Annotated in this window: 36 protein-coding genes and 26 pseudogenes (2 of these 62 only partly in view); 29 read left to right on the plus strand and 33 right to left on the minus strand. The window is 52.0% G+C overall.

The annotated features are described in order from the left end of the window. The 3 pseudogenes from ACWWJF_RS03775 to ACWWJF_RS03785 all read right to left on the minus strand — a co-directional run. Positions 1-340 (minus strand): annotated as a pseudogene (locus ACWWJF_RS03775) (helix-turn-helix domain-containing protein) (its annotated part extends 164 nt beyond the left edge of the window); the annotation flags it as partial. A gap of 121 nt (positions 341-461) precedes the next feature. Beyond that, positions 462-1,040, minus strand: a pseudogene (locus ACWWJF_RS03780) (oxygen-binding di-iron domain-containing protein); the annotation flags it as partial. A 243-nt stretch (positions 1,041-1,283) separates the two neighbouring features. After that, positions 1,284-1,988: pseudogene (locus tag ACWWJF_RS03785) on the minus strand (IS3 family transposase); the annotation flags it as partial. Between the two features lie 79 nt (positions 1,989-2,067). On the opposite strand from ACWWJF_RS03785, the pseudogene ACWWJF_RS03790 reads away from it, so the two are divergent. Continuing rightward, positions 2,068-3,173 (plus strand): annotated as a pseudogene (locus ACWWJF_RS03790) (IS5 family transposase). A gap of 68 nt (positions 3,174-3,241) precedes the next feature. Continuing rightward, positions 3,242-4,615: an oxygen-independent coproporphyrinogen III oxidase gene (gene hemN, locus ACWWJF_RS03795; RefSeq protein ID WP_455868721.1), complete on the plus strand. Its 1,374-nt coding sequence runs from the start codon at positions 3,242-3,244 to the stop codon at positions 4,613-4,615. A gap of 211 nt (positions 4,616-4,826) precedes the next feature. Here hemN and ACWWJF_RS03800 read toward each other — a convergent pair. Then, positions 4,827-5,995 (minus strand): IS3 family transposase gene (locus ACWWJF_RS03800; protein ID WP_455868400.1). Its coding sequence is split into 2 segments (ribosomal slippage): positions 4,827-5,740 and positions 5,740-5,995, totalling 1,170 coding nucleotides; the frame shifts between segments, so codons are not numbered across the junction. 241 nt (positions 5,996-6,236) lie between these two features. Here ACWWJF_RS03800 and ACWWJF_RS03805 point away from each other — a divergent pair. Continuing rightward, positions 6,237-7,444 (plus strand): IS3 family transposase gene (locus ACWWJF_RS03805; protein ID WP_455870915.1). Its coding sequence is split into 2 segments (ribosomal slippage): positions 6,237-6,558 and positions 6,558-7,444, totalling 1,209 coding nucleotides; the frame shifts between segments, so codons are not numbered across the junction. On the opposite strand, the gene srmB is transcribed toward ACWWJF_RS03805, so the two are convergent. Next, positions 7,441-8,784 carry an ATP-dependent RNA helicase SrmB gene (gene srmB, locus ACWWJF_RS03810; protein WP_455868722.1) on the minus strand — a complete coding sequence of 448 codons (1,344 nt, stop codon included), beginning with the start codon at positions 8,782-8,784 and terminating at the stop codon, positions 7,441-7,443. The two genes, ACWWJF_RS03805 and srmB, sit on opposite strands and share 4 nt — an antisense overlap. A gap of 151 nt (positions 8,785-8,935) precedes the next feature. Here srmB and trmN point away from each other — a divergent pair, with 151 nt between their 5' ends. The 7 genes and pseudogenes from trmN (at position 8,936) to ACWWJF_RS03845 (ending at position 15,182) form a co-directional block, all read left to right on the plus strand. Continuing rightward, positions 8,936-9,682, plus strand: coding sequence for a tRNA(1)(Val) (adenine(37)-N(6))-methyltransferase TrmN (gene trmN / locus ACWWJF_RS03815; RefSeq protein WP_455868723.1), 747 nt, complete (start codon positions 8,936-8,938; stop codon positions 9,680-9,682). A gap of 312 nt (positions 9,683-9,994) precedes the next feature. Beyond that, complete coding sequence (gene rpoE, locus ACWWJF_RS03820; RefSeq protein WP_455868724.1) at positions 9,995-10,570, plus strand: RNA polymerase sigma factor RpoE; 576 nt, start codon at positions 9,995-9,997, stop codon at positions 10,568-10,570. A gap of 50 nt (positions 10,571-10,620) precedes the next feature. Continuing rightward, complete coding sequence (rseA, locus tag ACWWJF_RS03825) at positions 10,621-11,277, plus strand: anti-sigma-E factor RseA (RefSeq protein WP_455870916.1); 657 nt, start codon at positions 10,621-10,623, stop codon at positions 11,275-11,277. Next, positions 11,277-12,254: a sigma-E factor regulatory protein RseB gene (rseB, locus tag ACWWJF_RS03830; RefSeq protein ID WP_455868725.1), complete on the plus strand. Its 978-nt coding sequence runs from the start codon at positions 11,277-11,279 to the stop codon at positions 12,252-12,254. Before rseA ends, rseB begins: the two co-directional genes overlap by 1 nt. 24 nt (positions 12,255-12,278) lie before the next feature. Continuing rightward, positions 12,279-12,737, plus strand: coding sequence for a SoxR-reducing system protein RseC (gene rseC / locus ACWWJF_RS03835; RefSeq protein ID WP_455868726.1), 459 nt, complete (start codon positions 12,279-12,281; stop codon positions 12,735-12,737). Positions 12,738-13,274: 537 nt separating this feature from the next. Then, a pseudogene (locus ACWWJF_RS03840) lies at positions 13,275-13,961 on the plus strand (tyrosine-type recombinase/integrase); the annotation flags it as partial. Positions 13,962-14,013: 52 nt separating this feature from the next. Further along, positions 14,014-15,182, plus strand: a protein-coding gene (locus ACWWJF_RS03845; protein ID WP_455868400.1) for an IS3 family transposase whose coding sequence is annotated in 2 segments (ribosomal slippage) — positions 14,014-14,269 and positions 14,269-15,182 — 1,170 coding nt in all. Because the reading frame shifts where the segments join, the coding sequence is not laid out codon by codon here. Between the two features lie 7 nt (positions 15,183-15,189). Here ACWWJF_RS03845 and ACWWJF_RS03850 read toward each other — a convergent pair. Further along, a pseudogene (locus tag ACWWJF_RS03850) lies at positions 15,190-16,311 on the minus strand (right-handed parallel beta-helix repeat-containing protein); the annotation flags it as partial. A 127-nt stretch (positions 16,312-16,438) separates the two neighbouring features. Here ACWWJF_RS03850 and ACWWJF_RS03855 point away from each other — a divergent pair. After that, a pseudogene (locus ACWWJF_RS03855) lies at positions 16,439-17,770 on the plus strand (IS4 family transposase). Between the two features lie 8 nt (positions 17,771-17,778). On the opposite strand, the pseudogene ACWWJF_RS03860 reads toward ACWWJF_RS03855, so the two are convergent. Continuing rightward, positions 17,779-18,713: pseudogene (locus ACWWJF_RS03860) on the minus strand (right-handed parallel beta-helix repeat-containing protein); the annotation flags it as partial. Positions 18,714-18,884: 171 nt separating this feature from the next. Beyond that, the gene (locus tag ACWWJF_RS03865; RefSeq protein ID WP_455868727.1) at positions 18,885-19,013 is read right to left on the minus strand and encodes a hypothetical protein; all 129 of its coding nucleotides are present in this window, start codon (positions 19,011-19,013) and stop codon (positions 18,885-18,887) included. Between the two features lie 41 nt (positions 19,014-19,054). On the opposite strand from ACWWJF_RS03865, the gene glmU reads away from it, so the two are divergent. Continuing rightward, entirely contained in the window at positions 19,055-20,428 is a 1,374-nt protein-coding gene (gene glmU, locus ACWWJF_RS03870; RefSeq protein ID WP_455868728.1) for a bifunctional UDP-N-acetylglucosamine diphosphorylase/glucosamine-1-phosphate N-acetyltransferase GlmU, read from the plus strand. A 179-nt stretch (positions 20,429-20,607) separates the two neighbouring features. Continuing rightward, the gene (gene glmS / locus ACWWJF_RS03875) at positions 20,608-22,440 is read left to right on the plus strand and encodes a glutamine--fructose-6-phosphate transaminase (isomerizing) (protein ID WP_455868729.1); all 1,833 of its coding nucleotides are present in this window, start codon (positions 20,608-20,610) and stop codon (positions 22,438-22,440) included. Between the two features lie 81 nt (positions 22,441-22,521). Here glmS and ACWWJF_RS03880 read toward each other — a convergent pair whose 3' ends face one another. Next, positions 22,522-22,857 carry a carbohydrate-binding protein gene (locus tag ACWWJF_RS03880; RefSeq protein ID WP_455868730.1) on the minus strand — a complete coding sequence of 112 codons (336 nt, stop codon included), beginning with the start codon at positions 22,855-22,857 and terminating at the stop codon, positions 22,522-22,524. 169 nt (positions 22,858-23,026) lie between these two features. Then, a pseudogene (locus ACWWJF_RS03885) lies at positions 23,027-23,870 on the minus strand (IS5 family transposase). A 165-nt stretch (positions 23,871-24,035) separates the two neighbouring features. On the opposite strand from ACWWJF_RS03885, the gene aroL reads away from it, so the two are divergent. The 4 genes and pseudogenes from aroL to ACWWJF_RS03905 all read left to right on the plus strand — a co-directional run. Then, a complete protein-coding gene (gene aroL, locus ACWWJF_RS03890) occupies positions 24,036-24,560 on the plus strand; it encodes a shikimate kinase AroL (protein WP_455868731.1) in 525 nt (174 codons plus the stop codon). A gap of 55 nt (positions 24,561-24,615) precedes the next feature. After that, the gene (ppnP, locus tag ACWWJF_RS03895; RefSeq protein WP_222158316.1) at positions 24,616-24,900 is read left to right on the plus strand and encodes a pyrimidine/purine nucleoside phosphorylase; all 285 of its coding nucleotides are present in this window, start codon (positions 24,616-24,618) and stop codon (positions 24,898-24,900) included. 435 nt (positions 24,901-25,335) lie between these two features. Continuing rightward, positions 25,336-26,001: pseudogene (locus ACWWJF_RS03900) on the plus strand (helix-turn-helix domain-containing protein); the annotation flags it as partial. A gap of 180 nt (positions 26,002-26,181) precedes the next feature. Continuing rightward, positions 26,182-26,556 (plus strand): annotated as a pseudogene (locus tag ACWWJF_RS03905) (integrase core domain-containing protein); the annotation flags it as partial. A gap of 366 nt (positions 26,557-26,922) precedes the next feature. Here ACWWJF_RS03905 and agp read toward each other — a convergent pair. Then, positions 26,923-28,176: a bifunctional glucose-1-phosphatase/inositol phosphatase gene (gene agp / locus ACWWJF_RS03910; protein ID WP_455870917.1), complete on the minus strand. Its 1,254-nt coding sequence runs from the start codon at positions 28,174-28,176 to the stop codon at positions 26,923-26,925. 223 nt (positions 28,177-28,399) lie between these two features. On the opposite strand from agp, the gene glpE reads away from it, so the two are divergent. Further along, positions 28,400-28,732, plus strand: coding sequence for a thiosulfate sulfurtransferase GlpE (glpE, locus tag ACWWJF_RS03915; protein WP_455868732.1), 333 nt, complete (start codon positions 28,400-28,402; stop codon positions 28,730-28,732). 43 nt (positions 28,733-28,775) lie between these two features. Here glpE and ACWWJF_RS03920 read toward each other — a convergent pair. Then, positions 28,776-30,075, minus strand: a pseudogene (locus tag ACWWJF_RS03920) (MFS transporter). A gap of 209 nt (positions 30,076-30,284) precedes the next feature. Continuing rightward, positions 30,285-30,683 (minus strand): annotated as a pseudogene (locus tag ACWWJF_RS03925) (dihydrodipicolinate synthase family protein); the annotation flags it as partial. 125 nt (positions 30,684-30,808) lie between these two features. On the opposite strand from ACWWJF_RS03925, the gene ACWWJF_RS03930 reads away from it, so the two are divergent. Further along, positions 30,809-32,140: an IS4 family transposase gene (locus tag ACWWJF_RS03930; protein WP_455868733.1), complete on the plus strand. Its 1,332-nt coding sequence runs from the start codon at positions 30,809-30,811 to the stop codon at positions 32,138-32,140. Positions 32,141-32,275: 135 nt separating this feature from the next. Beyond that, positions 32,276-33,444, plus strand: a protein-coding gene (locus tag ACWWJF_RS03935; RefSeq protein WP_455868400.1) for an IS3 family transposase whose coding sequence is annotated in 2 segments (ribosomal slippage) — positions 32,276-32,531 and positions 32,531-33,444 — 1,170 coding nt in all. Because the reading frame shifts where the segments join, the coding sequence is not laid out codon by codon here. A gap of 7 nt (positions 33,445-33,451) precedes the next feature. Here the strand turns inward: ACWWJF_RS03935 and ACWWJF_RS03940 are convergent. Both ACWWJF_RS03940 and rbsK read right to left on the minus strand, forming a co-directional pair. Next, positions 33,452-33,934: pseudogene (locus tag ACWWJF_RS03940) on the minus strand (dihydrodipicolinate synthase family protein); the annotation flags it as partial. 47 nt (positions 33,935-33,981) lie between these two features. Further along, complete coding sequence (gene rbsK / locus ACWWJF_RS03945; RefSeq protein ID WP_455868734.1) at positions 33,982-35,193, minus strand: ribokinase; 1,212 nt, start codon at positions 35,191-35,193, stop codon at positions 33,982-33,984. A gap of 192 nt (positions 35,194-35,385) precedes the next feature. Between rbsK and ACWWJF_RS03950 the strand changes: the two are divergent. Continuing rightward, positions 35,386-35,565: pseudogene (locus ACWWJF_RS03950) on the plus strand (transposase); the annotation flags it as partial. Here the strand turns inward: ACWWJF_RS03950 and ACWWJF_RS03955 are convergent. Next, positions 35,553-36,721 (minus strand): IS3 family transposase gene (locus tag ACWWJF_RS03955; RefSeq protein ID WP_455868400.1). Its coding sequence is split into 2 segments (ribosomal slippage): positions 35,553-36,466 and positions 36,466-36,721, totalling 1,170 coding nucleotides; the frame shifts between segments, so codons are not numbered across the junction. The pseudogene ACWWJF_RS03950 and the gene ACWWJF_RS03955 sit on opposite strands and share 13 nt — an antisense overlap. 70 nt (positions 36,722-36,791) lie before the next feature. Between ACWWJF_RS03955 and ACWWJF_RS03960 the strand changes: the two are divergent. Then, positions 36,792-37,403 (plus strand): annotated as a pseudogene (locus tag ACWWJF_RS03960) (EamA family transporter); the annotation flags it as partial. A gap of 17 nt (positions 37,404-37,420) precedes the next feature. Continuing rightward, on the plus strand, positions 37,421-37,939 hold the full coding sequence (locus ACWWJF_RS03965) for a phosphoribosyltransferase (protein WP_455868735.1): 519 nt from the start codon (positions 37,421-37,423) through the stop codon (positions 37,937-37,939). A 45-nt stretch (positions 37,940-37,984) separates the two neighbouring features. Here the strand turns inward: ACWWJF_RS03965 and ACWWJF_RS03970 are convergent, their stop codons facing one another. Then, a complete protein-coding gene (locus tag ACWWJF_RS03970) occupies positions 37,985-39,187 on the minus strand; it encodes an NAD(P)/FAD-dependent oxidoreductase (RefSeq protein WP_455868736.1) in 1,203 nt (400 codons plus the stop codon). A 272-nt stretch (positions 39,188-39,459) separates the two neighbouring features. On the opposite strand from ACWWJF_RS03970, the gene pitA reads away from it, so the two are divergent. Further along, on the plus strand, positions 39,460-40,962 hold the full coding sequence (pitA, locus tag ACWWJF_RS03975; protein ID WP_455870918.1) for an inorganic phosphate transporter PitA: 1,503 nt from the start codon (positions 39,460-39,462) through the stop codon (positions 40,960-40,962). 138 nt (positions 40,963-41,100) lie between these two features. Here the strand turns inward: pitA and uspB are convergent, their stop codons facing one another. Continuing rightward, on the minus strand, positions 41,101-41,391 hold the full coding sequence (uspB, locus tag ACWWJF_RS03980; protein WP_455868737.1) for a universal stress protein UspB: 291 nt from the start codon (positions 41,389-41,391) through the stop codon (positions 41,101-41,103). 654 nt (positions 41,392-42,045) lie between these two features. Between uspB and uspA the strand changes: the two genes are divergently transcribed. Both uspA and ACWWJF_RS03990 read left to right on the plus strand, forming a co-directional pair. Further along, positions 42,046-42,480, plus strand: a complete 435-nt coding sequence (gene uspA, locus ACWWJF_RS03985; RefSeq protein ID WP_252317672.1) for a universal stress protein UspA — start codon at positions 42,046-42,048, stop codon at positions 42,478-42,480. 434 nt (positions 42,481-42,914) lie between these two features. Next, a pseudogene (locus tag ACWWJF_RS03990) lies at positions 42,915-43,559 on the plus strand (Glu/Leu/Phe/Val dehydrogenase dimerization domain-containing protein); the annotation flags it as partial. Between the two features lie 20 nt (positions 43,560-43,579). Here ACWWJF_RS03990 and ACWWJF_RS03995 read toward each other — a convergent pair. After that, a pseudogene (locus ACWWJF_RS03995) lies at positions 43,580-44,612 on the minus strand (IS630 family transposase). An 82-nt stretch (positions 44,613-44,694) separates the two neighbouring features. Then, the gene (locus tag ACWWJF_RS04000; RefSeq protein WP_455868738.1) at positions 44,695-44,829 is read right to left on the minus strand and encodes an omptin family outer membrane protease; all 135 of its coding nucleotides are present in this window, start codon (positions 44,827-44,829) and stop codon (positions 44,695-44,697) included. 209 nt (positions 44,830-45,038) lie between these two features. On the opposite strand from ACWWJF_RS04000, the gene ACWWJF_RS04005 reads away from it, so the two are divergent. The 3 genes and pseudogenes from ACWWJF_RS04005 to ACWWJF_RS04015 form a co-directional block, all read left to right on the plus strand. Next, positions 45,039-46,370, plus strand: coding sequence for an IS4 family transposase (locus tag ACWWJF_RS04005; protein WP_455868739.1), 1,332 nt, complete (start codon positions 45,039-45,041; stop codon positions 46,368-46,370). Continuing rightward, positions 46,363-47,269, plus strand: a pseudogene (locus tag ACWWJF_RS04010) (IS5 family transposase). Before ACWWJF_RS04005 ends, ACWWJF_RS04010 begins: the two are co-directional and overlap by 8 nt. A 31-nt stretch (positions 47,270-47,300) precedes the next feature. Further along, a pseudogene (locus ACWWJF_RS04015) lies at positions 47,301-47,929 on the plus strand (pectinesterase family protein); the annotation flags it as partial. A 46-nt stretch (positions 47,930-47,975) separates the two neighbouring features. Here the strand turns inward: ACWWJF_RS04015 and glnB are convergent. The 13 genes and pseudogenes from glnB to prmA all read right to left on the minus strand — a co-directional run. Beyond that, entirely contained in the window at positions 47,976-48,314 is a 339-nt protein-coding gene (gene glnB, locus ACWWJF_RS04020; protein ID WP_195315181.1) for a nitrogen regulatory protein P-II, read from the minus strand. Positions 48,315-48,417: 103 nt separating this feature from the next. Beyond that, a pseudogene (gene qseF, locus ACWWJF_RS04025) lies at positions 48,418-48,990 on the minus strand (two-component system response regulator QseF/GlrR); the annotation flags it as partial. A gap of 177 nt (positions 48,991-49,167) precedes the next feature. Then, positions 49,168-49,263: pseudogene (locus ACWWJF_RS04030) on the minus strand (sigma 54-interacting transcriptional regulator); the annotation flags it as partial. 8 nt (positions 49,264-49,271) lie between these two features. Further along, a pseudogene (locus ACWWJF_RS04035) lies at positions 49,272-50,516 on the minus strand (IS4 family transposase); the annotation flags it as partial. A gap of 8 nt (positions 50,517-50,524) precedes the next feature. After that, positions 50,525-51,693 (minus strand): IS3 family transposase gene (locus ACWWJF_RS04040; protein WP_455868740.1). Its coding sequence is split into 2 segments (ribosomal slippage): positions 50,525-51,438 and positions 51,438-51,693, totalling 1,170 coding nucleotides; the frame shifts between segments, so codons are not numbered across the junction. Between the two features lie 73 nt (positions 51,694-51,766). Continuing rightward, positions 51,767-52,144, minus strand: a pseudogene (locus ACWWJF_RS04045) (helix-turn-helix domain-containing protein); the annotation flags it as partial. 105 nt (positions 52,145-52,249) lie between these two features. Next, positions 52,250-52,453, minus strand: a pseudogene (locus ACWWJF_RS04050) (transposase); the annotation flags it as partial. 240 nt (positions 52,454-52,693) lie between these two features. After that, positions 52,694-53,642 (minus strand): annotated as a pseudogene (locus ACWWJF_RS04055) (zinc-binding alcohol dehydrogenase family protein). Between the two features lie 69 nt (positions 53,643-53,711). Next, a protein-coding gene (locus ACWWJF_RS04060; RefSeq protein WP_455868741.1) for an IS1 family transposase occupies positions 53,712-54,406 on the minus strand; the annotation gives its coding sequence in 2 pieces (ribosomal slippage) (positions 53,712-54,166 and positions 54,166-54,406; 696 coding nt in all). 461 nt (positions 54,407-54,867) lie between these two features. Then, entirely contained in the window at positions 54,868-55,872 is a 1,005-nt protein-coding gene (locus ACWWJF_RS04065; RefSeq protein WP_455868742.1) for an IS110 family RNA-guided transposase, read from the minus strand. A gap of 127 nt (positions 55,873-55,999) precedes the next feature. Further along, positions 56,000-56,296, minus strand: a complete 297-nt coding sequence (gene fis / locus ACWWJF_RS04070; RefSeq protein ID WP_012883002.1) for a DNA-binding transcriptional regulator Fis — start codon at positions 56,294-56,296, stop codon at positions 56,000-56,002. A 23-nt stretch (positions 56,297-56,319) separates the two neighbouring features. Further along, positions 56,320-57,285 carry a tRNA dihydrouridine synthase DusB gene (gene dusB / locus ACWWJF_RS04075; RefSeq protein WP_455868743.1) on the minus strand — a complete coding sequence of 322 codons (966 nt, stop codon included), beginning with the start codon at positions 57,283-57,285 and terminating at the stop codon, positions 56,320-56,322. A gap of 356 nt (positions 57,286-57,641) precedes the next feature. Continuing rightward, positions 57,642-57,671, minus strand: the 3' end of a protein-coding gene (gene prmA / locus ACWWJF_RS04080; protein WP_455868744.1) for a 50S ribosomal protein L11 methyltransferase. Its footprint extends 852 nt past the window's final position; 30 of the gene's 882 nt are visible here — the last part of the coding sequence; its start codon lies off the right edge, out of view; it ends in the stop codon at positions 57,642-57,644.

Genomic DNA, 57,671 nt, shown 5'->3' on the forward strand with positions numbered 1-57,671 from the left:
GTCGTTGCCAGATGGAGCGCACACCGCTGCCAGAAATGAAGACGCCTTTTTTACGCAGCTCATTACTGGTCCGGTGCTGGCCATGAGCCGGGAACTCAATGGCGTAATCAACAACCGCACGTTCAGTGGCTTCATCAGCACGGTTTTTCAGGTTGGGAACCCGGCGGTTTTGGTTAACCAGTGCGTCAATGCCGCCTTCTGCCGCCAGTTCCTGATAGCGATAAAACGTGTCGCGTGACACCCCCATGATTTTACAGGCTTTTGATACGTTACCGAGTTCTTCGGCGAGATTGAGCAGGCCGGCTTTGTGTTTGATGATGGGATTGTTAGTATGAAGCATGAGAGTTACCTCGTGTTTTGTATAAGGATTCGACACCCATATCAAAACCGGTAACTCTCAACCTTTCAAGGTCCAGTGTCAGAGCAAGTCGCGACTAATACAGATTAAGGGACACAGCCTAGCGTTGGCACTGCTCAAACAGTTCAGTCTGCTCAACTTCGTCATTGAACAGACGCTCATCGCAGTAGTGCTGACCGAATGCGTCGTTACTGAACAGTACCGCATCCCCCGTCATGTAGGTCATCATGCTATCCGGCCAATGCAGCATCGGCGTTTCCACAAACACCAACTGTTTACCATTGCCAATATCCAGAGTGTCACCGGTTTTCACCACGTGAAAGCGCCATTCCGGGTGATGGTGGTGGCCGTTGATGGAGTCAATGGCATTAGCGGTGCAGTAGATAGGCGTATTCGGAATCTGCGACATCAGCTCGGTTAACGCGCCCGCATGGTCCTCTTCCGCATGGTTGATAATGGTGTAATCAATCTGCGCCAGATCGATTTCCGCGCGCAGGTTCTGGACAAAATCGCGGCTGAATTTGTGATACACCGTGTCGATGAGTACATTTTTCCCTTCACGAATCAAGTAACTGTTATAGCTGCTGCCGCGCAAGGTTTTGTATTCGGTGCCGTGAAAATCGCGAACTTCCCAGTCTCGTTGCCCAACCCAGTGGATGTTGTTTTTTACATGAATAGCCATATCAACCTCAAATTTATGCTGTAATGCGAATAAGATAGTTGGGCTATATCAATTGGCGCGCCATGTTTTTAAATAACTGTTTTAAAATGATTTACTGTTTTTATTTAAAAATAAATATGTCATAATGACTATACTTATTATGGTCATTATGACATTCTTAATTGTCAATTTGACTATAAGGGGTGGCCATGAGTTTTTCCGTTAACTGATCTTGACCCACCATCTCCGGACAGCTTTTGTCTCTTAAGTTAACGATGCCCGCTGGCGCCGATATTCTCTTGGGGAGTTGTATCCCAGCGCACTGTGCGGATGGTTTTCATTGTAATGATTGAACGCCGCTGCAAGGTTCTTCAGCGCTGTTCGCACATCGGGTTTTGGCATGAAGGCGATGTAATCTTCCTTCATCGTCTTCACGAACCGTTCTGCCATGCCGTTACTCTGTGGACGGCTCACTGCTGTTGTGCAGGGCTCCAGATTCAGTTCTCTGGCGAACTTCCGCGTTTCATGCGCTGTGCACGCTGAACCATTATCCGTCAGCCATTGCACTGGTTTATCCGGCAGCGCGCTACCGAAGCGTTTTTCCACCGACCTCAGCATCACATCCTGCACGGTTGAACTGTCATAACCCCTGGTGCTCGCTGCCCAGTCTATGGCCTCCCGGTCGCAGCAGTCCAGTGCGAACGTCACCCGCAGCTTCTCGCCGTTGTCACAACCGAACTCGAAGCCATCTGAGCACCAGCGCATATCGCTCTCTGCTACCGCGATTTTGCCTTTATGCTCCCGCTTCGGACGTTCAGTTTTATCATGCAACAACAGCAGGTTATGCTCGCTCATTATCCTGTAAAGCCGTTTGGCGTTCACCGGTGGAAGTCCCTCTGCACGACGTTGCTTACCCAGGATACCCCACACTCGGCGGTAACCGTAACTGGGCATGTCGCTGATGATACGGAGGGGCTTTGTTGAATAAATAGAAAGTTTGGGTAATCATCGGATCAGATCACCATAGTTGTTTCAACATCAGGTCTCCATGGCAAAACAAAATTTTAAAATCACTAACTGGCCCTCCTATAACAAGGCCCTCAATCAGCGCGGTTCTCTAACCGTATGGCTAGATGAATCAGCCATTGCTGCATGGACGGAAAATACGACTACTGAACGGCGTGGACGACCGCTCCACTACTCAGATATGGCCATCACCACAGTCCTGATGATGAAACGCGTGTTTGGCCTTTCATTGAGGGCTTTACAGGGTTTTGTTGACTCGATTTTTAAACTGATTAAATTGTCGCTGCATTGTCCAGACTATTCGCTGCTCAGCAAGCGAGCAAAGACAGTGAACATCAGCATAAAAACGCCAACCCGTGGTGAAATCTCACATCTGGTCATTGATGGAACCGGCCTGAAGGTCTTTGGCGAAGGCGAATGGAAAGTCCGGCAGCATGGTGCCGACAGACGCAGGGTGTGGCGTAAGCTGCATCTGGCAGTAGACAGTGCGACGCATGAGATTATCTGTGCGGATTTGTCGCTCAGTGGTACGACTGATGCCCAGGCTCTACCGGCACTGATAAACCAGACCCACCGGAAAATCAGAGAGGCATCGGCTGACGGCGCTTACGATACAGGTTACTGCCATGATGCTCTGCTGAGGAAGAAAATAAGGCCGCTTATCCCGCCGCGAAGGGGGGCGCAATATTGGCCGGACCACTACCACGAGCGTAACCACGCTGTTGCAAATCAGCGCCTGAGCGGCAGCAACGATACCTGGAAAAAGAGGCTTTGTTGAATAATAGGGAATCGTGCTGTTTTACTATGCCCATTTTGGTAGAAAATGCTTATCACCTCAGGCATCCCGTTTTCTCATGATGCTTAACTGCATGATTTTACGTTGCTGGAAACAATCGTTTTACTGGGCTGGTAGCATAAAATCTGTTTATTCAACAAAGCCGGAAAAAGAAAGTGGGCTATCACCGACGCTCAGTGGCTGAAACGGCCATGTTCCGGTTCAAAACGCTTCTGGGTGGTCATCTAAGTCTGCGTGACTACGATGCTCAGGTGGGTGAAGCCATGGCGATGGTCAAAGCGCTTAACCGGATCACGCTATTAGGAATGCCGAACAGTATTCGCATCACGTAACAATCGACCTGGGGCACAGTCGTTACAAGTTCTGATTTATTCAACAAAGCCGCGTAAGGAGTAATAGCATGCAAGATCAACACGTCGATTGGGATTTAGCCCTAATTCAAAAATATAACTATTCCGGGCCGCGTTACACCTCGTATCCCACGGCGCTCGAGTTTAACGAACAGTATGATGATGCGGCATTCCGCCAGGCGATAGCGCGTTACCCTGAGCGGCCGCTGTCGCTTTATGTGCATATCCCGTTTTGTCATCGCCTGTGCTATTTCTGCGGTTGCAACAAGCTGGTGACGCGCCAGCAGCACAAAGCAGAAGAATATCTTGATGTGCTGGCCGTGGAGATTCGTCAGCGCGCGCCGCTGTTTGCCGGGCGCATCGTCACGCAACTGCACTGGGGCGGCGGCACGCCAACCTATCTCAACGAAGATCAAATCAGCCGACTGATGGCGCTGCTGCGCGAGAATTTCCAGTTTGCAGATGAGGCGGAAATCTCGCTCGAGGTCGATCCACGTGAAATCGAGCTGAATATCCTCGATCACCTGCGTGCGGAAGGCTTTAATCGCCTGAGCATGGGCGTGCAGGATTTCAACAAGGAAGTGCAACGTCTGGTGAATCGTGAGCAGGATGAGGCATTTATCTTTGCGCTAATTGAACGTGCCAAAGCGCTTGGCTTTACCTCCACCAATATAGACCTTATTTACGGTTTGCCGAAACAGACGCCGGAAAGCTTTGCGTTTACCTTGCAACGCGTTGCTGAGTTAAGTCCGCACCGGCTCAGCGTATTCAATTACGCCCATTTGCCGACGCTGTTTGCTGCCCAGCGTAAAATCAAAGATGCGGATTTACCGAGCCCCGCGCAAAAGCTGGAGATTCTGCGCCAAACCATTACCACGTTCACCCACTCGGGCTATCAGTTTATCGGCATGGATCACTTTGCTCGCCCAGACGATGAGCTGGCGCTGGCACAACGTGCCGGTAAATTGCACCGTAATTTTCAGGGTTACACCACGCAAGGTGACACTGACCTGCTGGGCATGGGGGTGTCGGCGATCAGCATGATTGGCGACAGCTACGCGCAAAATGAAAAGGTGCTGAAAACCTACTACGAAAAGGTGGGGGAGCAGGGCAATGCGTTGTGGCGCGGCTTGCGCTTGACGCACGATGACTGCATCCGTCGTGATGTGATCAAAAGTCTTATCTGTAATTTCCGTCTGGATTACGCAGCGATTGAAGCGGACTATGGCATCGATTGTCGCCTCTACTTCGCGGAAGATTTGCGCCTGCTGGCACCGTTGGTGCAGGATGGCCTGGCTGAATTGCACCCTACGGGGATCGTGGTAACACCGAAAGGCCGCTTGTTGATTCGCAATATCTGCATGTGCTTTGACAGTTATCTACGTGCTAAAGCACGGACCCAGCAGTTCTCACGTGTAATTTGACGGTGTTCGTGACGGTAATTGCCTACATTAGCCACAATTACCGATTATGCCGTGTACAGCGTTGTAGAATGTCAAAAAAATTGTGAGTCTTTAAATTTTGCACTCATTTTACCACTCACCTATCTGAGGTTATTAGGTTTTCTACCTTTATTTCACGGACTAGGTGGTGGGAAAATCAGCGCGTTGCTCTCCCGTTGTAGAAGTGTAGTGGTCAACTAATATTGGCCACCGCATTAGACTGTATGTAGAACAGTCGCTCAGATTCGTTTGGAGTTAAGCCGCCGTTATACCAGTGAGGCCGGATAGCGCTGTAATACCCCGTGATGTAGCGGATAATCGCGTCCTGGGCTTCGCTGAAGCTGTTGTAACCCTTTGTCGGCACCCATTCTGTCTTCAGGCTGCGGAAGAACCGCTCCATTGGCGCATTATCCCAGCAGTTACCCCGCCGACTCATACTCTGCTTTATCCGGCAGCGCCACAGGGCTTGCCGGTATTGACGGCTGGTATAGTGGCTGCCCTGGTCGCTGTGGAACATGACTCCTGTTGGTTGTCCCCGGAGTTCCCAGGCCATCTGCAACGCTTTAACTGTCAGCGCCGAGTCCGGCGACGTCGACATGGCCCAGCCCACCGGTTTGCGGGCGAACAGGTCTAGCACCACCGCAAGATAAGCCCAGCATTTGCCCGTCCAGATGTAGGTCACATCGCCGCACCAGACCTGATCCGGCGCGGTAACCGCGAACTGGCGGTTGAGATAGTTCGGTATTTCAACGTGTTCATTGCCGCCGCGTTTGTATTTGTGAGCCGGTCGCTGGCAGCTGGCGATACCCAGCTCCTTCATCAGCTTGCCAGCCAGCCAGCGCCCCATTTTGACACCAGAGCTGCCGGTGACGATGGTCGCGATACTTCGAGCGCCGGCAGAGCCGCCGCTGGCGTTCCAGGCTTCCATGACGCGACTACACTTAACCACGCGCTCACCGTCGGGTTCATTAGCGGAAGCCTGCCAGTGCCTGTAGCTGCTGCGATGTACCTCAAAAGTTTGGCACAACGCCGTGACCGGGTATCGCGCCCTCAGCCTGTCGACTACCGTGAACCGTTGAGTGAGTCCGACATTAAGAGCGCCGTAGCCTTTTTTAGGATTTCGTTCTCCATTTCAAGGCATTGGACTTTTTTCTTCATCTCACGCAGCTCGAGCTGTTCAGGGGTAAGAGGAAGTCCCGTTGGCGTTTTTCCCTGTCGTTCAAGGCGAAGCTTATTGACCCAGCGACTAATGGCAGAATGGCTGACATTAACCGCCTCTGCGGCCTTAACGTATGTGTAGCCGTGGTCGACAACCAGCTTTGCGGCTTCGAGCTTAAATTCCGCCGTAAAATGTTTACCCATGAGGTCACCTGTCGTGTTGATGAGGTGAGCATATCACCTCCGATCAGGTGGCCAGTATCAGTGTGCCACTACAAAGGGGATGCTGGCGATGTATTTTGACTGGTAGAATAATAACAGTGGCATGCTTATGAGACTGAAGTCTGAACACCCTGATGTAGCCCCCTGTAACAGCAGACAGTAGCTGTATCTCCAGATAAGAGATAGGCTTAGATATATGTCTAACAATCATGCTAATTTTGAAATGACCGGGATCCTGTTAGGGCAAGAAGTCCGTAAGCGTAAAACTCCGCAAGAGAAAATCGCCATCATTCAGCAGAGAATGGAGCCGGGGATGAACGTCTCCCATGTAGCCCGCCTGCATGGCATCCAGCCCAGCCTTTTGTTTAAGTGGAAGAAGCAATACCAGGAAGGAAGCCTCACCGCCGTTGCGGCCGCAGAAGAAGTGGTTCCAGCTTCGGCGCTGGCGACTGCCCTCAAGCAGGTCCGGGAGCTACAGCGCCTTCTGGGTAAGAAGACGATGGAAGTTGAGATCCTCAAAGAAGCAGTGGAGTACCGCCAGTCGCGAAAATGGATAGCGCACGCGCCCTTGTTGCCAAAGGACGGGGAATAGCTCTGGTCAGCCGCGCCATGAGCGTGTCGCGTGCGCAGCTGTCACTGCGGGTTAACCGTTCTGCCGACTGGCTGGACAGGCGCAGCAACCGGCGTAATGACGAAGCTGATGCTGAGATATTATCGGACATCCTCCGTATCATCAGCGACATGCCCAGTTACGGTTACCGCCGAGTGTGGGGTATCCTGGGTAAGCAACGTCGTGCAGAAGGACTTCCACCGGTGAACGCCAAACGGCTTTACAGGATAATGAGCGAGCATAACCTGCTGTTGTTGCATGATAAAATTGAACGTCCGAAGCGGGAGCATAAAGGCAAAATCGCGGTAGCAGAGAGCGATATGCGCTGGTGCTCAGATGGCTTCGAGTTCGGTTGTGACAACGGCGAGAAGCTGCGGGTGACGTTCGCACTGGACTGCTGCGACCGGGAGGCCATAGACTGGGCAGCGAGCACCAGGGCTTATGACAGTTCAACCGTGCAGGATGTGATGCTGAGGTCGGTGGAAAAACGCTTCGGTAGCGCGCTGCCGGATAAATCAGTGCAATGGCTGACGGATAATGGTTCAGCGTACACAGCGCATGAAACGCGGAAGTTCGCCAGAGAACTGAATCTGGAGCCCTGCACAACAGCAGTGAGCCGTCCACAGAGTAACGGCATGGCAGAACGGTTCGTGAAGACGATGAAGGAAGATTACATCGCCTTCATGCCAAAACCCGATGTGCGAACAGCGCTGAAGAACCTTGCAGCGGCGTTCAATCATTACAATGAAAACCATCCGCACAGTGCGCTGGGATACAACTCCCCAAGAGAATATCGGCGCCAGCGGGCATCGTTAACTTAAGAGACAAAAGCTGTCCGGAGATGGTGGGTCAAGATCAGCGAAGGCCGGCGGCGCTTCCCTACATTCTTGCTGTCGCGGTGGCGCACTTTCACCTTGGTTTTTTCTTTCTCTTTCCTCTTTTTCTTCTCTTCAGCACGCTTAGCCAGTACTTTTTTCGACGGCTTACCGTTGGTTTTTTCGCTTGGCGCTTTGGTTTTTGGACGCAACTCATCAATGACGCGCGCTTTCAACGGCTCATTTAAGTAACGGCTGATCTTGCCAAGCAGTAAGTGATCGTGGGCTTCCACCAGTGAGATGGCACACCCTTTTTTGCCAGCGCGTCCGGTACGCCCGATACGGTGCAAGTAGATATCGGCCGTCAGTGGCAAGTCAAAGTTGAAGACATGACTAACATCATTGATGTCCAACCCGCGTGCGGCAACGTCTGTGGCAATCAATACATTGACCAGTCCCTCGCTCAGGCGCGTGATGGCCTGATTGCGTTTGGCTTGCACCATCTCGCCTTCCAGATAGCAACTGTTGATACCCGCTTCACGTAACCAGGCTGCAAGTTCATGCACGCGCTCTCGCTTACGCACAAACACGATGGCTCGGGTGGTTTCCGGCTGTTTCAGCAAATGTGCCAGCAGCGCGGTTTTATGCTCAGTATCATCAGCGCGGTAAAACCATTGCAGAATCTTTTTACGCTCACGCCGTGAAGGGTCGGCTTCAATCTCAACCGGTTCTTTCAACAGTCGCTCTGCGAAATCTTTGACGGCATTGCCTTCCAGCGTGGCGGAAAACAGCAAAGTTTGTGTGCGCCAGCGGGTTTCACCAGCAATATGTTCGATATCCTGAGCAAATCCCATGTCGAGCATACGATCTGCTTCGTCCAGAATCAGCGTTTCCACTGCGCGACAGTCAAAGTTTTCTTCTTTGATGTATTGCAGCAGGCGCCCCGTGGTCGCCACCACAATATCCTGATTCTCGCTGAAGACTTCAGCGTGGTTCATGTAGGCCACACCGCCAGTGATGGTTGCTACGTCCAGATGGGTGTGCGCCGCCAACGCTTTAGCCTGCTCGGCGACCTGCATCGCCAGTTCACGCGTGGGCGTTACGATCAGAATACGCGGCGGACCTGATTTTTTACGGGGAAAGTCAATCAGATGCTGCAACACCGGCAGCAGATAGGCTGCTGTTTTTCCTGTTCCTGTTGGCGCGGATCCAAGGACATCTCTCCCGTCCATGGCGGGCGGGATCGCCGCGAGTTGAATGGCGGTGGGGCGCTCGTAGCCCATATCGCGCAAGGCATCTAGCAGGCTTTCATCAAGATCAAGATCGGAAAATTGGGTTGCAGTCATGGTCTACCTCTATTTGGGGCGCTGATTATAGACGCATTACGCGTGCACTTCATCATCTGTTTACACCGCCTCGGTGTCCTGTCGGCGGGATGCTTTCCCTGTTGCAGGGATTCCCTTATGCTACGGCGGTTTTCCGGAGGAGCAGCACATCATGCATCAGCACGCAGCGCGATCACAAACATTGCGGCGCAACGGGTTCACTTTTAAACAATTTTTTGTCGCGCACGATCGTTGTGCGATGAAAGTGGGTACGGATGCCATCCTGCTTGGTGCCTGGGCTCCGGTGCCGCAAACCGGCTGTGTGCTGGATATTGGCTGTGGTTCCGGCATTATCACCCTGATGCTGGCACAGCGTAGCCCAGACGCGGTGACGATCGATGCGGTTGAGGTAGAGCGCGAAGCCAGCACACAGGCACAAGAGAATAGTCAGGCCTCACCGTGGGCATCACTTATTACCGTGGTTAACCGTGATATTGAGACGTTTACGACACAAACAGCATCACGCTATGCGTTGATTGTCAGTAATCCTCCTTATTTTGCACCGGGCAGTGCGTGTCGGACCGAGGCGCGCAGCACCGCCCGTTATACAGAGAGTTTGTCCCATGAAACCTTACTCCACTGTGCTGCCAAGCTGCTGGAGCCGGAAGGGCGCTTTTGTGTGGTGCTACCGAGTCAGGTTGCCAGTGATTTTTGCAGCACGGCATGCCAACAAGGGTGGTCGATACGTCAGCGACTGGCCGTACGTGAGAGGGCAGAGGACCAACCGCATCGGGAACTGTTGACTCTGACGAAGCAAGCGGGCCCCTGCGAGAGGCGAACGTTGATTGTCCGCGCAGAAGATGGCAGCTACTCTTATGATTTTCGCGCATTGACCAAGGATTTCTATTTATTTATGTAGGATATTCCTTGTCGTTAACGATGGCTCGGGCACTCTCAGAAGCTAACGGTGCTATTGAACGTTTTTTCGCGTATGATCCCCTGACTGTCCCAGCTAAAGAACAGAAAGCTGCGCGACGTGTACGGATGTAAACGCCGACGCGCGAAGATACATGGGGCAGGCTGAGCACATAAAGAAGAAGGAACAAACTTTATCGGGAACTTTTGTTAACCGGTGGTGTCCGACTTACAGCTTGCTCAGATTATTTAATAACGATATGGCTGGCAGTACTATTTTACGTGTGGAGAACGGTTTGAGGAGACATTACCTCGGATGAGCGAGCAGCTAGCAGATCGCATTCTGGTTGAACGTGTCCAGAAAGGCGACCAGAAATCTTTTAATTTACTGGTGGTGCGCTACCAGCACAAAGTAGCGAATCTGGTGTCACGGTACGTTCCTCCTGGGGATGTGCCTGATGTGGTGCAGGAGTCGTTTATCAAAGCCTATGGTGCGTTGGAGTCTTTTCGCGGCGATAGTGCGTTCTACACTTGGCTGTATCGCATTGCGGTTAATACGGCCAAAAATTATCTGGTTGCTCAGGGGCGGCGACCACCGTCTAGCGACGTTGATGCCAATGACGCTGAAAATTATGAAACTGCCAGCGCATTAAAAGAAATATCGAACCCTGAGAACTTAATGTTGTCAGAGGAATTGAGAAGTATCGTTTTTCGAACCATTGAAGCGTTGCCAGAAGATTTACGGATGGCGATTACGCTACGCGAACTTGATGGCCTGAGTTATGAAGAGATAGCCGCCATTATGGATTGCCCGGTCGGCACTGTTCGTTCTCGCATATTCCGTGCGCGAGAAGCGATAGATAACAAAGTACAACCGCTAATTCAACGTTAACCCGGTTTTCGCGTTAACCATGATGGATTTGAAAAGGTAAGGATATGGGTATGCAGAAAGAGAAACTTTCCGCTTTAATTGACGGCGAGGCAGCGGATACCGAACTGCTTAACACATTGGGGCGGGATGCTGAACTGCAAAAAAGTTGGCAAAGCTACCATTTGATTCGCGATACGCTGCGTGGTGACGTGGCGCAGAGTGTCATTGAAATCGACATTGCCGCACGCGTTGCGCAGGCGATTGCCGAAGATCCGGTGCGCATTGCGCCTCAGGCTATTCCCGAAGCACAGCCTCATCCCGATACCTGGTCACGTTTGTCGTTCTGGGACAAAGTGCGTCCTTGGGCAAGCCAACTGACTCAGGTTGGTGTGGCCGCCTGTGTCTCATTGGCAGTGATCGTCGGCGTGCAAATGCAACGTTCCCCGGATCAAGCTCCGGAAGCGCAAAACGACATGCCAGCGTTTAGTACGCTTCCCGCCATGGGCACCGCCTCTCCGGTAAGCCTGAGCGTACCGTCTGAAAACGTGGTGTCGCACGGTGGTCAACGTCAGGTTGAAGCACAACGCAACCGCATCAATGTCATGTTGCAGGACTATGAGTTGCAGCGTCGCCTCCATTCGGAGCCGTTGCAAGGTCAGCAAGATGAAGAACAGCAGGCCGCTATTCAGGTGCCTGGCACTCAATCTTTAGGAACGCAGTCTCGTTAATGAAGCGTGTTGGGTTTGCTTTTTGCATTCTGCTCGGTTGCTCACCCTATTCAACAACCGTCCTGGCGCGACCTGCGTCAGGTACGTTGTTGCAGCCTCAGCCCTCGTCCTCGCTGCAACAGATGGGCAATGCTATTCGGGCATTGAATTATGAAATACATTTCATCAATATTTCCCCTCAGGGCATCGAATCTCTGCGCTATCGGCATGCCCGTATAGATAACCGTCCATTGGCGCAGTTGCTGTTTATGGATGGGCCTCGCCGAGAAATCGTGCAGCGAGACCGGGATATCAGTTACTTTGATACCGATCTAGAACCTTTCTCGCTGTCCGGCGATCACATCATCGATTCGTTCCCCAGCCTGGTTTATGCCGATCATCAATCGCTGTCCGCGTTCTATGATTTCATTCCGGCGGCAGGAAGAGTACGGATCGCCGATCGCCTGTGTGAAGGCATGCGTATTATTTCCCGGGATGGGACACGTTATAGCTACAGCGTATGGTTTGATGTCGCGACCAAACTGCCGTTGCGTATTGACTTGCAGGATCGCAATGGGGAACGGATGGAGCAATTTCTGGTGACATCGCTGGTGGTCAGTGATGATATCCGTGAGACGTTACGCCCATTATTAAGCGAAGGGTTACCGCCATTGCTGACGACACCATCGGTTGAAACGGTCGACCTGACCTGGATTCCTGAATGGCTGCCACAGGGCATGAAAGAGATCTCACGTACCCGCAGAACGTTGCCTGGGATCAGCATCCCGGTGGAATCGCGCCTGTTCAGTGATGGTTTATTCAGCTTTTCTGTTAATATCACGCCATCGTCAGAATCCCGTGCCGAGCAATATGTCACGACGGGACGGCGAAGCGTACACACAGAAATCCGCAATGGGTATGAAATAACCGTAGTGGGCGAATTGCCCCCAACCACGGCTAAACGCATTGCTGATAATGTCATTTTTCAATCGCAGTAAATTTGCAAGATGTAGGGCACAGGTATGATCAAAGAGTGGGCGACTGTGGTTTCCTGGCACAATGGCATGGCCGTGCTGCACTGTGAGCAGCGTTCTGGGTGCATCGGTTGTCAGTCGCGTAAAACCTGTGGCACCGGGCTTTTGAGTGAATTGGGACGGTCCGCTGAACAGGCGCTGCACGTTCCGTGCGAGCAACCCTTGCAGCCTGGTCAACGCGTTGAATTGGGTATTTCCGAAAGTAGTCTGCTGCGTTCCGCCATGCTGGTCTATCTGGTGCCGCTGTTGGGATTGTTTATAGGGGCGGGATTGTTGCAGTCGCTGTTCGCCAACGATCTGGCTGCGGTGCTGGGCGCGTTGCTGGGTGCCGCGTTGGCGTTTATCCTGGTACGCGGCTGGTCGCTTAAATTAGGCGAGAAACGTCACTATCGCCCGGTTATTTTGCAGATAGCCCTGCCGGGACAGCCGCTAAAAATCGAATCCTGAACCTCATTTAACTGGGTGAGCCGCTGCGCCACCCGGTCGTTTCTCACCGAGATATTCTCCGTCCAACGCGCGCGTGCTTGTCCTTAAACGTCATCTTTTTCCCGGTTGTCTGCCATGATGGAATAAAAGCGCCATAATCAAAGGGAATAAGGGTTGATGACTAGGTTTTCCGGCGTCTGACATGTAGAATGCATCGGTTCTGGTGAAAGGGGAAGGCATTGCCGCCATTTTCATCTCATGCGTATGCCAGACGGCAAGAATTTCAGAAATACCAAGGTAGAAAAACTTTCATAATGAAGCATATACGAAATTTCTCCATTATTGCCCATATCGAAAATTGACTGCAAGTCAAGAAGCGACAAGTTCCGCCAAATTACCAAAAAAACTCCGCCAATGCTGCGTTTCTCAAAAAACCAGTTCGACAAGCTACGACAACTTTAGACGCGTTAAGTCATCATTTTTGTGTCCATCTGTGTGTCCATATTTTATCATTGCCTCTATATCCGTGTCCGTGGTGGACACGGTGAGCAGTAAATCATGTCTATTTCAGATAGTTACCTGAAAGCTTGTTTGAACAAAGAACGGGCAAAGGTAGAAGAAAAGGCGGATCGAGATGGCTTTTGGGTGAAGATATCAAAAAAAGGGGCTGTGACTTTCTTTTACCGCTATCGATTCCTTGGGAAGCAAGACAAAATGACGCTTGGAGGCTACCCGGCTCTGACGCTCAAAGCCGCACGCGAAGAAGTGGAGCTATGGGCGTCAGTGCTGGTTGGCGGCGAAAACCCAAAGATAAGGCGAGATCTAGAGCGCAACAAGATATCGGCACGCTACACGTTCGAAGAGTTATTCCGAGAGTGGCACGGGGTCGTCTGTATTCAAAAAGGGAATGCAGCACAAGTGCTACGCTCGTTTGAAATACACGTTTTCCCCCGCATCGGGAAGTATCCAGCGGCAGAACTGACGATCCACAACTGGTTAACTCTACTTGATAAGATGGCAAAAGCCTACTCTGAGGTCACGCGCCGGATTATCAGTAACGGCAAACAGTGTTATTCATGGGCTGTAAAGCGTCAGCTGCTCAGTGTTAACCCGCTGCGTGAATTGACAGACCGTGATTTTGGGTTAAAAAAGGGGATGGGTAAGCGGACTCTCTCGCGTGATGAGATCGCCTTGTTTTGGCTTGCGACTGATGAATGCCGGATGTGTAGTGGCACACTGATACTGGCCACCTGAGCGGAGGTGATATGCTCACCTCATCAACACGACAGGTGACCTCATGGGTAAACATTTTACGGCGGAATTTAAGCTCGAAGCCGCAAAGCTGGTTGTCGACCACGGCTACACATACGTTAAGGCCGCAGAGGCGGTTAATGTCAGCCATTCTGCCATTAGTCGCTGGGTCAATAAGCTTCGCCTTGAACGACAGGGAAAAACGCCAACGGGACTTCCTCTTACCCCTGAACAGCTCGAGCTGCGTGAGATGAAGAAAAAAGTCCAATGCCTTGAAATGGAGAACGAAATCCTAAAAAAGGCTACGGCGCTCTTAATGTCGGACTCACTCAACGGTTCACGGTAGTCGACAGGCTGAGGGCGCGATACCCGGTCACGGCGTTGTGCCAAACTTTTGAGGTACATCGCAGCAGCTACAGGCACTGGCAGGCTTCCGCTAATGAACCCGACGGTGAGCGCGTGGTTAAGTGTAGTCGCGTCATGGAAGCCTGGAACGCCAGCGGCGGCTCTGCCGGCGCTCGAAGTATCGCGACCATCGTCACCGGCAGCTCTGGTGTCAAAATGGGGCGCTGGCTGGCTGGCAAGCTGATGAAGGAGCTGGGTATCGCCAGCTGCCAGCGACCGGCTCACAAATACAAACGCGGCGGCAATGAACACGTTGAAATACCGAACTATCTCAACCGCCAGTTCGCGGTTACCGCGCCGGATCAGGTCTGGTGCGGCGATGTGACCTACATCTGGACGGGCAAATGCTGGGCTTACCTTGCGGTGGTGCTAGACCTGTTCGCCCGCAAACCGGTGGGCTGGGCCATGTCGACGTCGCCGGACTCGGCGCTGACAGTTAAAGCGTTGCAGATGGCCTGGGAACTCCGGGGACAACCAACAGGAGTCATGTTCCACAGCGACCAGGGCAGCCACTATACCAGCCGTCAATACCGGCAAGCCCTGTGGCGCTGCCGGATAAAGCAGAGTATGAGTCGGCGGGGTAACTGCTGGGATAATGCGCCAATGGAGCGGTTCTTCCGCAGCCTGAAGACAGAATGGGTGCCGACAAAGGGTTACAACAGCTTCAGCGAAGCCCAGGACGCGATTATCCGCTACATCACGGGGTATTACAGCGCTATCCGGCCTCACTGGTATAACGGCGGCTTAACTCCAAACGAATCTGAGCGACTGTTCTACATACAGTCTAATGCGGTGGCCAATATTAGTTGACCACTACACTGTTGTCCACGTTACCCACCACGGCGTCGTCGTACTTGCCTTCTTGGGTTTTCAGGGATATGTTGTTTTTAAACACACCTTGTTTTTCCAGGCCAGAGTAAGGACTTGGACGGAAAATAAAGTCGAAGCGTTGGTTATCCAGCGCCGTGTTGTTTTCTACCACCAGCGCGCCGGGGTTGAAGTTATCCGTAAAACCATCCAGTTGGTTGCCAACAGCGATGCTGTTTTTCACTTTGTGCGCAACCGACTGACCTTCGCCACCCATTTTGAAGCCGTTGCTGGTGTTGTTCATGGCAATTGAATTCTCGATCACCACAACGCCGTTAGCGCCGTCTTCAATCTTGTTGAACAGGTCAAAACCATCGTCGATATTGTTGTGAGAGAATGCACCGCGAATCACGTTGCCTTCACCCACGCGCATTTTCACCGCAAAACCGTCGGCGTTGATTTTGCCAGGATCCTGGTTGCTGTGTGATTCTGAGTTCAGAATCAGGTTGTGACTTGCCCACAGCGGACGGCCTACGTCACCGGAAGAAGAAACCTGAATCCCGGTTTCGTCACAATGGTGCGCCAGTACTTGTTCGATGGTGTTGTAGCTGCCTTCGATACGGAACGGCTTCTCAGTGATTTCGACGCCTTTCACATGCCAGTGGCTGGCATTCAGTTGCAGGCCGTGAATCACTGCTTTTTTGCCCTGAGAGAACAGTTTTTTCGATGCTTTCTGGCTGCCGCTGGCGCTGACGGGAATGGAAGAAGCACTGTAATCGCCGTCTGCTAGCCATAAGGTTGCTCCTGCTGGCAATACGTTAATAGCGGTTGCGAAATCTAACGGGGCAGTTTTGCTGCCATCGTTGCTTGCCTGACCCTGCGCAGAAACATAGACATTTTTGGCATCGGCCATTTTGACTTTCTCTACGCTGAACGTTGCTTCTTTCGCTGCTTTATCATCGCCTTCTGTTGGCAGATAAACGATTTTGAAGTCACTGCCTGCGCTCAGCTTGGCAGGAACGCTTAGCGTCTCACCGGCTTTAACGGTATGTGCTGCGCCCAGCGCTTTATCGCCCTGAGTGATGGTAACGGTACCGGCATAGTTGGCACGCAGTTGCACGTCATAGTTATCGCCACCTCGTTATACACAAGTCCGCAACGCCTTATATGCCAAGGGTTAGCGGGCTGAAATAGGCAGCCGGTGGGGTTGTAAATGAAGTGAAACCGACGTGTACTATCGCCATTTACGGCGCTGAAAAATGACACGGGATTCAGATGGCTGGGCACACCAAGAACTGGAAGGGGTAAATCTTGGTGACACGAGGCTCAATAAGCGCGCCAAAGGGCTTTTGATACGGCTGGCTGAGAATCCGCAAGCCAGCATTCCGCATGCGTGCCTCGGATGGTCTGAGACGCTGGGTGCTTAACGCTTCATGGAGAACCAAGCATTCGAATGGCGAGACATTCTGCAACCTCACTGGCAGCGTACGCAGGAAAGGATCCGAGAACACGAGGTTGTGCTGTGTATCCAAGACACTACCGAGCTTGACTTCAACGGGCAGCAAATCCAAGGCTTGGGTCCCTTGAACTACGAAGCCAGGCGTGGTCTGTACCTGCATCCGACCTACGCGGTCAGTCCGGATCGCGTGGGGTTGGGCGTACTGGATGCGTGGATGTGGGCAAGAGAGCCGAAGGATGCAGACGGAAAACGCGATGGGCTCAAGGAGAGTACGCGCTGGCTCGAGGGATACGAGCGAGTTGCTGAACTCGCCTCGGAGTTGCCAAACACACGTCTGGTGTACTTAGCCGATCGCGAAGCGGATATCAAGGCGTTGATGCAGCTCGCTGATGACCTTGGCACTCCGGCTGACTGGTTGATCCGCTCGACTCATAATCGCAGTCTGGACTGTAATGAGAAGCTTTGGCAGAAGGTTGGAAAGACCGTGCCGGTGGGAGAAATCCAATTCGTTATGGCGGCTCGCGCGGGGCAGAAGGCGCGTACGGTGAAACAGGCGCTGCGCGTGAAGCGAGTGTCGCTGCGTTGCGGGTTGGCAGTGACTTGTGTGATAGCCAAGGAAATTGAGCCGCCAGCAGGCGTGAAGCCGGTCGAGTGGCGGTTGCTGAGCAATCGCGTACCTGAAGGACGAGAAGATATCGTGGAGCTGATCGACTGGTATCGGGCTAGATGGGAAATCGAGATGTTCTTCAATGTGCTGAAGAACGGCTGCTGTGTCGAAGCGTTACAGTTATCGACCGTGGATCGCATTGAGCGGGCATTGGCGCTGTTCATGATCGTGGCATGGCGCATCGCCTATTTAATGCGTATGGGACGAACCTGTCCAGAGCTGGACGCAATGTTGTTCTTTGATTCCGACGAGACTCATGGCGCTTACCTACTGATGAACAAGCGTATGCCCAAGGGCCGCCCTAAGCTAAACGAAGTATTGCGCTTAATTGCGCAACTGGGAGGCTTTCTTGCTCGAAAAGGCGACGGTGAACCAGGCGCAAAAACTATCTGGAAAGGCTTGCAGAAAGTCATGACGGCCGCCGAAACGCTACGCGCGCTCAGGCACGAACAGAGATGTGTATAACGAGGTGAGTTATCGCTCGCGCTCTTGGTCGAGGACATCACCTGCAATACTGGGGCAAATGCGGCAAATTTGAATTCCGGCGACGCTTTGGTTTGTGCCGGAGACGTCGTCAACTGCGCATCACTGACAGTTATTTTGGCGTTAAGTGATGCGAAGATGCCCACATAGTAATGATCTTTATCTAGCTTGGTGACGAGGTCCGCCCCTTTCACGTCTTTGCTTACCCAGTTGTCGCTGTCTTTGGGCGCATAGGATGTCACAAAACCGTCGTTGGTACGTTCCACCTTCATACGGAAAGGAGGGGTCTGTTCCAGGTTAATTTTTTCCTGAATATTGGTCTTGGTGATCTTGGCACCCGGTTACCCCACGGTTGCAGCACACCGTTGCGCACAATAGCTTGCAACCGGACTTCCGTATGGGATTTCTTATCCTGTGTCATGATGGCATTCATCACCATGTTGGAAGCAGCAGGGAACTCCTCATAGCCTTCCTTCAACGGATTTTGACGCGGTGCCCCAATAATGTCGCGCACCAGGATCCCAGCCCCTTCCTGTGCGGCCGGTTTAGTGCCATTTTCGGGGCCAAACTGATCGACGGTCACGGTTGCTTGCAAGGTAAAATTCACATTGGCAGGCAGCGTAGTGTAGAAGAAGGTTAGCCCATCGTGCGTGTTGGCGATTTTACCGCCGTGGCTCTCGATGTTGATCGGCGCTGATAGGTCGGCCTTATCGTCAACCGTCAGTTTTTTGCCGTTGATGGTGACATCATTAACGCCAATTTTTTCCGGCAGAACGTTGGAGGAGAAGTTAACGTCGGTCGATTGGCCGAAGGCGATGCTGTGCCATACCGGAGCGGGTTGTTCAGTTGCGTGTGCAGTCATGCTAAGGAACAGAAAGGACGGTGCCAGGGCTACCGTGGCAAGCCGTAAAGCACTGAGTTTCATTGTATCCCCTTGGGTATTGTTTATTGAGTTGTGGGGCTATGATGATAAAAATGAAACGCTATTTCTTTTTTTTGTCACAAATGGAAACATATAAAACAAAAGTCTGTTTTTCCTGAAACCGGAATTCACTATCCGCCGTCGCGTTTTAGCCATTTTTTCGGAAAAGATGAATTAAAAAAACCACCAGTAAGGTTTAGACTTGGGTACACTTTCTTTTTCCTTGCCTCGCGCGGCATTGTGGTATTTTTCGTTGAAAAATATGTAGTAATCTGCTGCGATAACGGGTTTACTTTCATCCAATTGAATCCGTGGGTTATCAATTCGTTTCATCAGGGTGGTGCATGTCTAACAGTGTCATGAGCGTGGTTATCCTTGCCGCTGGCAAAGGAACACGTATGTATTCCGATCTACCAAAAGTGCTTCATACGCTCGCTGGCAAGCCGATGGTTCAGCATGTGATTGATGCGGCTATGGAAACGGGTGCCAAACAGGTGCATTTGGTCTACGGACACGGTGGCGATTTACTGAAAGACAGGTTAACCAACCCGGATTTGAATTGGGTTCTGCAAGCGGAACAACTCGGCACCGGGAACGCCATGCAGCAGGCGGCGCCGTTTTTTGCTGATGATGAAGATATTCTGATGCTGTACGGTGATGTTCCTTTGATATCAACCGCCACGCTGGCGCGCTTGCTAGCGGATAAGCCACAGGGCGGCATTGCGCTTCTGACGGTGAAACTGGACGACCCCACCGGTTATGGCCGCATTGTGCGCGATGATAACGGGTCTGTGGTCGGGATTGTCGAGCACAAGGACGCGACGGAACAGCAGCGTCAGATTAACGAAATCAACACCGGCATTCTGGCAGCAAACGGTCAGGATCTGAAACGCTGGCTGAGCCAGTTAAACAATAACAACGCGCAAGGCGAGTATTACATCACTGACATTATCGCTATGGCTGCTTCAGAAGGCCGCCGTGTTGAAGCTGTACATCCTGATAATCTGAGCGAAGTGGAAGGGGTTAATAACCGTCTGCAACTGGCGACGCTGGAACGTGTCTATCAGCGGGAACAGGCCAATAAGTTGCTGCTGGCGGGCGTCATGTTATTCGATCCCTCTCGTTTTGATCTGCGTGGGACATTAACCCACGGACGTGATGTGAGTATTGATGCTAATGTGATCATTGAAGGCCAGGTCTCATTAGGGAATCGGGTTGAGATTGGTGCGGGCTGTATCATCAAAGACAGCGTGATCGGTGATGACTGTGTCCTCAGCCCGTACACCGTGTTAGAAAATGCGGTTTTGGACGCTGAGTGTACGGTAGGGCCCTTTGCGCGCCTGCGACCGGGGGCCGAGCTGGCACAGGGTGCACACGTTGGCAATTTTGTTGAGTTGAAAAAGGCGCGTTTGGGCAAAGGTTCCAAAGCAGGCCATTTGACCTATCTTGGCGATGCGGAAATTGGTGATTATGTGAATATTGGTGCAGGCACCATCACCTGTAATTATGACGGTGCCAACAAGCACAAAACCGTGATTGGCGATCGGGTGTTTGTCGGCTCTGACAGTCAACTGGTGGCCCCTGTGATCGTAGCCAGTGGCGTGACCATCGGTGCTGGCACCACGGTAACGCTCGATGTGGAAGAGAATGCACTGGTGATAAGCCGGGTGAAACAGCGTCATATTTCAGGTTGGGCGCGGCCCGTTAAGAAAAAATAAGTGATGTCGCCTCCCATTTCGTGGAGGCGGTTTTGCACAGTGTTTTAGGCTAAAGCACTCCGCAAAACATAATAATCCCCAACTCTCTACAAGGCTCGGGGACGCCGGAAAAACCGGCACGATCAGGTCTAAGACGTCGAAAGTGACACAATATGTCACGCGTATAGGAATACACATCCATGTGTGGAATTGTAGGCGCAGTTGCGCAACGCGATATTTCTGAAATTCTGTTAGAAGGGCTTCGCCGCCTTGAGTACCGTGGTTATGACTCTGCGGGGTTGGCGGTGGTTGACGCAGAGGAACACGTTGCCCGCGTACGTCGCTTGGGTAAGGTGCAGATGCTGGCGCAAGCGGTGGAAGAGCATCCGCTGGCGGGCGGTACGGGCATTGCTCATACCCGTTGGGCAACGCACGGTGAGCCATCAGAAGAGAATGCGCACCCGCACGTCTCCGGCCCTATTATCATCGTTCACAACGGCATTATCGAAAACCATGAACCGCTGCGTGAAACGCTGATCGGGCGTGGCTATCGCTTTGTTTCCGAAACCGATACCGAAGTGGTTGCGCACCTGGTGCACTGGGAACAGCAACAAACCGGCGGCGCGCTGGTTGACGTGGTAAAACGCGTTATCCCTCAACTGCGTGGCGCTTACGGCATGGTAGTGATGGACAGTCGCGATCCGAGCGTGCTGGTGGCTGCTCGTTCTGGGAGCCCGCTGGTAATTGGCCGTGGTATCGGTGAAAACTTCCTTGCGTCTGACCAACTGGCTCTGTTGCCAGTGACCCGCCGCTTTATGTTCCTGGAAGAAGGCGACGTGGCCGAAGTGACGCGCCGCACTGTGCGCATTTTCAACCGTTCGGGCGAACTGGTTGAACGCGAAGAGATTGAATCCAAAGTCAATTATGACGCGGGTGACAAAGGCGCTTACCGCCACTACATGCACAAAGAGATTTACGAACAGCCGTTGGCGATCAAAAACACCCTGGAAGGGCGTTTTAGCCACGGTGAAGTGAATCTGTCTGAACTGGGTCCAAAAGCGGATGAACTGCTGGCTAAAGTGCAGCATATTCAGATTATTGCCTGCGGTACGTCCTACAACTCAGGCATGGTATCGCGTTATTGGTTTGAAGCACTGGCGGGTATGCCCTGTGATGTGGAAATCGCCTCTGAATTCCGCTATCGCAAACCGGCGGTGCGCGCCAATAGCCTTATGATCACCCTCTCTCAGTCCGGTGAAACGGCGGATACGCTGGCAGCACTGCGCTTGTCCAAAGAGCTGGGGTATCTGGGATCGCTGGCTATTTGTAACGTGGCAGGATCATCGCTGGTTCGTGAATCCGATTTGGTGCTGATGACCAAAGCCGGTACGGAAATTGGCGTGGCGTCCACCAAGGCGTTTACCACCCAGTTAACGGTGTTGCTGATGCTGGTGGCGCGTATTGGCCGTCTGCGCGGTATGGATGCCCAGATTGAGCACGATATTGTCCACGGTCTGCAAGCGCTGCCTGCGCGTATTGAGCAGATGCTGTCACAGGACAAGCTGATTGAGTCTCTGGCAGAAGGTTTCTCTGATAAGCACCATGCGTTGTTTCTGGGACGCGGCGATCAGTACCCTATCGCAATGGAAGGAGCGCTGAAGCTTAAAGAGATCTCCTACATCCATGCAGAAGCGTATGCGGCGGGTGAGTTGAAGCACGGCCCGCTGGCGTTGATTGATGCGGATATGCCTGTTGTGGTGGTTGCGCCCAACAATGAGATGTTGGAAAAATTGAAATCCAACATCGAAGAAGTGCGCGCACGCGGCGGTGAGCTCTATGTGTTTGCCGACGAAGAAGCGGGCTTTACCAGCAGCGAAAACATGCGCATCATTCCGCTGCCGCATGTGGAAGACGTGATTGCCCCAATCTTCTACACCGTGCCGTTGCAGTTGCTCTCCTACCACGTGGCCCTGATCAAAGGCACTGACGTTGACCAACCGCGTAACCTGGCGAAATCGGTGACGGTAGAGTAACTGCTAATCTGATTGATTTGTAGATAAAAATACCGGGCAGAAAGTGCCCGGTATTGGCTTGTACTAATCAGAAACACGCTGCTAAATTCTTCTCCAAAGTGTTGGAGCCTGCGGTGGTCTCCAGGTTATTGCGTGTGCTATATGCTGTTGAATGCATATGTAATTAAGCCCGTCATAGGACACCCGATCCCCTACTAAATACTGTACACCCACTTGCCATGGACGGAACGGCGGAAGTGGTGCCGCGCCGCTTAATAAATTATCAACCTCTGTGAGCGCTGCAGCCACATTGGGTCTAACGCCGATCCCCTGCCCTTCTGCTTGTCGTGAACCACTGCGTTCTATTACTTGTAGCATATCTCGAGCATTAAATATTACGCGATAAGTCGCTCTGGCGTAGGACTGTATTACTGCCATTGCTCCAGTCAATAGTGCTGTTGCGGCACCGGTTCCAGAAAGTCCTGCCGTGTAGGTGCGTAAGGGAACGGGGGAGATTTTGTAAACTACCGAAACCCGTTGTCGTTACGCTATCTCCCCAAGAGTTAGCACTGAGATACAAATTGAAGTTGGTGTTAGGCTGTATCCCTTAATTACATAACCTCTGGTAAAACAGGCGGATGTAGCCCAGTTTCAACATTGCCAGATAATTCCTCGCCGTTTTGTCGTAACGTGTCGCAATGCGACGGTATTCTTTCAGACGGCCAAAGCACCGTTCAACAACGTTCCGATTGCGGTAGGCGTCACGATCGAGCTTTGAACGACCATCCACCGCCATTTTTTCAGTGGATTTCCGGGGGATAACAGTTTTTATACCTCTGTTTTTCAGCTCGTTACGTAATACATGCCCGGAGTACGCCTTGTCAGCGAGTACCGCATGACCACGGCGTTTCATACTGCCGTTATGGCGTTGAACACCAATACCGTCCAAAAGACGTAGTGCAAACTGACTTTCATGAGCCTGACCGGGGCTCAACACGATGTTTAACGGAAGACCACTTCCGTCTGTAGCCATATGGATTTTGGTGCCAAAACCACCTCGAGAGCGACCCAGACCATTATCTCCGGTGATATCGGGATGTTTTTTTGAGCACCGGCAGCACATTTCAGCGCCCTGATATTGCTACCATCCAGCGCAGTCGCTGACCAGTCCACGAGGCCATGGGCATCAAGTGATGAAAGTAACTTATTGAAAATAAGGTTAATGACTCCCGATTTTGACCATCGGTTAAAGCGGTTATAAACGGTTTTCCATGGGCCGTATCGCTCAGGTAAATCACGCCATGGGGCACCAGAGCACAGCCCCAGAACATGCCATTGATAATCATGCGATGCTCAGCCCATGGGCGTCCGGCCTGTGGTGTTGCTGGTTCAGCAGGGAGTAAGGGCTGGATGATAGCCCATGCTTCATCGGGAAGGTCGTAGCGAGCCATAGTTCAAAATGATGTAGAAAAAAGTTATTATAACTCATGGGGTTAAGGGACACAGCCTAGTCTTCAGAGGCTTTCTTGTTGTCATGCTTTATCGGTATGATGCCAACTGATATCGATTAATGCGTCCCGGAAACCGCCGGGAAAGTGAGAAGGGTAGGTCATTACATGTCACAGCCCATTTTTATGGTTGGGGCCAGAGGATGCGGTAAAACCACGGTCGGCAATGCGTTGGCGCGTGCGTTAGGTTACCAGTTTGCCGATACCGATCTGTTTATGCAGCAAACCAGCAAAATGAGCGTGGCAGAGGTGGTTGCCAATGAAGGGTGGCACGGTTTTCGCCAGCGAGAAAGCGTCGCTCTGCAACAAGTGACACAGTCGCGCTGTGTCATTGCCACTGGCGGAGGTATGGTGCTTTCACCGCAAAACCGTCAGTTTATGCGCTCGCAGGGGATCGTCATCTATCTGTTTGCCTCTGCGACGCTATTGGGCGATCGTCTGGAAGCCTGCCCTGAAGCGCATCAACGCCCCACCTTAACGGGACGCCCAATTGTTGACGAGATGGCTGACGTGCTGGCGGCGCGTGAGACGCTGTACCGTGATGTGGCACACCATGTGGTCGCTGCCTCTGCAACACCAGATGTTATCGTGACTGATATCCTGCAAATGTTACGTGTTTCTGCCGCCTCATAAGCGGTTTTCGTCTGTTATTTCTTTCTTCTCGTTTCTGACCACAGGAGCTGTACTTATGTTGAATGTTAATGAATATTTTTCTGGAAAAGTGAAATCTATCGGTTTTGACAGTGACTCCATCGGCCGTGCCAGCGTGGGCGTAATGGAAGCGGGAGAGTACACCTTTGGTACTGGGCAGCCGGAAGAGATGACCGTGGTGAGCGGTGCGTTGACGGTAAAACTGCCGGGCAGCGATGAATGGCAAGTGTTCGGACCCGGTGCCGTATTTTCTGTGCCGGGCAACAGTGAGTTCTACCTGCAAGTGGCTGAACCGACCTCTTATCTGTGCAAATACCTCTGATTTATTGCCCCTGCATGCAGGGGCAACCTCACCTCGCCAACGGCATCAAAGCACCTTCATCTTGAAAAAACGTCCATAGTCAGGTTTTTATTCGGTCGCAGTGTCGTGCACCCTCGGCGTCGAAGAAACGCTTGTGGTGACCTATTGAAATTATCACCCTGTGCGCCAGGCCACTCATTGGCTGGGTAAACAGCGAATAACTCGCTCAATATTCATATCTTTTTCTTATATCTATTAATAAGCACACTATCCCGGTGATATCATTTTATTTGATGAAATAAAATGATTTTTTATGCCAATCTGGTAATGAACCATGAAGTGCATGTCTTAATGTGTATTAGTCGCGACTTGCTCTGACACTGGACCTTGAAAGGTTGAGAGTTACCGGTTTTGATATGGGTGTCGAATCCTTATACAAAACACGAGGTAACTCTCATGCTTCATACTAACAATCCCATCATCAAACACAAAGCCGGCCTGCTCAATCTCGCCGAAGAACTCGGTAACGTATCAAAAGCCTGTAAAATCATGGGGGTGTCACGCGACACGTTTTATCGCTATCAGGAACTGGCGGCAGAAGGCGGTATTGACGCTCTGGTTAACCAAAACCGCCGGGTTCCCAACCTGAAAAACCGTGCTGATGAAGCCACTGAACGTGCGGTTGTTGATTACGCCATTGAGTTCCCGGCTCATGGCCAGCACCGGACCAGTAATGAGCTGCGTAAAAAAGGCGTCTTCATTTCTGGCAGCGGTGTGCGCTCCATCTGGCAACGACACGATCTGGAAAACTTTCGTAAGCGCCTGAAGGCACTTGAGGAAAAAGTTGCCAGAGAAGGCATCGTACTTACTGATGCTCAAATCGCTGCACTGGAGAAGAAGGCGCACGACGACGAAGCCTGTGGTGAAATAGAGACTGCTCACCCGGGTTATCTGGGGTCGCAGGACACCTTCTACGTGGGTAATCTGAAAGGTGTTGGCCGTATCTACCAGCAGACGTTCGTGGATACGTACTCGAAAGTGGCGCACTGCAAGCTTTACACGAGTAAAGCACCGATCTCTGCCGCCGACCTGCTCAATGATCGCGTGCTGCCGTTCTACGAAGCTCAGGGGCATATCGTTATACACATCTTTTGGCCATTTTTTGAACAGGATGCTCAGAACCCCGTGAATTAAGGCATTCAAGCCATCCCATTGGCTTTTTGAGGTTCAAAATGCTACTCTGAGATAAACCCGTAACTCATTGATTAAACAGTGCGTTAGAAAGATGTGTATAACGATATGGCTCAGGGGCTGCCAATGCTAAGAATACTGACGGACAGGGGGACGGAGTACTGCGGTAAAGTGGAACAACATGACTATCAGCTGTACTTGGCTATCAACGATATAGACCATACGAAAACGAAAGCGATGTCTCCGCAGACAAACGGTATCTGCGAGCGCTTCCATAAAACTATTTTGCAGGATTTTTATCAGGTTGCGTTCCGTAAGACGTTATACGAGGACCTAGAAAGTCTACAAAAGGATCTGGACAACTGGTTGTGGCATTACAATAATGAGCGAACTCATCAGGGTAAAATGTGCTGCGGGCGTACGCCAATGGCCACGTTACTTGATGGTAAACGAGTCTGGGCAGAAAAAAATCTGAACCAGATTTAATCTGACAGACACCTGTATAAATAACCGGTAACTGTCAGATCAGGTCTGAGCTAATACATGCGCGCTAACCTGCGCCAGTTTCTGCAACCGTTGTTGCGCGCCCGACACGAGGCGCTCAATTGCCGCTGCCTCGTGGCTTCAGGCTTTTCGCGAGAAATCACGCCGCTACGCGGTGCCTTCGGCGTTCGTGTCCGCCGCTCGGGCTGTTCCCGACGCGTTCCAGACGCGGCGGGAACTTTCGCCGCATCCCTGCGACTCACCCGGCGATCACGCCCGCCTCAGCGTGATTCTTTACGCGAGCAAAAGACCAAACCACATCTTCTGCATCGGCTTTTGGCGTTACCTTTAAACACACTACCAGGATCGTTACTGGGTTAGCGCCTTGGTAATTTTCTCAAAATCCTCAAACGAACAGAAACCTTTATCGTTGCTCGGGCACTCGCTAAGCGTTAGCGTCACACGCTGCGGGGGATTGGCGCGGTTAAGCGGTGCCAGCGTAGCAAGCTGTTCAGTCGATTGATACACGTATTCCACTTTCAACAGTGCCTTGTTACTGGTGTTATCACGCCAGCGTTGGAACACGACTTTGCCGCCGATCGGCGTGGTTTCCAATTGGTGCGGCAGATGGTACGGTTTCACGCCCAGTGCGGAGAACAGCGATGCAACGTTTGAATCGTGACCGACCAGGAAGGTGAATTTGGGCTGTTGCTCGCCAAACGAACCGGCCAACGCTTTGACCAGATTGGCCGAGACGGCTTTGGCAACCACCGGGGCGCTAAACACTACGCTGTTGTAGTACTCTTTGATCGACACCAAATCAGCCAGTTGCTTCTCATCTTTGATGCGTCCCCAGCCGATCTTGTTAATCGGAGTGCCTTCGTAGTATTGCAGGATAAAGGCATCAGCAATTGAGGTGCCGGTTCTCAGCGGGCCAACCACACCTGGCTCTTTGCCAGCCTCAATCTTCACGTCAGTTTCCTGTGCCATCAGGTCGCACTGTTTATCCTGCTTGCAGTTGGCGGAATCCTTGTAGCGAATGATCTCCGCCATCTGTTGGTATACCGGTTTCAGCCGCTCATTAAGCCCTTTCACCCCACCTTCACCGGCTTTTTGATTAATGGAATCGATGGCCTGTTGTTTAAACGTGGTGCTGTCGTTGTGGATGATCGGGTTAAAGGTGGCATCCATCGTGCCCAATTTTTCTTTGTGCACTACCGGCACCAGACAACCGGGGAACGCACCCACTGCGAAATATTGTGCGGTGGAGATGGTGCGTTGCAGACTGTTGGCATAGAACGAGACGTCTTTATCCGTCGGGCAGGTATCGGCGGCCAGTAGGCGGTTATCCACCAACCATTCGCTAAAATAGTGGCCGAAATAGGCTTCCAATACGCCACCGCGCGTGGTCAGGTAGCTGCTGGGGGTATCCCACTGTGGCCAGGCATCCGGCGTGACCTTGCCCAGTGCGCTACTTGGGCTGGCTAATGGGGCGCGTAGGCCGTGACGACTAAATACCACGACCTGTTCGAGCGTGTAGCCATCCTGCGCGGCGGCGGGGAAAGTGAGCGCTGCGAGCAGTAACAGCGGGAGACAAAACAGGGCTTTTCGTTGTAAAGACATGGTGATGCTCCTGGTGAGTGAATGACACATTCGCACATGACACGCATAACGGATGCGTGAAAATGCGATCTTTCTCATCATGGCTCTTTTTTCGCATAACGAAAAAATATTTTATTACAGAAAGGTGACGATTGACTTACCTTACTGAAACAGTAGCATCTCTCTCACATTGGCGTGCGCTGTGCCGTAATGCCTGTTTTCTTTGTCTCGAGGTGGTATTCGTATGGAACAGTTTGAGAGTCTCTGCATTGAGCAAGCCTATGAGCGCTGGCAGAAACACGGCGTGATGGTGGATATCCGCGATGCGCAAAGTTACGCCACCGGACATGTGCCGCAGGCGGTGCACCTGACGAATGAAACGCTGTCTGATTTTGTGCGTGAAGCAGAACTCGATCAGCCGGTGATGGTGATGTGCTATCACGGCATTAGCAGCCGTAATGCGGCACAGTACCTGTTGAGCCTGGGGTTTGAGACGGTATACAGCGTGGATGGCGGTTATGAAGCCTGGCAGCGTGATTTTCCACAGGATGTGGCGGCAGCGTCGGACAACGCGTGAAGTTGAACATCCCGACGCAATGACGCGTCGGGATAGGGCAAGGTTATTCCGCGGCCTGAAGCGGTTTTTTCACAAAGAAGCCGTAGCTGATGGCCCCCAGCATTAATAGGAAGGCACCAAACAGGAAGACGTTGGTGAAGTTGCCCGTTGCATCAAGAATAATGCCGGTGACGATCGGCGCACTGGCAGCGCCGAGGAATCCGCCGAAGTTCTGGATGGCACCCAGAGAAGCCACCTGCGATTTCGGTGCGATATCTGTTGCCAATGTCCAGATAACCCCAGACGGCATCTGAGAACAGAAGTAGCCCAGTGACAGCAGCGCGATACACAGCGTGGTGTCGTGCACGAAGGGGATCGGTGCCACGAAGCAGGCGGCCAGTGCTGCACCGCACACGATCGGGATTTTACGTGCGGTAATGGTGTTAGTGCCGCGACGAATCAATCGGTCGGAAATCACGCCACCCACCAACACGCCCATGATCCCGGCAAAGAACGGGATGGAGGCCACCCAGCCGGTTTTCATCAGGCTGAAGCCGAGCGATCTCTCCAGATAACTTGGCAACCAGGTCAGGTACACCCAAATGGTGAACATGATGGAGAAGTTCCCCAGAATCATGAACCAGGTGGTTTTGTGTTTAAACAGAGAGCCCCAGCTTGCTTTGGGTTGATTCGCTTGTTGCGCCTCAGCGGCTTCCGCTTCGCCGTGGATCTGCACTTCTTCTGCTGGCGTCGGGTTACGGTACAGCTTCAGCCACACTAGCAGAATCGGGATACCAGCCAAACCAATGGCGATAAACATGCCGCGCCAGCCCAGCGTTAACAACAGGATGGTCAGGATTGGCGGTGCAACGGCTTTGGCGATCTGTGAGCCAGTATTGATGATGGCGGTGGGAAGCCCGCGTTCATTGCTGGGGAAACAACGATGGGTGATCTTGATGCCGGAGGTAAAAAACGGTGATTCAGAGATGCCCAGCATCATGCGCAGGCCATAGAACATCGAATAGCCGTTAACGAAACCCGCGAGAATGGTGAACCCTGACCACAGGCCGAGCGCCCAGGAAAACATTTTTTTTTGGCCCGAATTTATCGACCAGCCAGCCTGCAGGCAGGTTGGCGAGCGCATAGGGCCACAAAAAGGCCGAAAGCAGCAGGCCCATCTGGGTGGCGCTAAAGCCGAACTCTTTGGAAATCGTGGTGTTGGCGATGCTGAGGTTGGCGCGGTCGAGGTAGTTCACCACGGCGGCGATCAGCAACACCAGAATAATACTCCAACGCAAACGGGATATTTTTTGCATTGGTGGTGTAACAGCAGCAGGTTGAGATAACGATATTGTCTCTTTCATTTTATTTATTTTCCGTGAGCAGGCTGAGAGGAATCTGCGAATAAACGATTCGCCGTGAGTCTGGCTGTAAGGACGTTGTTGTAGGATGCAGGGCGTGCTGTTCTTGCGCCCAATCACGTTGGTCACATACGATCATGCTGAAAATCCCCTGGTTTTTTTATTTTTCGTAGCGGGAATCACGAGGTGTTCCCGCTCGTTGTTGTTATTTTTTATTGCGCAATTTTTTTCTGATAATGCGCGGTGCCGTGGCGAATCTGATCGAGGATCACGGTCAATCCCCAGAATTTCTCCAGCACGTCATCCTTGTTTACCCGGCAGTGAATGCTGTCAAAGGTGCCGCGGCGTTGATGGTAAATTTTGGCGTTTTTCGGATAGCCCAGCGTTTCAGTAACGGCAGACAGTGACAGGAAATCGGCCAGTTCATCTGCCAGCGCTGGGTTTTCCTGATGGTGGTGATACAGCCACACGTACAGTTCTGGGTGGAAGTTGGTGAACACGCCGCTAAAACCGCGCGAACCCGCTTTCATTGCCGGGAAGGCAATGGCGGCATTGGCGTTGATGATATTAAGCGGGGTGTCCTGCACCAGTTTGACGCGGTGGGTTACGGTCACCTCGTTATACACAAGTCCGCAACGCCTTATATGCCAAGGGTTAGCGGGCTGAAATAGGCAGCCAGTGGGGTTGTAAATGAAGTGAAACCGACGTGTACTATCGCCATTTACGGCGCTGAAAAATGACACGGGATTCAGATGGCTGGGCACACCAAGAACTGGAAGGGGTAAATCTTGGTGACACGAGGCTCAATAAGCGTGCCAAAGGGCTTTTGATACGGCTGGCTGAGAATCCGCAAGCCAGCATTCCGCATGCGTGCCTCGGATGGTCTGAGACGCTGGGTGCTTACCGCTTCATGGAGAACCAAGCATTCGAATGGCGAGACATTCTGCAACCTCACTGGCAGCGTACGCAGGAAAGGATCCGAGAACACGAGGTTGTGCTGTGTATCCAAGACACTACCGAGCTTGACTTCAACGGGCAGCAAATCAAAGGCTTGGGTCCCTTGAACTACGAAGCCAGGCGTGGTCTGTACCTGCATCCGACCTACGCGGTCAGTCCGGATCGCGTGGGGTTGGGCGTACTGGATGCGTGGATGTGGGCAAGAGAGCCGAAGGATGCAGACGGAAAACGCGATGGGATCAAGGAGAGTACGCGCTGGCTCGAGGGATACGAGCGAGTTGCTGAACTCGCCTCGGAGTTGCCAAACACACGTCTGGTGTACTTAGCCGATCGCGAAGCGGATATCAAGGCGTTGATGCAGCTCGCTGATGACCTTGGCACTCCGGCTGACTGGTTGATCCGCTCGACTCATAATCGCAGTCTGGACTGTAATGAGAAGCTTTGGCAGAAGGTTGGAAAGACCGTGCCGGTGGGAGAAATCCAATTCGTTATGGCGGCTCGCGCGGGGCAGAAGGCGCGTACGGTGAAACAGGCGCTGCGCGTGAAGCGAGTGTCGCTGCGTTGCGGGTTGGCAGTGACTTGTGTGATAGCCAAGGAAATTGAGCCGCCAGCAGGCGTGAAGCCGGTCGAGTGGCGGTTGCTGAGCAATCGCGTACCTGAAGGACGAGAAGATATCGTGGAGCTGATCGACTGGTATCGGGCTAGATGGGAAATCGAGATGTTCTTCAATGTGCTGAAGAACGGCTGCTGTGTCGAAGCGTTACAGTTATCGACCGTGGATCGCATTGAGCGGGCATTGGCGCTGTTCATGATCGTGGCATGGCGCATCGCCTATTTAATGCGTATGGGACGAACCTGTCCAGAGCTAGACGCAATGTTGTTCTTTGATTCCGACGAGACTCATGGCGCTTACCTACTGATGAACAAGCGTATGCCCAAGGGCCGCCCTAAGCTAAACGAAGTATTGCGCTTAGTTGCGCAACTCGGAGGCTTTCTTGCTCGAAAAGGCGACGGTGAACCAGGCGCAAAAACTATCTGGAAAGGCTTGCAGAAAGTCATGACGGCCGCCGAAACGCTACGCGCGCTCAGGCACGAACAGAGATGTGTATAACGAGGTGGGTTACGGTGTCAAAATCGCAGCTTACGTCTTTCAGTACCACGAAACGGCCGGTGTGTAGTGGCACACTGATACTGGCCACCTGATCGGAGGTGATATGCTCACCTCATCAACACGACAGGTGACCTCATGGGTAAACATTTTACGGCGGAATTTAAGCTCGAAGCCGCAAAGCTGGTTGTCGACCACGGCTACACATACGTTAAGGCCGCAGAGGCGGTTAATGTCAGCCATTCTGCCATTAGTCGCTGGGTCAATAAGCTTCGCCTTGAACGACAGGGAAAAACGCCAACGGGACTTCCTCTTACCCCTGAACAGCTCGAGCTGCGTGAGATGAAGAAAAAAGTCCAATGCCTTGAAATGGAGAACGAAATCCTAAAAAAGGCTACGGCGCTCTTAATGTCGGACTCACTCAACGGTTCACGGTAGTCGACAGGCTGAGGGCGCGATACCCGGTCACGGCGTTGTGCCAAACTTTTGAGGTACATCGCAGCAGCTACAGGCACTGGCAGGCTTCCGCTAATGAACCCGACGGTGAGCGCGTGGTTAAGTGTAGTCGCGTCATGGAAGCCTGGAACGCCAGCGGCGGCTCTGCCGGCGCTCGAAGTATCGCGACCATCGTCACCGGCAGCTCTGGTGTCAAAATGGGGCGCTGGCTGGCTGGCAAGCTGATGAAGGAGCTGGGTATCGCCAGCTGCCAGCGACCGGCTCACAAATACAAACGCGGCGGCAATGAACACGTTGAAATACCGAACTATCTCAACCGCCAGTTCGCGGTTACCGCGCCGGATCAGGTCTGGTGCGGCGATGTGACCTACATCTGGACGGGCAAATGCTGGGCTTACCTTGCGGTGGTGCTAGATCTGTTCGCCCGCAAACCGGTGGGCTGGGCCATGTCGACGTCGCCGGACTCGGCGCTGACAGTTAAAGCGTTGCAGATGGCCTGGGAACTCCGGGGACAACCAACAGGAGTCATGTTCCACAGCGACCAGGGCAGCCACTATACCAGCCGTCAATACCGGCAAGCCCTGTGGCGCTGCCGGATAAAGCAGAGTATGAGTCGGCGGGGTAACTGCTGGGATAATGCGCCAATGGAGCGGTTCTTCCGCAGCCTGAAGACAGAATGGGTGCCGACAAAGGGTTACAACAGCTTCAGCGAAGCCCAGGACGCGATTATCCGCTACATCACGGGGTATTACAGCGCTATCCGGCCTCACTGGTATAACGGCGGCTTAACTCCAAACGAATCTGAGCGACTGTTCTACATACAGTCTAATGCGGTGGCCAATATTAGTTGACCACTACAGTGTTAGCACAGTAAGTTAGCTCTTCGTCACTCAGCAGGCGACGATATGGCGCCGGGCACTCATACAGACCCAACGGCAGCGATTCCGGCAGTGCATCCAGAAGACTGTTCAGCGTACTGAAGAAGGTGTCACTGCCGGTTTTCTGCGGATCGAGGTGGTTAGTCACCAGCACCAGAGCATCAATGCCGGTTTGCGCCATGGCAGACAGCTCTTCGATTTGTGCACCGAGGTCGTCACTGATGTGACCTGAGGCGATCACTGGCACGCGGCCTTTCGCATGATCGACAACGAAACGGGCCACCGCCACGCGTTCTTCCTGCGTCAGGAATTGCATTTCACTGGACTGGCATACGGCAAACAGCGCATCGACCTTGTTTTCCAGATACCAGTCAATCAGGTTGGCCAGGCCGGGATAGTCTACGTCGTTCTGTTCGGTGAACGGTGTAAGCATGACAGGGACGATACCATCGATTTTTTTCATTTTTTATTTCTCCGAATACAGACTGTGCGGGCGCAGACCCGCAGGCATTAACGTTGTGATAAACGTGCGATAACCTGTTGATGTTCTGGCATGTTTGAGGCACCTTCCCGCTCGACCGCTAGGGAAGCAAAGGCGGAGGCATAGGTAGCGGCCTGCACCATGCTTTGTCCGTTGGCCAGTGCGGCGGCAAAGGCACCGTTAAAGGCATCCCCTGCGCCGGTGGTATCCACACCGAGCGCCGGAAAGGCCGGAATGTGTTGGAACTGGTGGCCGTCATACAGCAGCGCACCGCGCGATCCCATGGTAATGATGACGCGCTTGGCACCCATACATGCGATTTTCAGCGCGGCTTCTTTGGTGCTGTCAAAATCCTGAATGTCGATACCCGATAGCAGTGACGCTTCTGTTTCGTTAGGCGTGATCACGTCCAGATAATCCAGATAGGGCAGTATCTCGCTGGAGTAGGGAGCCGGATTGAGGATCACTTTTTTGCCCAGCGCATGCGCCAGCTTGATGACGTTCAGGGTGGCGGAAAAGTTATTCTCCAACTGCACCAACAGCACGTCTGACGTGGTTAATTCAGGTGCGATGGCAGCCACTTCATCATCGGTGATGGTCTGGTTGGCACCGGGATAAATGGCGATCATGTTCTCGCCGTTTTGCTGTGAGACATAAATGATGGCGTTGCCAGTGGGCTCCGTATCGGATTGATACAGTTTGAACGCGTGAATATCCGATGACGACAGATGGTCGTAGGCAAACTGGCTGAACTGATCGGTGCCTACCTTGGTGACAAAATAGACCTGTGAACCTGCCCGACTGGCGGCCATCGCCTGATTGGCTCCTTTACCGCCGGGGCCGAGGGCGCTGCCCTGCGCCATGATCGATTCGCCGCCTTTGGGAAAACGTGCCACCTTGGCGACGATATCGACGTTGAACGATCCTAAAATACACACCTTGCCGTTCATCTTGTTTCCTTTCTGTTTGCTGGTTTGATGCCGGGTCTGCTTTTCCAGTCGCTTGAGCAGCACTTCAAAATTTTCACTGCGGGGAGCAATCAACTCAGACTGCAAACTGCGCCGCATAATAATTGCACCGCCGTAGCAGCGCTGAACCAGATTCAAGCGCGCCAACTCGTTCAGGTCGCTGCGGATCGTCTCTTTGCTCACGGCAAATGCGGTGGCCAGATAATCAACACTGGCACGTTCGTGTTTGGTTAAATAAGCCATAATTTGATTACGTCTTTCTTCCAGGAACATGGTCACCTCGCTGCTGGATATGAGCCTAAAGGAGCGGCTATGGTTAAAAAGTGACTATTGTCATAGGATAATGGGCAAAACGGAAGCAAACGGAAGTGTGTATGTGGGTGATGTATAGGCTTTGTTGAATAAATAGAAAGTTTGGTTAATCATCGGATCAGATCACCATAGTTGTTTCAACATCAGGTCTCCATGGCAAAACAAAATTTTAAAATCACTAACTGTCCCTCCTATAACAAGGCCCTCAAGCAGCGCGGTTCTCTAACCGTATGGCTAGATGAATCAGCCATTGCTGCATGGACGGAAAAAACGACTACTGAACGGCGTGGACGACCGCTCCACTACTCAGATTGTAGTGGTCAACTAATATTGGCCACCGCATTAGACTGTATGTAGAACAGTCGCTCAGATTCGTTTGGAGTTAAGCCGCCGTTATACCAGTGAGGCCGGATAGCGCTGTAATACCCCGTGATGTAGCGGATAATCGCGTCCTGGGCTTCGCTGAAGCTGTTGTAACCCTTTGTCGGCACCCATTCTGTCTTCAGGCTGCGGAAGAACCGCTCCATTGGCGCATTATCCCAGCAGTTACCCCGCCGACTCATACTCTGCTTTATCCGGCAGCGCCACAGGGCTTGCCGGTATTGACGGCTGGTATAGTGGCTGCCCTGGTCGCTGTGGAACATGACTCCTGTTGGTTGTCCCCGGAGTTCCCAGGCCATCTGCAACGCTTTAACTGTCAGCGCCGAGTCCGGCGACGTCGACATGGCCCAGCCCACCGGTTTGCGGGCGAACAGATCTAGCACCACCGCAAGGTAAGCCCAGCATTTGCCCGTCCAGATGTAGGTCACATCGCCGCACCAGACCTGATCCGGCGCGGTAACCGCGAACTGGCGGTTGAGATAGTTCGGTATTTCAACGTGTTCATTGCCGCCGCGTTTGTATTTGTGAGCCGGTCGCTGGCAGCTGGCGATACCCAGCTCCTTCATCAGCTTGCCAGCCAGCCAGCGCCCCATTTTGACACCGGAGCTGCCGGTGACGATGGTCGCGATACTTCGAGCGCCGGCAGAGCCGCCGCTGGCGTTCCAGGCTTCCATGACGCGACTACACTTAACCACGCGCTCACCGTCGGGTTCATTAGCGGAAGCCTGCCAGTGCCTGTAGCTGCTGCGATGTACCTCAAAAGTTTGGCACAACGCCGTGACCGGGTATCGCGCCCTCAGCCTGTCGACTACCGTGAACCGTTGAGTGAGTCCGACATTAAGAGCGCCGTAGCCTTTTTTAGGATTTCGTTCTCCATTTCAAGGCATTGGACTTTTTTCTTCATCTCACGCAGCTCGAGCTGTTCAGGGGTAAGAGGAAGTCCCGTTGGCGTTTTTCCCTGTCGTTCAAGGCGAAGCTTATTGACCCAGCGACTAATGGCAGAATGGCTGACATTAACCGCCTCTGCGGCCTTAACGTATGTGTAGCCGTGGTCGACAACCAGCTTTGCGGCTTCGAGCTTAAATTCCGCCGTAAAATGTTTACCCATGAGGTCACCTGTCGTGTTGATGAGGTGAGCATATCACCTCCGATCAGGTGGCCAGTATCAGTGTGCCACTACAAACGCAGCAACCGGGACTATCCTTCAGTTTCTCTCCCCGACGGTGATTGTTACCTGGTTTGCGCTGACGCGGAAAAAGCTGCCGGGCGTTTTTGTGTGTGCCGCGATACTCACCTCGCTGGCGGGCACTTTTTTGCTGGTGACGCACGGTAATCCGACGTCGCTGTCGATCTCGCCTGCGGCGCTGATCTGGGGGATTGCCTCCGCCTTTGCTGCCGCTTTCTATTCCACTTACTCCTCGGGCCTGATATCCCGACACGGCACGCTGCTGGTAGTGGGGTGGAGCATGTTTATTGCAGGGGTATCGATGATGCCGTTCTTCCTGCTGCCGGAGGCGAATATAACGGTTAACGGCCTGGGGCTGTTTGCCTTCTTCTATCTGATTATCGTGGGCACTGCCGTGACGTTTAGCCTGTACCTCAAGGGCGCATCGCTGATTGGCGGACAGAAGGCCAGCATTCTTAGCTGCGCGGAGCCGCTGACCAGTGCGGTGCTATCCTTGTTGCTGTTGGGCATTACTTTTACGCTGCCGGATTGGCTTGGCACGCTGCTTATCCTTTCATCCGTGCTGCTGATTGCCATGGATGCCAAGGGGAAGCTACACGGTTAATCTGAGGGGAATCAGCTATGAAACATGAACATGTTGGTGACGTTATCCTCGATGCATCCTCGATTGCTCAAGGTGTCAGTCAGGTTGCCGCGCAACTTAATCAGGACTTTGATGAGGCTGTTGTCATTACGGTAGTGCCGGGCGGTATACTCTACACGGCGGACCTGACCAGACAGTTAACCTTTGATATCAATATGGATTATATTTCCTGTCCACATACGCCGGGAGACAGGAATAATCATTCCCCTATCGTGTTCCATAATAATATCGACATCAGTAACCGCCATGTCATCCTCATTGATGATGCGATTGAGTCAGGTGGGACAATGAAGCGTCTGGTTAACCATATCTCCGAGCACTTCACGCCAAAATCGATCTCTGTGGCCGTTTTGTTTGTCAAACCGGGTCGCGTTGATATCCCTGTTAAGCAATATTTTGCGTATGAAATGGACAACGATGATTTACTGATTGGCTATGGTATGCCGTGGGAGAATAAGTACAGAAATCTCCCTTACGTCGCCAAATTGAAGCGTTAAGCGCCTGTCAGTAACGATCAAACCGATCATGTTGGTACACCAGACCTACTTATGCTGGGCAACGTTCAACGCCTGCGAACACGCCCAAGCGGAACTCCACGCCCACTGGAAGTTATAGCCGCCCAGCCAGCCGGTAACGTCCACCACTTCGCCGATAAAATAGAGGCCTGGCACTTTACTGGCCTCCAGGGTTTTTGACGATAACTCACGCGTATCCACACCGCCGAGGGTGACTTCTGCGGTGCGATAGCCTTCCGTACCGTTGGGTTGCACTTGCCAGGCGTGCAGATTTTCAATGAGCGCTGCGATCTGTGAGGATTGCAGCTGCTTCAGTGAAACCTCGGGCTCTATCCCCAAGGTTTGCAGGCACTCGACCAAGCGTTTCGGCAGCCACAGCGCCAGCGTATTTTTCAGGCTTTGATTGGGGTGTGCTGCACGTTGCTCGGCAAGCAGTACGTTAAGATCGTGCTGTGGCAACAGATTGATTGTCACCATTTCGCCCGGTAGCCAATAGCTAGACAGTTGCAAAATGGCCGGGCCAGAAAGGCCACGATGGGTAAACAGCAGACTCTCTTTAAAACTGACACCGTTTTTCGCGGTCACCACTACAGGTACGGAAACGCCGGACAGCGTCTGTATCTGCTCCAGCAGCGGTTTATGTAGGGTAAACGGTACTAGCGCAGCGCGTGTGGGCAGTACCTTAAAGCCAAACTGTTGTGCGACCTGATAACCGAAGGGGGATGCGCCTAGCCCCGGCATGGAAAGCCCCCCGCTGGCAATCACTACCTGTGGAACCGTGAGCGTGCCATTGGCGAAGGTGAGGGTGAACGCTGAGCCCGCCCGTTCAATACGCTGGAGTTCACTACGTAGACGAAACTGTACGTTGCCGAGTTCGCACTCGCGCATCAGCATGTCCACAATCTGCTGCGCGCTGTCATCACAGAACAACTGCCCAAGGGTTTTCTCGTGATAGGCAATACCGTGCCGATTGACCAGATCGATAAAATCCCACTGGGTGTAACGCGCCAGCGCGGATTTGCAAAAATGCGGGTTTTCAGACAGATAAGTTGCTGGCTCGGCGTACATATTGGTGAAATTGTAGCGACCGCCGCCCGACATCAATATTTTGCGACCGGGTTTTTTACCGTTATCCACCAGCAGAACGCGCAGTCCGCGTTGTCCGGCCTGGGCGGCGCAAAACAGACCAGCAGCACCTGCACCCACAATGACAACATCAAACGATTCCACAGTGCGCTCTCCTGCCAATGGCGATATAAAAAGTTAGCATTTTCCCCGATAACCTACGGGCGGCTGATTGTAGTGTCAGGCGCGAAGGGATGCCAGCGTAACAAAATGTATATTTATACAAGAATATGTATTTTTTTGATTTTATTAAGATAAATCCGACCAATAGCCGAATTGGTCATCTTTTCGTCAAAAAAAAGTCATATTTTCCTTTTCCCGTTTAGGCTTGTCGCAGATAATGCGCCGCGTTCATGACCACAAATGGCCTAACGCTTATGCTACATTTATTTACCGGGGTTGATTTTCATACCGGTCTGATGCTGATTTTGGCACTGGTATTTGTTCTGTTCTATGAAGCCATAAACGGCTTTCACGATACGGCGAATGCTGTTGCCACCGTTATATATACGCGCGCGATGCGGGCGGAATATGCGGTTGTCATGGCCGGACTGTTTAACTTTTTCGGCGTGATGCTAGGCGGGTTGAGCGTGGCTTATGCCATCGTGCATTTGCTGCCTACTGATTTGCTGCTTAACGTCAGTTCCGCGCACGGTCTGGCCATGGTGTTCTCCATGCTGCTGGCGGCGATTATCTGGAACCTGGGCACCTGGTACTTCGGTTTGCCAGCCTCCAGTTCCCACACCTTGATTGGTTCTATCATCGGGATTGGTTTGACCAACGCCCTGCTCACCGACACTTCTGTCGTGGATGCACTCAATGTTCCCAAAATGATCAGTATCTTCCTGTCACTGATTCTCTCTCCCATTGTGGGGATGGTGGTCGCGGGTCTGATGCTGTTCGTGCTGCTGCGTTTCTGGAACAACAATAAGAAACGCAAACGCGTTCACTTGACGCCAGCCGATCGTGAAAAGCTGGATGGCAAACGCAAGCCGCCGTTCTGGACGCGTACAGCGCTGATCATTTCCGCTATCGGTGTTAGTTTCTCCCACGGCGCGAACGACGGCCAGAAAGGTATCGGCCTGATCATGCTGGTACTGATTGGCGTTGCGCCTGCCGGCTTTGTCGTCAACATGAGCGCTTCCGGCTATGAAATCAGCCGCACGCGTGATGCCGTCGTCAATTTGCAGGAGTTCTATCAACAGCATGGCGATACGCTCAAACACGTCATCGACCTCTCTACGCCGGTGCCGGCGACAGAAACTGTGCTGCCTGCTAATGGTGTTAAAGAGTTCCACTGCGACAGTTCGCGCGTAATGATCGCCATCGAACGTTCACTGGGTCTGCTGAATAACCTGAAGAGTTATGACCAGTTGAATGCCGAGGATCGCGGTCGTGTGCGTCGCTTGTTGATGTGCATCGCGGATACCATGGACAAGGTAGCGAAGCTGCCGGAAACCACGTCTGAAGATCGCCGCTACCTGAACAATCTGCGTCAGGATATGTTGAAAACCGTCGAATATGCGCCGTTATGGATTATCGTTGCTGTCGCATTGGCGCTCTCACTGGGCACCATGGTGGGCTGGCGTCGTGTCGCGGTAACTATCGGCGAGAAGATCGGTAAACGAGGCATGACCTACGCACAAGGGGTGTCTGCACAGGTGACGGCGGCGCTGTCAATTGGTGTGGCGAGCTATACCGGTATGCCGGTGTCCACCACCCATGTTCTTTCCTCTGCGGTTGCGGGCAGCATGATCGTTGATGGTGGCGGCGTACAGGGCAAAACGGTTAAGAACATCCTGCTGGCATGGGTGTTTACGCTGCCGGTCTCTCTGGTGATGTCCGGCGTGCTGTATTGGTTGGCGCTGAAACTGATTTAATCCGTCAGGGTTGAAACTGCACGCAATAAAAAGGCGATTCGAGAGAATCGCCTTTTATCTTTGTCGGTTACACATTGTTAAATACCCAATCGATCAATACCACATCAACATGGACACCAGACTTACCAGGATGAGTCCTCACAGTGCGGAGGTCAGCATAAACTGGCCTCGTACTCGCTCACAGCGGCGCATAAACTCTTCATCGTGGTGTTCCAGATAGCGTTGTGCGTAAATGTAGCGAACCAGCCGAATCTGCTTACTGGGCTGTCCGTGGGAAGTGAAAAATCCTCCGCCATCCACATACTGGTACAACAGCGGGTCGCAATCGCGCAGGATCATCAGCAGTACGCGCAAAGAAGAATAATAGCGCGCCATGTTGATGACACAGACGATGCACAAGGCCCAGAAAAGCGCAAATGTACTGATCATGCTCCCCTCCCGGATAATGTTATTCGTCAGAACGAGGATGTGGTGAACATCCTACAGTGTTTCTGCGAATCGTTTTGCCACACGTTCATTACGCGATTTTATTAAGCGGGCGAAGAAAGGGTAAATCGCCCTTATCTTTTGCTCTACCGGGCAGTATGCAGTACGGTAATCGAGAGACCTCAAGCACCGCAATGGAACACCGCTCGACTCACCCTGAAATGAGAGGTTCAGCAGCCGAATGGCACGTCGATATCCCCCTCATTGTTATTGTAGAAGAGGAAAACAGATTTTTGCCACAGAGTGACCGATATCAAATAATTTTGACGATTTTCCCTACTCTTTTTTCTGGTTTTGTAGCAGATCGTCGGGAATCCAGACGTGATAAGGAGCCGTTTCTACTACACTTATCAAGGAGTACAAGAATTTTACGGTCAGATCGCCGTTCCTGTGAGCCGTTGTGCAGTAATCACTTGCACGGAGCACGGGCGCTGTGCGGGTCATCTCGCAGAATGTGGTAAATATGCGGTGGTGTGATCTGCTGAACATAACAAAAATCGGCAGGGGTGGTATTCTATAGCCAAGCCGTTAAGTATCAGATTAGCAGGCGGAAAAATCTGCTGAACCATTAATGTGCCTTTACGGAAGGAGCTTATTATGGCTTATAAACATATCCTGATTGCTGTTGACCTTTCTCCAGAAAGTAAAGTGTTAGTGGAAAAGGCGGTCTCGATGGCAAGGCCGTACAATGCCAAAGTCTCGTTGATCCACGTCGACGTCAATTACTCCGATCTGTACACCGGCCTGATTGATGTGAATCTGGGCGACATGCAGCAGCGTATTTCTGAAGAAACGCAAAACGCGTTGACCGATCTCTCTAAAAACGCCGGTTATCCGATCACGGAAACCTTGAGTGGCAGTGGCGATCTGGGGCAGGTTTTGGTGGATGCTATCAAGAAATATGATGCTGACCTGGTGTTATGCGGGCACCATCAGGATTTTTGGAGCAAGCTGATGTCTTCCGCGCGTCAACTGATCAACACCGTGCATGTGGACATGCTGATCGTTCCGTTGCGTGATGACGAAGAGTAACATCCTCGTTCTCTTCCTCTCCCCGGTTAAGGCCGGGGAGCCTTTTTAGCTAGTGCATTTTTTTGCAAATTGACCGATTTTTTAGTCGATCGCATTTTTTTACCTCCCCTCTGTTAACCGCTTTTTTGTGCACTGAATTGCACTTTCTTTTGTTATATAACAGAAACTTATGATAAATTTTTATCATTTTTTATGTGAGGATAAGTGCCTATCTCATTGGTTTTTAAGAATATAAAACGTTAAAAAACGCTTACTTGAATATCCACCAGCAGTGCTATAGTCGAAGCGGCACAACATCATTCAACCGCGATCCCACAGGCTTTTAACGTGCATAACTTTCACCGTTTTCACGCGGCCAGGCACTTTGCTGCGCGTGAAAGGGTGCGAGATAACACAGTCCACCGGACGCTTTCTCTTTTTTGCAGGAGTTGGTAATGGCTCAATTAGTCTCTCTGGAAAGTTTTCTCAATCAGGTTCAGCAGCGCGACCCGCATCAGTCGGAGTTTTCTCAGGCGGTCAGGGAAGTTTTCTCTACCCTGTGGCCGTTTCTGGAATAGAATCCGCGCTATGCAGAGCAAAGCCTGCTGGAACGTCTGGTCGAGCCAGAGCGTGTTATCCAGTTTCGCGTTGCCTGGACGGATGACAAAGGTCAGGTGCAGGTCAACCGCGCTTGGCGCGTGCAGTTCAGTTCCGCCATCGGTCCGTATAAAGGCGGGATGCGTTTCCACCCTTCGGTGAACCTCTCCATTCTCAAATTCCTCGGTTTCGAGCAAACCTTTAAAAACTCGCTGACCACGCTGCCAATGGGCGGTGGTAAAGGCGGTTCCGATTTCGATCCCAAGGGTAAAAGCCATGGTGAAGTGATGCGCTTCTGTCAGGCGCTGATCGCGGAACTGTATCGCCATCTGGGGCCGGATACTGACGTACCTGCCGGAGACATCGGTGTGGGCGGTCGTGAAGTGGGTTTTATGACCGGGATGATGAAAAAGCTGACCAACAACACCGCGTGTGTGTTTACCGGTAAAGGACTCTCTTTTGGCGGCAGTCTAATTCGCCCGGAAGCGACAGGGTATGGGCTAAATAGCTGTTCCTAATACCGCTACACTTTTGCCTGTCCATGTTTTCCACTGGGAAACGGGCTGACGGTTTCCATGAAGCGGCGAACCTTGTTCAGTCACTGCCACATTGAACAGCATTGATGATTGCGGGTGATGGTTTCATGCAACGCCTGCCATAACCGCTCTACATGATTTACCCATGGTGAGTACACCGGCTGATAAATAACCCTGAATTTCGGGTTTTCTTCCAGCCAGCGCTGCGTCTCCCGGCTTTTGTGAATAATGTAGTTATCAACTATCAGCGTGAGCGTTTTTGCCCGTCTGTACGTTGATCTCAGATGCTCTAACATACTGATAAACAAACACGAACTTTTACTGTTTCCTCCAACATCGCTGACTTTTCCCGTCCCGCTGTGTAATGCACCCGCCAGATAATATTTCTCGTTCTGGCCCGGCGTCACGATGCGTTTCTGCTTCCCGCGAACCTGCCAGTCCGCGCCAATTTTGGGATTCAGATGAATATCCACTTCGTCTTCGTAAAAGACGGGATGTTCCGCGCTGCATTGTTCCAGCGCCATCGCGATGGCCTCCATTTTTTCTTCCTTATGCGGGTCGCGGATACGCAGCGTAGGAGCTGCGTGTCGCCACACCAGACCGGCAGAAGGCCGCCAACGGCGCACCGTGGAAGCATGCAACTGGCAACCGGTTATCTCATTGATTTTTATCGCTAGCAGTTCCGTGCTCCAGCGCGAACGCTGATAGCCAAAATCATGAGGGGAACGCTTTACGAACTGGATTAACAGTGCGCAGATCTGTTCAAATGGCCAGCGACGGCCACGACCGGGCCGCAGAGATTTGAGGCCTTCAGATGCCGTACAGGGTGAGCCAGTTAATCCATCTGCCGATTGACGAACGGGCGCAGCAAAGCATTCTGGCGACATCGCTCACGCGCTCGCCCCGGTGCAACATCAGGATGGCGGTCAGCCTGCGGGCGTGATTCTTGTCACGCGTTTTATGGAGAGTTTTCTTCATCAGGCGTCGTTCGTTACGGGGTATCGGTGCTATGCTCGACATCGCTCAGTCCGGTTGATGATTTGGGATCTTTATCGATTGATCAGATCGCTCAACTCGGACTGAGTTCCCTTCAGGTGATCTACTATTCGGAACAGTTATTTAGAGCCGTCCAGCTATAACGCGTCTGTTGATAACCGACAATCCCTCCCAGCCGGTAATTGGGCTGGCTTATAACCCAACTGGCTTTGTTGAATAAATAGAAAGTTTGGGTAATCATCGGATCAGATCACCATAGTTGTTTCAACATCAGGTCTCCATGGCAAAACAAAATTTTAAAATCACTAACTGGCCCTCCTACAACCACCTCGTTATACACAAGTCCGCAACGCCTTATATGCCAAGGGTTAGCGGGCTGAAATAGGCAGCCAGTGGGGTTGTAAATGAAGTGAAACCGACGTGTACTATCGCCATTTACGGCGCTGAAAAATGACACGGGATTCAGATGGCTGGGCACACCAAGAACTGGAAGGGGTAAATCTTGGTGACACGAGGCTCAATAAGCGTGCCAAAGGGCTTTTGATACGGCTGGCTGAGAATCCGCAAGCCAGCATTCCGCATGCGTGCCTCGGATGGTCTGAGACGCTGGGTGCTTACCGCTTCATGGAGAACCAAGCATTCGAATGGCGAGACATTCTGCAACCTCACTGGCAGCGTACGCAGGAAAGGATCCGAGAACACGAGGTTGTGCTGTGTATCCAAGACACTACCGAGCTTGACTTCAACGGGCAGCAAATCCAAGGCTTGGGTCCCTTGAACTACGAAGCCAGGCGTGGTCTGTATCTGCATCCGACCTACGCGGTCAGTCCGGATCGCGTGGGGTTGGGCGTACTGGATGCGTGGATGTGGGCAAGAGAGCCGAAGGATGCAGACGGAAAACGCGATGGGATCAAGGAGAGTACGCGCTGGCTCGAGGGATACGAGCGAGTTGCTGAACTCGCCTCGGAGTTGCCAAACACACGTCTGGTGTACTTAGCCGATCGCGAAGCGGATATCAAGGCGTTGATGCAGCTCGCTGATGACCTTGGCACTCCGGCTGACTGGTTGATCCGCTCGACTCATAATCGCAGTCTGGACTGTAATGAGAAGCTTTGGCAGAAGGTTGGAAAGACCGTGCCGGTGGGAGAAATCCAATTCGTTATGGCGGCTCGCGCGGGGCAGAAGGCGCGTACGGTGAAACAGGCGCTGCGCGTGAAGCGAGTGTCGCTGCGTTGCGGGTTGGCAGTGACTTGTGTGATAGCCAAGGAAATTGAGCCGCCAGCAGGCGTGAAGCCGGTCGAGTGGCGGTTGCTGAGCAATCGCGTACCTGAAGGACGAGAAGATATCGTGGAGCTGATCGACTGGTATCGGGCTAGATGGGAAATCGAGATGTTCTTCAATGTGCTGAAGAACGGCTGCTGTGTCGAAGCGTTACAGTTATCGACCGTGGATCGCATTGAGCGGGCATTGGCGCTGTTCATGATCGTGGCATGGCGCATCGCCTATTTAATGCGTATGGGACGAACCTGTCCAGAGCTAGACGCAATGTTGTTCTTTGATTCCGACGAGACTCATGGCGCTTACCTACTGATGAACAAGCGTATGCCCAAGGGCCGCCCTAAGCTAAACGAAGTATTGCGCTTAGTTGCGCAACTCGGAGGCTTTCTTGCTCGAAAAGGCGACGGTGAACCAGGCACAAAAACTATCTGGAAAGGCTTGCAGAAAGTCATGACGGCCGCCGAAACGCTACGCGCGCTCAGGCACGAACAGAGATGTGTATAACGAGGTGTCCTACAACAAGGCCCTCAAGCAGCGCGGTTCTCTAACCGTATGGCTAGATGAATCAGCCATTGCTGCATGGACGGAAAAAACGACTACTGAACGGCGTGGACGACCGCTCCACTACTCAGATATGGACATTACCACAGTCCTGATGATGAAACGCGTGTTTGGCCTTTCATTGAGGGCTTTACAGGGTTTTGTTGACTCGATTTTTAAACTGATTAAATTGTCGCTGCATTGTCCAGAGTATTCGCTGCTCAGCAAGCGAGCAAAGACAGTGAACATCAGCATAAAAACGCCAACCCGTGGTGAAATCTCACATCTGGTCATTGATGGAACCGGCCTGAAGGTCTTTGGCGAAGGCGAATGGAAAGTCCGGCAGCATGGTGCCGACAGACGCAGGGTGTGGCGTAAGCTGCATCTGGCAGTAGACAGTGCGACGCATGAGATTATCTGTGCGGATTTGTCGCTCAGTGGTACGACTGATGCCCAGGCTCTTACCGGCACTGATAAACCAGACCCATCGGAAAATCAGAGAGGCATCGGCTGACGGCGCTTACGATACAGGTTACTGCCATGATGCTCTGCTGCTGCGGAAGAAAATAAGGCCGCTTATCCCGCCGCGAAGGGGGGCGCAATATTGGTCGGACCACTACCACGAGCGTAACCACGCTGTTGCAAATCAGCGCCTGAGCGGCAGCAACGATACCTGGAAAAAGAAAGTGGGCTATCACCGACGCTCAGTGGCTGAAACGGCCATGTTCCGGTTCAAAACGCTTCTGGGTGGTCATCTAAGTCTGCGTGACTACGATGCTCAGGTGGGTGAAGCCATGGCGATGGTCAAAGCGCTTAACCGGATCACGCTATTAGGAATGCCGAACAGTATTCGCATCAGGTAACAATCGACCTGGGGCACAGTCGTTACAAGTTCTGATTTATTCAACAAAGCCCGATCGTGCCTACTTCCACGATGTCAGCCTGGTAGGTTATCAAGACACGCTGTATGTCAAAAGGGGTCGCAGTTTCTTTGATAAATGCCGTATCAGCGGCACCGTGGACTTTATTTTCGGTAACGGCACAGCGCTGTTTGATGATTGCGATATCGTGGCCCGCACGCGCGTAAATCCCGGCGATGAATCCTATGGCTACCTGACCGCTCCCAGCACTGATATCAACCAGAAGTACGGTCTGGTGATTACTAACAGCCGGGTGTTCAAGGAAGGCAGTAATGTCCCTGCGAAAAGCTATGCGCTTGGTCGCCCCTGGCATCCGACGACCACCTTCCCTGATGGCCGCTATGCCGACCCTAACGCTATCGGACAAACAGTGTTTATCAACACCGAGATGGACGATGTGATCTATGGCTGGGACAAAATGTCCGGCAAAGATATCAAAGGCGAGAAAATCTGGTTCCAGCCGCTGGATTCGCGTTTCTTCGAATACCACTCAACCGGTGCGGGTGCAGAAAAAACGACGGACGGCGTCAGCTCACCGCAGAGCAGGCCGCAGAATACACTAAGGACAAGGTTCTAGCGGGCTGGACACCCACCGCACCTTGACAGGACATTCCACGATCCTCGCTCGGCGAGGATCGTGGCTAAAGCATCAGATAGCCGCTTCGTCTTCTTCGCCAGTACGGATACGCACCACGCGTGCCACATCAAACACGAAAATCTTGCCGTCACCAATTTTGCCGGTCTGGGCGGTCTGAATGATGGTTTCGACACAGGTATCGACGATGTCATCGGCAACCACCAACTCGATTTTTACCTTGGGCAGAAAATCCACCATATATTCTGCACCGCGATACAGTTCGGTATGGCCCTTCTGGCGCCCGAATCCTTTTACTTCCGTGACAGTCATGCCGGTGATACCCACTTCGGCTAACGCTTCACGTACGTCGTCCAATTTGAACGGTTTGATAATCGCATCTATTTTTTTCATGAAATAACCTTTGTGAACCTGTTTCTCTTCGACCGCAGTCGGGCATCAGTAACAAATATTCAGTGAAACGATAACGTCAGGTGTAACAACGTCAAACGCGTTGTCACTCTTTAAAATCGTTGGCATCCAATTCGTGACGTCCAAGCAATTTATAGAATTCGGTGCGATTACGCCCCGCCATTCTGGCCGCCTGCGTCACGTTGCCTTTGGCAATTTGCAGCAACTTACGTAAATAGTTCAGCTCAAACTGGTGACGTGCCTCCACAAAGGTCGGCAACGCGGTATTCTCGCCTTCTAACGCTTGTTCTACCAGCGCATCGTTAATTACTGGCGCACTGGTCAACGCCACGCAGCGTTCAATCACATTCACCAGTTGACGCACATTACCGGGCCAACTCGCCGTCATCAAGCGTTTCATTGCATCACTGAAAAAACTGCGAACGAACGGCTTATGCCGATTGGCCGCTTCACGCAGCAGATGATTTGCCAGCAGCGGAATATCCTCGGCCCGTTCATGCAGTGCGGGCAATTTCATGGTCACGACATTTAAACGGTAGTAGAGATCTTCACGAAATTCGCCTTTTCCCATGGCGACCGGCAAATCGCGGTGCGTGGCGGAAAGAATGCGCACATTGATATCGATATCCCGATTGCTGCCCAATGGACGCACCTTACGTCATATCGTTATACACATCTTTTGGCCATTTTTTGAACAGGATGCTCAGAACCCCGTGAATTAAGGCATTCAAGCCATCCCATTGGCTTTTTGAGGTTCAAAATGCCACTCTGAGATAAACCCGTAACTCATTGATTAAACAGTGCGTTAGAAAGATGTGTATAACGATATGACCTTACGTTCCTGCAATACACGCAGCAGTTTGACCTGTAAAGACAGCGGCATATCGCCGATTTCGTCAAGGAACAACGTGCCCCCTTCAGCCGCCTGAAACCACCTCGTTATACACATCTCTGTTCGTGCCTGAGCGCGCGTAGCGTTTCGGCGGCCGTCATGACTTTCTGCAAGCCTTTCCTGATAGTTTTTGCGCCTGGTTCACCGTCGCCTTTTCGAGCAAGAAAGCCTCCCAGTTGCGCAACTAAGCGCAATACTTCGTTTAGCTTAGGGCGGCCCTTGGGCATACGCTTGTTCATCAGTAGGTAAGCTCCATGAGTCTCGTCGGAATCAAAGAACAACATTGCGTCCAGCTCTGGACAGGTTCGTCCCATACGCATTAAATAGGCGATGCGCCATGCCACGATCATGAACAGCGCCAATGCCCGCTCAATGCGATCCACGGTCGATAACTGTAACGCTTCGACACAGCAGCCGTTCTTCAGCACATTGAAGAACATCTCGATTTTCCATCTAGCCCGATACCAGTCGATCAGCTCCACGATATCTTCTCGTCCTTCAGGTACGCGATTGCTCAGCAACCGCCACTCGACCGGCTTCACGCCTGCTGGCGGCTCAATTTCCTTGGCTATCACACAAGTCACTGCCAACCCGCAACGCAGCGACACTCGCTTCACGCGCAGCGCCTGTTTCACCGTACGCGCCTTCTGCCCCGCGCGAGCCGCCATAACGAATTGGATTTCTCCCACCGGCACGGTCTTTCCAACCTTCTGCCAAAGCTTCTCATTACAGTCCAGACTGCGATTATGAGTCGAGCGGATCAACCAGTCAGCCGGAGTGCCAAGGTCATCAGCGAGCTGCATCAACGCCTTGATATCCGCTTCGCGATCGGCTAAGTACACCAGACGTGTGTTTGGCAACTCCGAGGCGAGTTCAGCAACTCGCTCGTATCCCTCGAGCCAGCGCGTACTCTCCTTGAGCCCATCGCGTTTTCCGTCTGCATCCTTCGGCTCTCTTGCCCACATCCACGCATCCAGTACGCCCAACCCCACGCGATCCGGACTGACCGCGTAGGTCGGATGCAGGTACAGACCACGCCTGGCTTCGTAGTTCAAGGGACCCAAGCCTTGGATTTGCTGCCCGTTGAAGTCAAGCTCGGTAGTGTCTTGGATACACAGCACAACCTCGTGTTCTCGGATCCTTTCCTGCGTACGCTGCCAGTGAGGTTGCAGAATGTCTCGCCATTCGAATGCTTGGTTCTCCATGAAGCGGTAAGCACCCAGCGTCTCAGGCCATCCGAGGCACGCATGCGGAATGCTGGCTTGCGGATTCTCAGCCAGCCGTATCAAAAGTGTAGTGGTCAACTAATATTGGCCACCGCATTAGACTGTATGTAGAACAGTCGCTCAGATTCGTTTGGAGTTAAGCCGCCGTTATACCAGTGAGGCCGGATAGCGCTGTAATACCCCGTGATGTAGCGGATAATCGCGTCCTGGGCTTCGCTGAAGCTGTTGTAACCCTTTGTCGGCACCCATTCTGTCTTCAGGCTGCGGAAGAACCGCTCCATTGGCGCATTATCCCAGCAGTTACCCCGCCGACTCATACTCTGCTTTATCCGGCAGCGCCACAGGGCTTGCCGGTATTGACGGCTGGTATAGTGGCTGCCCTGGTCGCTGTGGAACATGACTCCTGTTGGTTGTCCCCGGAGTTCCCAGGCCATCTGCAACGCTTTAACTGTCAGCGCCGAGTCCGGCGACGTCGACATGGCCCAGCCCACCGGTTTGCGGGCGAACAGGTCTAGCACCACCGCAAGGTAAGCGCAGCATTTGCCCGTCCAGATGTAGGTCACATCGCCGCACCAGACCTGATCCGGCGCGGTAACCGCGAACTGGCGGTTGAGATAGTTCGGTATTTCAACGTGTTCATTGCCGCCGCGTTTGTATTTGTGAGCCGGTCGCTGGCAGCTGGCGATACCCAGCTCCTTCATCAGCTTGCCAGCCAGCCAGCGCCCCATTTTGACACCGGAGCTGCCGGTGACGATGGTCGCGATACTTCGAGCGCCGGCAGAGCCGCCGCTGGCGTTCCAGGCTTCCATGACGCGGCTACACTTAACCACGCGCTCACCGTCGGGTTCATTAGCGGAAGCCTGCCAGTGCCTGTAGCTGCTGCGATGTACCTCAAAAGTTTGGCACAACGCCGTGACCGGGTATCGCGCCCTCAGCCTGTCGACTACCGTGAACCGTTGAGTGAGTCCGACATTAAGAGCGCCGTAGCCTTTTTTAGGATTTCGTTCTCCATTTCAAGGCATTGGACTTTTTTCTTCATCTCACGCAGCTCGAGCTGTTCAGGGGTAAGAGGAAGTCCCGTTGGCGTTTTTCCCTGTCGTTCAAGGCGAAGCTTATTGACCCAGCGACTAATGGCAGAATGGCTGACATTAACCGCCTCTGCGGCCTTAACGTATGTGTAGCCGTGGTCGACAACCAGCTTTGCGGCTTCGAGCTTAAATTCCGCCGTAAAATGTTTACCCATGAGGTCACCTGTCGTGTTGATGAGGTGAGCATATCACCTCCGCTCAGGTGGCCAGTATCAGTGTGCCACTACAAAGTGCCTTTAGGCGCTTACGAAAGTTTTCCAGATCGTGTCGTTGCCAGATGGAGCGCACACCGCTGCCAGAAATGAAGACGCCTTTTTTACGCAGCTCATTACTGGTCCGGTGCTGGCCATGAGCTGGGAACTCAATGGCGTAATCAACAACCGCACATTCAGTGGCTTCATCAGCACGGTTTTTCAGGTTGGGAACCCGGCGGTTTTGGTTAACCAGAGCGTCAATGCCGCCTTCTGCCGCCAGTTCCTGATAGCGATAAAACGTGTCGCGTGACACACCCATGATTTTACAGGCTTTTGATACGTTACCGAGTTCTTCGGCGAGATTGAGCAGGCCGGCTTTGTGTTTGATGATGGGATTGTTAGTATGAAGCATGAGAGTTACCTCGTGTTTTGTATAAGGATTCGACACCCATATCAAAACCGGTAACTCTCAACCTTTCAAGGTCCAGTGTCAGATCAAGTCGCGACTAATACACATTAGGCCAAACACGCGTTTCATCATCAGGACTGTGGTGATGGCCATATCTGAGTAGTGGAGAGGTCGTCCACGCCGTTCAGTAGTCGTTTTTTCCGTCCATGCAGCAATGGCTGATTCATCTAGCCATACGGTTAGAGAACCGCGCTGCTTGAGGGCCTTGTTATAGGGGGGCCAGTTAGTGATTTTAAAATTTTGTTTTGCCATGGAGACCTGATGTTGAAACAACTATGGTGATCTGATCCGATGATTAACCAAATTTTCTATTTATTCAACAAAGCCTCCCCACCAGGAAAAACGCAGTTCTTTGGTTTGAGCCTGTGCACCAGCGATTCCTGTTACGGCAAAACTCACAGCAAAACAATAAGGGCAGTAATTTTATTTTCATAGCAACCTCATTATTTTTTGTAGGGTAAGGCATTCGTCCAATGATTTCGCGGAGTGAGATTAAAACTCCACGACAGCCTTCAACAGATTTTTATTATTAACTATTTCAGTTTCATAAATCGCCGCGAGGGATGAAAAGTCAAATCGATGGCTTAACATCATTCCCGCACTGATTTTTCCTTCACTCATCAATCTTGCCACTTTAGCAAAATCCTCATGGGTGGCATTCCGGCTTCCTTTCATGGTTGTCTCTTTTTTATGAAAATCAGGATCGGAAAAGGAGATGTTTCCTTTAAATAAACCAACAAAAATAACTTGTCCACCGTGGCGAATAAGATTAACGCTGTTATTCATCGCGATTTCATTTCCGGTGGCATCAATCACTTTATTGGGCAGTTCTCCCTGGAAGTTGGCACGAAGTTGTTGCTCAAACTGGGGGGATGCCGGGTCCAGTACCGGTATGCCCAGCAGGTTATGGGTATGCGCCCGCCGTTCTGCTTGGTTATCGGCCAGTGCGATATTCAGACCGTCCGCCAGGCCAATGGCCGCGACGGATTGCGTGAGCGCTGATGGCAAAGGGTTCAATCAGCGCCGCCGCAGCTGGGTCAATGCCTTCTGCCAGCAGTACGTTACTTTCCGGCACGGCGATATATTCCACCATGCCGCCATCCTGATGTACGCCGATAACCGAGATATTTTCACAGCAATTCGGACGATGATTTAAACAGGCGCTGCACGCGTTACAAGAGAGATAAGGAATAACGGCCGCCTGTTGCCCAATATGAAAACGGGTGACATTATTCCCGATGGCAACAACGTCACCACAAATTTCATGACCGAGCACGCGAGGATAATTAAAAAAAGGCTGTTTCCCCGCCCAGGCATGAATGTCGGTGCCGCATATGCCGACCGTTTTGACTTTTAATAATACTTCGTTTTCCACTGGTGTTGGCACCGGTCGTTCTTTATATTCGAATTGTGTGGGCTGTCGGCATATAAGACTTTTCATTTTTTATTCTCTACATCAATTTCCCCTGGTGCATTTATCTTTTCCTAAAACCAAGGGTAATGACTCCAATTAGTAGAACATGTGTTTTTCGATGAAGGCTCCGATGACTTTTTCGTGGATCTCGATGGAGCGCGAGAAGCAAATCGTTTTACGCGCCAGTCGTTTAATGCGGGTACGGAGCGTCAGGTTATTGCGCTCTATGCGTTGCGTGAAGATCTTGCCAGTCAGATGTTTCTGCTTCGGAACCTCTCTTGCATAGCTGCCCCAGTTGTCACTGGTAATCATTCCGATGTTGAACGATGTCAACAGAGCCAGCAATTCACGGCAGGTCTCATCGGTTCGGGGGCCAAAAGTGTAGGCCAAAACACCGCCCGTTTTGGTATTGTAAGCGTACCAGAGCCAGTGCTGTAGCGCCTGACTGCCAACGAAGCTCCATTGCTCATCAAGTTCACAGATAAGGGCGACGTCGGCGTGAGCAACGGGAGAAGACGTTATCCTGCGGGGCGAGAGCTTTTTAAAGCCCGGATGACCGTATTGATGCCGATTTTCAACGTTCTGGCGGTATCGCGAACACCGGCACCGTTGAAGGCCATATCAACGATCTGCTTTTTGACTCCCGGCTTTCGCGCTTCATAGCGGTAGGTAAGCTGGAATACACGGCGACAGCACTGACACCGGAAGCGTTCGCGCTTAGTTGGACTAAGGCCATGTCGATAAACTTTATCTGAATGGCAGCGAGGGAAATGAACAAAAACAGTAACCACGTGGAAACCTCAAATAGCGGCAGAATATCACAAAAGCCAACTATTTGAAGGCATTACCCTTATCCGCCGTCCAGGTTTAAGGCGATTTCAATGGATGGCAAACATGGTAGAACAACGCAAAAGCGTCAGTGAACCGCTGAGCTATTTCAGAACCTCATTAAACAGATCGCTGTATAACAAAATCTATGGTCACCCCCATTTTTGCAACACTGATTTTTGACTAATGGTGGGCTTGCTTCAATCTATCCGGCGTCTCTGTGGGCGAGATGCCCGCGCCTCGATGAGTTCCGCGCCTGGTGAACCTGAAAAGGCCTCGGCTTCAGTGAGCCATTTTTGTCGTCAGGTTTTTCAGCAGGCCGATATGCCGTTCATGTCATCAATAATCAGTCTTCGCAAAACCAGATAGGTAACTACTGTTTAATTACTTAATAATCAGTCTGTTGATTTAGTTCTACATAACATCAGGCCTGATATTCATTGTGATTAGTTGTGATTGACCAGGCTATTCGCGCCAGTTTGTTTGCCAGAGCACAGGCAACAATATTTGAATGTTTGTTATCGAGTTGCCCCCGAACCCATTCAGCAAGCCTGCCCTGCTGATATTCAAGTCGCATCATGAACGAGCGGGCACATTGAACCAGAAGTTTGCGTAAATTTTTATCACCTCGTTTGCTTATCCCCAGCAGAGTCGGTTTGCCTCCTGTGCTGTATTGTCGCGGTACAAGCCCTGTGGAAGCCGCAAAATCCCTGCTACATGAAAATTGTTTTCCATCGCCGAACTGTGATGAAAGTAAGCTGGCAGTAATCGGGCCGACGCCTGGAATTGTCATAATTCGCTGTGCAGTATCATCAGCTTTGATTGACTGATTTAATTCTGATTCCAGCGCTGTTATTTGCTCGACAAGGTAAAGATAGTGGGCATGTAACTTCATCAGCAGACGGCTCAGGTATGCGGGGATTTCGTGCTCAGCCAGCACCAGAGACAGTCGCTTTATTACCGCCTCGCCGATTGGCAGGCTTATCCCAAACTCCAGCAGAAAACCGTGGATCTGGTTAGTGGTTTTTACTTTATCTCTGATAAGAGATTCCCTGACCCGATGCAGTGCTCGCATCCCCTGCTGAACCTCCGTTTTCGGCTGAACAAAACGCATTGACGGCCGGGATGCGGCTTCACATATCGCCTCTGCATCAACAAAATCATTTTTATTGCCCTTGACAAACGGGCGCACAAATTGCGGAGAGATAAGTTTTGCTTCATGGCCGCTATCATTGATACGCCGCGCCATAAAGTGTGCACCGGCACAAGCTTCCATAACAACAACCGAGGACGGGCACGTCGCCAAAAACTGCATTAGCTTTGTGCGCGTAAACTTCTTACGCAGAAGCGCTTTACCTGACTTATCCTGGCAATGAATATGAAAAGAATGTTTACCGAGATCGATACCAATAAGAGTAACGTTTTCCATGATGGCCTCTCCTGAAAGAAAAACACCCTACCAGCGTACCGCTCACAGAGTGGGGGTGACCATCTCATTAAGCGCCTGCCATTTCTGGCAAGCGTTTTTCTAAAAAACCAACGGTAATGAACCAGTATCAGTTCATACCGTATTTTTTCAATTTCTTGCGCAGCGTACCGCGGTTGATACCCATCATTAGTGCCGCGCGGGTCTGGTTACCACGGGTGTACTGCATCACCATGTCCAACAGTGGCTGTTCAACTTCAGCCAATACCAGCTCATACAGGTCATTCACATCCTGACCGTTAAGTTGAGCGAAATAGTTCTTCAGTGCCTGTTTAACCGAGTCGCGCAGGGGTTTTTGGGTTACCTGAGCCTGAGAGTTTACGGTAGAAACGGTCAGTACGTCAGAATTCACGCGTTGTTCGAACATAGTTCTGTCAGCTCTTTTTCTGTTTACGCAAGATTTTCAAAATATGCCTCCAACGCCTCCAGCTGTTCGCTGGCATCCTCAATGGCGTTGAATGTGCGCCTAAACTGGTCATTGGGGGCGTTCTCCTGGAGATACCAGGAGACGTGCTTACGAGCAATACGGAATCCCTTGCCCGGACCATAAAAGTCGTGCAATTCCCGTATGTGCTTGAAGAGCAAACGCTTCACTTCTGCCAACGGCATCGGTGCCAGTTGCTCCCCCGTGTCCAGATAATGCTGGATTTCCCGAAAGATCCAGGGTCTTCCCTGAGCAGCCCGTCCTATCATCAGGGCATCTGCCCCGGTGTAATCAAGAACCGCTCTGGCTTTATGCGGGCTTGTAATGTCGCCATTCGCGATAACGGGAATGGAAACGGCCTGCTTAACCGCCCGAATGCTGTCGTATTCTGCCTCACCGTTGAACAGGCACGCACGCGTGCGGCCATGTACGGTAAGCGCCTGGATACCACAGGCTTCGGCCAGTCTGGCAATGTCTACACAGTTACGGTGCTCCGGTGCCCAGCCAGTACGAATTTTCAGCGTGACCGGTACGTTCACCGCCTTAACCACGGCGGAGAGGATTTGTTTTACCAAATCCGGATACTGCAACAGCGCAGAACCCGCCATCTTGAGGTTTACCTTCTTTGCAGGACACCCCATGTTGATATCAATGATTTGCGCGCCGAAATCGGTGTTGATTCTGGCTGCCGCAGCCATCTGATCAGGGTCGCTTCCGGCAATCTGCACGGAGCGGATCCCAGGTTCATCGCTGTGTACCATGCGCAGACGCGACTTATCCGAACGCCATACCTCCAGATTGGAGGAGAGCATTTCGGAGACCGTCATCCCAGCCCCCATGTCATGACAGAGCGTCCTGAAAGGGCGATCGCTGACGCCAGCCATGGGGGCGGCGATCAATCGATTAGCTAGCTGAAATTGTCCAATGTGCATAGACAAAGAGTGACCATACTGTGTCTGCAAGGGCGCGTATATTACGCATTTTTTACGCCAGATGAAAGGCCAAACTTTGAGCAATTGAGCGGAACAGATCAAGGAAATGTGTCCTCGCACAATTAAATTTTATAATTGTCTTTTTATTACAGCATGTTATAAGAAAAATCACTCATTGGTCCAACCATTGTACGATCAAACATTTCTACGCAACAGTACGCAAATGCCTGAACAGGCCGCGCCCGGTGGCGTTTTCATGCGCAATAAAGGGTGGTTTCTCGCGCAATGGCTTTATCTCAATGCCTGACGAGTGCCGCCAACCACCGTGAAACGGCTAAGGGCACTCGCCATAACGTTTAGCGCTTGACGCCCGTAATGCGGCACCA

The organism is Symbiopectobacterium sp. Eva_TO (assembly GCF_053848865.1).

What these genes read in the sequence shown, in the direction of transcription:
- hemN (WP_455868721.1), top strand. Translation starts at nt 3,242, where the DNA reads ATGCAAGATCAACACGTCGATTGGGATTTAGCCCTAATTCAAAAATAT.
- srmB (WP_455868722.1), bottom strand. Translation starts at nt 8,784, where the DNA reads ATGACTGCAACCCAATTTTCCGATCTTGATCTTGATGAAAGCCTGCTA.
- trmN (WP_455868723.1), top strand. Translation starts at nt 8,936, where the DNA reads ATGCATCAGCACGCAGCGCGATCACAAACATTGCGGCGCAACGGGTTC.
- rpoE (WP_455868724.1), top strand. Translation starts at nt 9,995, where the DNA reads ATGAGCGAGCAGCTAGCAGATCGCATTCTGGTTGAACGTGTCCAGAAA.
- rseA (WP_455870916.1), top strand. Translation starts at nt 10,621, where the DNA reads ATGCAGAAAGAGAAACTTTCCGCTTTAATTGACGGCGAGGCAGCGGAT.
- rseB (WP_455868725.1), top strand. Translation starts at nt 11,277, where the DNA reads ATGAAGCGTGTTGGGTTTGCTTTTTGCATTCTGCTCGGTTGCTCACCC.
- rseC (WP_455868726.1), top strand. Translation starts at nt 12,279, where the DNA reads ATGATCAAAGAGTGGGCGACTGTGGTTTCCTGGCACAATGGCATGGCC.
- glmU (WP_455868728.1), top strand. Translation starts at nt 19,055, where the DNA reads ATGTCTAACAGTGTCATGAGCGTGGTTATCCTTGCCGCTGGCAAAGGA.
- glmS (WP_455868729.1), top strand. Translation starts at nt 20,608, where the DNA reads ATGTGTGGAATTGTAGGCGCAGTTGCGCAACGCGATATTTCTGAAATT.
- ACWWJF_RS03880 (WP_455868730.1), bottom strand. Translation starts at nt 22,857, where the DNA reads ATGGCAGTAATACAGTCCTACGCCAGAGCGACTTATCGCGTAATATTT.
- aroL (WP_455868731.1), top strand. Translation starts at nt 24,036, where the DNA reads ATGTCACAGCCCATTTTTATGGTTGGGGCCAGAGGATGCGGTAAAACC.
- ppnP (WP_222158316.1), top strand. Translation starts at nt 24,616, where the DNA reads ATGTTGAATGTTAATGAATATTTTTCTGGAAAAGTGAAATCTATCGGT.
- agp (WP_455870917.1), bottom strand. Translation starts at nt 28,176, where the DNA reads ATGTCTTTACAACGAAAAGCCCTGTTTTGTCTCCCGCTGTTACTGCTC.
- glpE (WP_455868732.1), top strand. Translation starts at nt 28,400, where the DNA reads ATGGAACAGTTTGAGAGTCTCTGCATTGAGCAAGCCTATGAGCGCTGG.
- ACWWJF_RS03930 (WP_455868733.1), top strand. Translation starts at nt 30,809, where the DNA reads ATGACACGGGATTCAGATGGCTGGGCACACCAAGAACTGGAAGGGGTA.
- rbsK (WP_455868734.1), bottom strand. Translation starts at nt 35,193, where the DNA reads ATGTTCCTGGAAGAAAGACGTAATCAAATTATGGCTTATTTAACCAAA.
- ACWWJF_RS03965 (WP_455868735.1), top strand. Translation starts at nt 37,421, where the DNA reads ATGAAACATGAACATGTTGGTGACGTTATCCTCGATGCATCCTCGATT.
- pitA (WP_455870918.1), top strand. Translation starts at nt 39,460, where the DNA reads ATGCTACATTTATTTACCGGGGTTGATTTTCATACCGGTCTGATGCTG.
- uspB (WP_455868737.1), bottom strand. Translation starts at nt 41,391, where the DNA reads ATGATCAGTACATTTGCGCTTTTCTGGGCCTTGTGCATCGTCTGTGTC.
- uspA (WP_252317672.1), top strand. Translation starts at nt 42,046, where the DNA reads ATGGCTTATAAACATATCCTGATTGCTGTTGACCTTTCTCCAGAAAGT.
- ACWWJF_RS04000 (WP_455868738.1), bottom strand. Translation starts at nt 44,829, where the DNA reads ATGATTACCCAAACTTTCTATTTATTCAACAAAGCCAGTTGGGTTATA.
- ACWWJF_RS04005 (WP_455868739.1), top strand. Translation starts at nt 45,039, where the DNA reads ATGACACGGGATTCAGATGGCTGGGCACACCAAGAACTGGAAGGGGTA.
- glnB (WP_195315181.1), bottom strand. Translation starts at nt 48,314, where the DNA reads ATGAAAAAAATAGATGCGATTATCAAACCGTTCAAATTGGACGACGTA.
- ACWWJF_RS04065 (WP_455868742.1), bottom strand. Translation starts at nt 55,872, where the DNA reads ATGGAAAACGTTACTCTTATTGGTATCGATCTCGGTAAACATTCTTTT.
- fis (WP_012883002.1), bottom strand. Translation starts at nt 56,296, where the DNA reads ATGTTCGAACAACGCGTGAATTCTGACGTACTGACCGTTTCTACCGTA.
- dusB (WP_455868743.1), bottom strand. Translation starts at nt 57,285, where the DNA reads ATGCACATTGGACAATTTCAGCTAGCTAATCGATTGATCGCCGCCCCC.